Below are 57,671 nucleotides of genomic sequence, written 5' to 3'. Positions count from 1 at the left end.
GATTGTCCGGCTGGAATCCGGGCAATCAATTTCTGCGCTCGATATTCAAGAGCAGTTTCTTGCCGCCGCACAGCGCCATTGCAAAGGGCAGGACGAAGAGACGGATTGGGTTCTGGAACAATGGGAATCGGTGCTGACCGACTTGCGGAACGGTTATGAAAAACTGGTGGGGCGGATCGACTGGGCCTCAAAACTCTGGTTGCTGGAAACCTATCGCGAAGCGGAGCAGCTGGCATGGGACGATCCCATGCTGAAAAGTCTCGATCTGGAATATCACAACCTGCATCCTGAGCGCGGCCTGTGCTACGGCATTGAAGAGGAGGGGCGCGGGCCTCGCCTGACGACGGACAAGGGCGTTCAATTAGCGCAGGACCATCCCCCACGCAATACGCGGGCCTTTGGCCGAGGTGAATTGGTCCGGCATCTGCTGGCGTCCACCGCGACGTCATCGGAGGCAGATGTCGCGCATAGTTTTGGTGACCATGCCTCCTGTGAATACATCATCAACTGGTCCAATTTTAAGTTGCGTGATACCGAGCCGTTTTTTATGGCCGACCCCTTCAAGACGTATGCGCAGGACGTGCGAAGTCATCTCAGTGGACGATAGTTTTCGCCTACCGTTTCCATCCCATTCGCTCCATCGCGCCTTTGGAGACGTCGAACGCAAAGCGCAGTTGCACCGCAAAGTATTTTTGGACCAGCCCGGACTGATCCAGCGGCCGATCTTCTTCGCGGTAGAAGGCTAGCTCCATATCCTGCCAGCGCACGGCAATCCCCACGATCCAGTCGAGTTCAGAAGGAGTGAGAGGCTGACTCGCCTCCCGGTCGGTGAAGAAATTCATGTCGCCATACAGCACGACTTTGTTCTTATACAGGTCCAGGTCTGCGTGGGCGACATACCGGAACAAGGCGCGGCCGGTATTGTTGGGCCGTGCGAAGTACTGGCTATTGTGGAACAGCCAGCCTGCGCCGGCGTAGGCGGTGAAATTTTGGTGAGGGAACGTGCGCCGCCACCACGTGGAATCCTGGATGGCTTGAAAACGTGCCGTCACGAGGGCGTCGGCATAGGCCTGCTTTAAACCCCGGCGATCGAGTGGCGCATCCCGTTCATATTGCAGACGCCAATTGAACCGGTCGAGAACGCCGGTGAATGCAAAGGTGCCGTCCCACTCTGACAGTTTGATCCACCCGTCGGTTCGATCCGAGAAAAAATTCTGATCGGTATAAAACGTGAGGTATTGTTTGTAGAGGTCCGTTTCCAAATGCAGCATGTGGCGCATGCCGACGAGACCGGTATTGTCAGGGCGGGCGGCAAAGGTCGGGTTCTTCACAAATGCGCCTGTGAGGAAGTATCCGCCGAAGAGTGTTTCCTCTTCTTCTCGTGCTTCGTGCTCCGGTTCGTCCATGGATGGAAGCGGACGGCCATATTTTTCAAGCCCATAGGCGGGTGGGATCCAGCCAGCCAGGACCTGCAGGCATCCGGCTAGCAACATCAGGCCCAGGATCTGCCGACCATTGGCGCGCCGGGTCTTCATTCCTGGCAATTCGCGAAGATTTCTTCGCAATCGTTGGACGCATCCACGGAACTGGGCACAAAATGATACCGGACTTGTTGGACCCGGTGGGCTTGGAGAATCACGGTCGCCCAACAGCCATGATGGACGGTCGGCCTGCTTCCCTTCGACGACACCATGGATTCTTCCAGGAGCGGCGCCTCTCTGTAATAGCGGAGCATGGTGACCGAGCTGTCTTCTCGCCTCTGTAGCGGATTTCCAGCGCAGGCGAGTACCTGTTGGAGGGTTTTTCCCTGGAGGGCCTGCTGATGAGGATACCCCTCAGTGATGGGCGGGGCGCTCTGGCAGCCAAGCACGAACCCCGCCAGGAGCGTGCACCGCAAACCATTGTACAGTCGGAGATAAGCCGGGCGCATGATGAGTACCACCGCATCAGATTCAGGCTCTGTGGGTAGCATACCTGGTTTGTTCAAAGCAACCGATCAGGCGTCGTTGGTCACTGAGGCCGCCTTTTCACCCCAATGGTGTATCCGGCGGCTATCGGATGGATGCCGGGCCTGTCAGGACGTGAGAAGAAGCGTGGATCATTCCCCGGCGGAGGCTCGGACGGTCGCGCCGAATATCATGCGAATCCGGTGGGCTCTCAGAACTACGTATGTGCCCTGCCTGCGCGTCAGTATCATGACGGTCGTCAGCGCTCTGACTGGTCCCGACAGATCGATGGGGCGGCGGGCGTTATTCCTGGGGGACAGTTAGCCCTGACGCTATCAACTAAGTTATTTCTTGTAGGGCGGGACATCTTTTTCGACTGATGAGTTGACAATTATGTCTAATTCCCTAGAATAAGCTTCGAATCTAAGACAGGTTAGCTAGTCGCTGTGTGCCTACACTGAGGCTGTGCGTGCCGCTTATCCTTCCCCGTTTTGATCCTCCGACATCCTCCCGCGGTTTTGGAATCGTTCGTGCGCTTGCAAGAGTCCAGCCTCGCCCGGAGCTCGACGAATGACGGGGCGAGATGGCCACAGGTTGTTCACCACGATGCTGCGGCCAGACCGGCACCTGGACTCAAACTTGCGGGAGGAAATGTATGTCGTCTCACATCATTGCGCATAACGTGACGCCGCTGTTACCGGTTCGACGGGGGCATGAGGATAGCCCGAACGCTTCCGTGGTCGAGAGAAAGAAAACGAACGACGCCTGGTCGCTCTCCCTTGCGGAACGGCGGGCTTCCCGTCGTCTTGCTCTTCGCCTCTCCACTCAGCTGTTCTTTCAGGGCCATACATGGAACGGCGTCACTCAGAGCATCAGTTTGGGCGGCCTCTCGATGGACTTTGTTTCGGACATTCCGGCCATGCTGAATCAGCGCATGATGTTGAGTTTCAACCCGGATGAGGGCGCGTTGGACAGCATCGGGATCGTCTGCGGCATTCGCTCGTCCGAGGATGTGCCCGCGTCTGGTCGGAGTCACACCGCGGTGACACTGGCCATTCAATTCGTGCGTTTGAGTGCCGCAGACGAACTGGTGGTGGCGTCGCTCCTCAGTGAAGGGCGCACCCCGTCAAGACAGCTGCGTCTGACGGCCGCCTTGGTCGTGCAGGAAGGTGAAGAGTCGCTCATCGACGCCGGTTCGCAGCAGACGGTCAGTGCGCCGCCGGCGGTCATGCAGCTGGTACGAGGGCCCGAGCGACCGCGGCGGGAGCGACGGCGTCAGCAGCGGGTCGTGGTCGGATTGAGCACTGAAGTGAGTCTCCGGACTCGTACGGGTGGCCGACCGTTGTCCGCCGCCATGACGACGGACTTGTCGGCCAATGGCGCCTGCGTCCAACTGTCGGCTGAAGACAATCTATTGGGCTCGGAACTCGAATTGCGATGGTTGTCCTCGACGCCGCTCCAGGGATCGCTCCCCGTCCCCATCCTCCCAACAGTCTGTTCGATCGTGGGCGAAGTCGTGTGGACCAGACCGGCTGCGCCTGATACCCGCCCCGGTTGCGTTCCCGTGGCAGGGCGGACTGTACTGGCGGGCGTGCGGTTTCTTCCCGTTGCGAAGGAAGCTGAAGATATCATCGAACATCTGCTGGGACAGGTGCAGGCCCCGAGCGTCGAGGCCAAGACCGGAGGTGCGGCCGTCAGTACCGAGTTCTCAGAATGTTTCCGGCCGTCCGGCCTCCGGATCGTTATTTGCCATGACCGCCCGCGAGGCGACCTGGCGGCCGATGCCCCGATTGTGGTGTTGGCGCCCGGATATGGAGAGAGCAAGCGCGATTATGTGGCCTTAGCCTATTATCTGGCGGGCAATGGGTTCCACGTTGTCCGCTACGACAATGTGAACCACGTCGGAGAGAGCGACGGTCTGGTGACTCAATTCCGCCTGGAGGACATGGCGTCCGATCTCGAAACCGTACTCGACCATGTCGCCGGCCAATGGCCGGGCCGCCCGATCGGCCTCGTGGCCACGAGTCTGGCCGGCCGCGTCGCATTGAAGGTCGCCGGCAAGGTGTCGCATGTGCGACTGCTGATGTTGATCAACGGGATTATGGACGTCCGGCATACTCTGCAGGCCGTGCATCAAGAAGATTTGATCGGGGAGCATCTGGCGGGCGTGCACAAGGGCGTGGTGAATATCATGGGGCTCACCATCGATGCGGATCGTTGGTTGGCGCATGCGGTGGAGGGGGAGTATGCCGATCTGTTGACGACCCAGCGCGATGCCGCGCGTCTTCGAACTCCGGTCGTGCTGTTTCACGCTGAGCAGGACGCCTGGGTTGACCCTGCCTCCATTGAGCGCGTGACTGAGGCGATCGGCCCGTATGTGCGCCATTCCTTCGTCGTGCCTGGCGCATTACATCGGCTGCAGGAGAGTCCACGGAAAGCCCGCGCGGTGTACCGGCAAATTGCCGCCTGTTGCCAGCAGGAGCTTTGGCCTGCGCGGCGTCAGGAACGGATGGTCGAACCGTCCCATCGTGAAATCGGCATGCAAAACCGACTTGAGCGCGAACGGAGCAAGAAGCGGCAGTCGATGGGAAAATCGGATCACGTGGCGTTTTGGCAGGAGTATTTGCAGAATTTTCAGACGATTCCCAATGTGGCCGATTTCTGGCGCCTCATGGATCATCTGTATCGATTAATGGGTAATTGCCACCAGGGTGAGCGGATTTTGGATGCTGGATGCGGCAATGGCAATTTTGGAGTCTTCCTGCAACTGAATCAGGCGTTCCGGCAGCGATACGGCAAGCGCGGTGATTTTCGCTCCCCTGACTATGTCGGTCTCGACTTTGTGCCGACTGCATTGGCTCAGGCGATGACCAATTTTGAGCAGGTGGGCGCGACGTTGAAGGGGGAATTTTATGAAGGGCTGCGGGCCTATGAGCCCATGTCGATGCGTGTCTGCCAGGCTGATCTTGAATGCGCGCTGCCGTTTCCCGACCATTCCTTCGATCGTGTGGTGTGCAACCTCGTGTTGGGGTATGTGCGCGACCCGCTCTTCACTTTGCGGGAATACCTGCGTGTGCTGACCCCGCAGGGGCGGCTGGTCATTTCCAATTTGAAGCCCTATGCGGATCTTTCCGCCATTTACCGCAATTTTGTGGATACCGCTCAGACGAAGGATCAGATCGAGGAAGGTCGTCGCCTCTTGGACAATTCTGGTAGAATCAAGGAACGCGAAGGCGAAGGCACCTTTCATTTCCACTATCAGACTGAATTGGAAAGTTTGCTGCGCGCCGCGGGGGTCTCTCGCCCGCGGATTTATTCCACGTTCGGAAACCAAGCCCTCGTTGCCGTTGCCGAGAAGGGCCTGGCGCACATCACGGTCGCTGCATGATGACACGGCTCAGTCCCTCCCAGAGTACCTGATATGAAAGTGCTCGCATTCAGCGCGCTGGTCAATGCGTTGGCTGCGGCAGGGCTCGGAATGTTCGTCTATTTCCGGGATCCTGCCGCAGCGCGCAACCGGATCTACGGGCTGTACTGTCTGAGCATTGCCTTCTGGAGCATGTTTTACTGCGGGTGGCAGCTTGCGGAGTCGAAGGACCTCGCGCTGAGCCTGTTGCGCCTGGTTATGGCCGGCGCGTCGCTCATCCCCATTCTGTATTTTCACCACACGGTGACGTTTCTCGACATAGCGGCTCGCCATGACAGAGCGCTGAAGGTTGGGTACGGATTAGCCGGATTCTTCCTGTTAGCCGATACGACCCCCTGGTTGGTGGCAGAGGTGCATCCGGCGATGTCCTTCTCCTTCTGGCCCGTTCCGGGCCCATTCTTCCATCCGTTTCTCGCCTATTTCCTCTGGTATGTGATCTACGCGACCTCGCTCGTGGGTGTGGCGCTTCGAGATGCCAACGGGATCCGACGCCATCAATATGCCTACATGCTGGCGGCCAGCGTCATCGGCTATGCGGGCGGCGCGACGAATTTCCCGCTGTGGTACGGCGTGCCGCTATTGCCGTACGGCACAGTACTCATCACGATGTATACCGCTCTGATGGCCTATACGATCGTTCGGTATCGCCTGATGAATATCAGCGTCGTCCTGAACAAGGGGCTGGGATATGCCATCGTGCTCGCCATCATCGTGGTGGCGACTTCCATCGGCGCGGTGCTCAGCAATCGCGCGACAGGACATTCCACCCCTCCGTTATTAGCCGGAACCCTGTTTCTGATCTGTGCCTTGTGGGTACTCAGTAATAATCCTCGCTCCTCCTCAAATACTATTTTTAGCGCCGTATGCGGCGCGGCCTGCCTCTGGCTGTTCGGCTGCTTCATGCTGTTCTCGGCTTCCCACGAAGAAGAAGCCCTGCTCTGGGTGCGGGTGATTTATACGGGCGTCGTGTTTCTGCCGGCGTTGACCTATCACTTTGCGCAGAGGCTTGCCGCAGGGGCTGTGCAGGATCGGCTGATTCTCTGGAATTATGCCATCGGCGGGTTGTTCTGGAGTCTCTTGTTCACGACCTATCTGGTGGATGGTCAGTACCTCTATTATTGGGGTCGGTATCCTAAGGCCGGCGTGCTCCACCCATGGCTGGTCGCCTACGTGGTGTCGGGCGGCGGTCTGACGGTCTATCGACTCTATCAGGGCTATCGGCACCATCAGTCGTCCGCTCCTCTTCTAAGCGCCCAACTGAAATATACCTTCGTGGCGCTCTCGCTGGGGTTCCTGGCCTCCCTCGATTTCCTGCAGAACTATGGCGTGGGATTCTATCCGGTCGGCTACCTGCTGGCAGGACTGTGTGTCACGGTTGTCGCCTACGCAATCGCACGATACGAACTGATGGATATCTCGTTCGTGCCGAGCAGGCCGAAAGTCATGTTATCGATCAAGCTCGCGGGCCTGATTCCGGCCTATATGATCATTCTGCTCGTTATACGAATTTTCACCGGCACGTTCCACTATCTGCTTGCAGGCGTGCTCTTCGGGCTATTTGTGATTGTGTCGAGTGGGTTGGCTAACCTGCAAAAAGGTGTGGAGCGTGCGATCGGGCAGACGCTCTTTCGAGAACGATACGATGCGTACGACACACTGGTGCAATTCTCCAAGTCTCTCGTGGCGATCCTTGAACTCAAATCGCTCACGAAGGAAATCGTGCAAACGCTGGCCCGTGTCATGAACATTAAGACCGCGTCAGTGTATGTGCTCGACAAGGAGCAGGGGGTCTACAGTTTGACGGCTTCCTATGGGTTTGTGACGAGAGATGTGATTGTCCCTCCCATCAAGATGGAGAGCGAATTCCCGCGAGCCTTGTTGCGAACCGAAACCGCCCTCGTCCGAGAGGAAATTGAGTATGATAAGGCCGATACCGACTACCTGCGATTGCTGGACACGTTGAAAGGCTTGGAATCAGAAGTCTGTATTCCCCTAATCAGCAAGGAACGGCTGGTCGGATTCTGTAATTTGGGACGGCGGGCGAATCATGGCATGTATTCGACGGAAGAATTAGCTCTGCTCAAAACGTTGGCGCAACATGCGGCGATCGCGATTGATAACGCGCTGCTGTATGAGGACCTGCGGCGATCGCAGTTGTTGATGCGCCGTACCGACCGGCTCCGGTCCTTGGAAACCATGGCCGGAGGGTTCGCTCACGAGATCCGGAATCCACTGACCTCCATTAAAACATTCGTTCAGCTGGCTCCCGACCGGCGGGATGATGTGGAATTCATGGAGCAGTTTAGTCAGGTGGTGTGTGAGGACGTCGAGCGGATTGAACGGCTGGTGCACGAGATTCTGGACTATGCGCGGTATATGACACCGAAGCTGACGCAAGAGAGCTTGAACGATGTGGTTTCCTCCTGTCTGTATTTTGTCGAGGTGAAGGCGAGTAGCAAAGCCATTACTATTCAGAAGGAACTCGCGCCAGAGTTGCCCTACGTTAAGCTGGATCGGCAGCAGATCAAGCAGGTGTTGCTCAATTTATTCATCAACGCCATGGAAGCCATCGGAGGCGAACAGGGCGGCCGTCTCTCTGTCCGTACACGAAAACTCGTCAAGCCTGTGAACGAGCCGTGGGTTCAGATCGAGGTGGAGGACAGCGGGCCGGGGATCGAACCGCACGATTTGGATCATATTTTTGATCCGTTTTATACCACCAAGCATGAAAGCGGTGAACGTGAGGGAACCGGGCTGGGTTTGACCATTGCTCATCAAATTGTTCAGGAGCACGGCGGCTATGTGGAAGTGTTCAGCGAGGTGGGGCATGGCACCAAGTTCATGGTCAGCCTTCCCGTGAACCCGCCGATGGCGGAGTGGCAGGCGGCTCAGCCGATCCATGATGACGGTCGAAAACTTGCGGGAGCATTTCTGGCCAGGCCGCATCTGGGTTTGGAGGAACAGTTCAGCAAGCCGGACGCGTCTCTTAAAACCCGGACATGAGGGGAGCCGCGTTTGCTTCCTGACTGTGGATTCGCCTATTTCATGTTGAGGCACAGGTCACGGGCGTGTTCGCCCTGGGCCTTGGCTTGTGAGACGGCGGCCGTGTGGCTCAGGTCATAATCGCGAGGACAGCCATTCGACAATTCTGTTTTCCGCCCAAAACCGGTCTTCTCCCGACCGACGTTTCTGGAAAAATCCACAGTGCCCGCCGTGACGTAGCATCGCCAATGTAATATGGTGATTGTGTCTGATTCCCGGCGTCTCGAACATCGATGCCGGAATGAAGGGGTCATCCTGGGCGGTGATAATCAGCGTCGGCACCGCGATTTCTGACAACACGTGACGCGCGCCTGCTCGATCGTAATAATCCGGGGCATCCCGATAGCCTCCGTCGCGCGCGGTGTACGTGTCGTCGAACTGAGTAATCGTCCTCATCGAGCGCAAGGGCGAGAGATTCCATTGGCCTGGAAAAAGAACGGCTTTCCGTTGTACCCGGGCTTTGAGATTCGAGAGGAAGTGCGCATGATAAAGCCAATTCCTCGGCTGCTCCAGGGCGGCTACGCACTGCGTGGGGTCGATGTTGGGACTGACAGCCACCACGCCTGCAAGGGCCTCTTCCGATCGTTGCAGTTCCCCTGCTGCCTTGAGCACGAGATTTCCCCCCATCGAGTATCCGACGAGCCAGATACGGCCGAGGCCATTTCGCTCACGTAAGTCTTGCAAGATGGCCCGGTAATCATTGCTGAGTCCGCTGTTATACAGAGTCGGGGTCAGGTGATCTGTGCCCCCGCAGGTGCGCTGATTCATCCGGATGACATTAAATCCTGCGCGGAAAGCCTTCGTCGCCATCCCGAGCATATAGTGTGAATCAGCGGACCCTTCGAGGCCATGTACTAACACGACAGTAGGTGACGTCCCGGGGACCGTCTGCCAGTGACAAATTCCGAGCAGTTGGGTGCCGGGCTGAGTCGTAAAGCGACGTTCACTGTGGGGCAGATCCTGTTTCCATCCCGGGCGAGGCCAATAACGGGGAATCAGCGTCATCAGATGCGGGTTTTGGAGCAGAAACGCGGGATGAAATCCATCCTGGCTAATCATACGAGAGTCATCATAACCAAATAACAATCTACTGCCCAACTCAATTCTGCCTCTCCTGCTAAAGACCGTCCTGTCCTGCTCAAGGGCTGCAAGCAAGCAACCGATAACAGATGCTGGATCTCTGTTTCTGAAGGGAGGCAGCTATGCTGACGGCGATCGGCGATGTGATGAGGCGGGTGTATGAGCGGGGCTGGATCACTACGAGAGACGGAAACATCAGCATGCGGAAACGGGATGGGAAATACCTATATATCACACCGTCAGGGTGGCGGAAGACCATTGTTCACCCGGAACACGTGGTACGACTGGAGGTCGTGACCGATCCTGCAACCGGCCACTTGGTGCCAAATGTACGAGATGGGCAGCAGCCTTCTGGAGAGCTCTGGATGCATTGGAATCTCCAGCGGGATACCAAAAAAACTCGCACAGTTGTCCATGTTCACTCGACCCATATCGTAGCAGCGATGTATGCGGGAATCGATTTGCAGGCCATGAGTGCCGAGTTCCCTGAGATATCGCGCTATACGCGTGTCGGCCGAACCGTTCCGGCGCTACCCGCGTTATCCCGAGATTTAGCCGATGTGACGGCGGAATGTTTAGGGCTGAGAAAGGACGGAACGTTGGAATACGACATTGTGGGGCAAACGAATCACGGCGTGTGCGCCGTGGCAATAGATCCGTGGGCAGCCTATGAACACATCGAGCGGCTCGATCACATTTGTGAAATCGTGTTGAAGAGTGGCGTGGCTGCACGATCAATTAGTCGATGAAGATCTCAAACGCAAGCGGTACGGCAAACGTTATGGATAGAGAGGGGGGGATTCCGGTAGCACACCGTCAGCCCCCTTTATGTTTCTAGATTGGCTCCCCGGGCAGGACTCGAACCTGCGACCAGCCGGTTAACAGCCGGCTGCTCTACCAACTGAGCTACCGGGGAACGAGGATATGGTTAACAAGCGTCGGTATTCTAGCAAAACTGAAGAGCGAAGGGGGAGACTTTTTTAGATGCCAAAATCATCAGTTTCGTCTTCGTCCGATGACGCATCTGTATTGCCTTCCGCCTGTGCGGCGAAATGTTTTGCCCATGTGAGATAGAGATTCCCGCTGTCCCGCATCGTGTCTGCAGCTTTGACAAGCTTTTCTGCTAATTCAGGGTCCTTCCCGCTCGCGTGTATGACAGCAGCTCGCCGCTCAATAGCCTTGGGATATTCGTTCAACAGGGCGGCTATGTTTCGGAGGAGTTCATCGAGTACGTTGTCTTCTTCCATTGGATCTCCCCAGGTGCGCATCTCAAGAAAAAACCCCATAGCGCAGGACGCTATGGGGTTTGTGAGACGAAGTGCTTGCTTACCCTTGGTAGGCTTGCCCGAGGCCTGCGGACTCGCCCTTGTGGCTCATCAGCTGCCCCGTGGCGCTGACGGCTTGCATTTCGATCGCTTCGTGTTTGGCCGCATTGCAGACGACGACGCAAAGCTCGCAACCTTTACAGCGATCAATCGTGACTTCTGCGACCATCTTGGTGACGTTGAGATCCAAGCAGTTGGCCTCAGGGCAATACATGATGCACAGTCGACAGCCCTTCTTGGCCACGCACTTCTCGTCGATAACTTGCGCTACGTTATACATGCGACGTGGTTCCTTCTCTCTCGTTAAGCCGCAACGGCAGGATTACCGACCCGCAACTCGACCTTATTTTTTTCGGCCCATTCGCTTGCGATCTCGTATGCTCGCTTGACCGTCGCCAAATTTTTGGCCAGCAGCATTTCTTTTTTGGCGAACTTTTTCTTGATGGCTTCGTCCAATGAGGCCGTTCCGCCGGATGCGACAAATTTCTTTCCAAACCGTTCCTGCAAAGCACCGTCGAGAGCTTCCATCGAGACGCATTTGGTGATGCCCGCCACCGACCCGATCATCGACATGTTTGTGGAAAGTTCGGTCCCTGCAACTTCAATCGCAAGCTCGGTCCCCGCGATATAAAACAGGGATACGTTCAAATCTTTGAGCCGAGTAATGTCTTCTTCTGAGAGAAGGGGTTGTGCGGAGTTGATAATTACGACTCCACCTTCTTTTACGCCGGAATAGAAGGGCATTGTATAACTTTTGCCCATCGTAATGACCTGAGGATGAAATACTTCGATGACATCCGGAAATACCAGTTCTCCTCGATCGTAAATCCGCTCAATCCCGATCCGGCAATAGCTTTCCGCCGGTGCCATACGTTTTTCGGCGCCAAAGAAGGGATTTGAAATAGAGAATTTTCCATCCTTATTGGCGGCCATGGCCATCACATGGGCGGCCGTCACGGCTCCCTGACCACCTAATCCGGACATACGAATGTTCAGTCTTTTCTTAATCATGAACGACCTCCGGTTCCTTAGGCTTTTCCCGCGAGCTGCTTTGCAGCAGCTTTGCGTTCCTTGTCCTTTGCGGCCAACTCTGCCAGGAACTGCTTTGCCGGCTCGCTGACATACTCTTTGTAGGCAAATCGCTCGGTTGGCTTTTCAGAGTCACGCATTTCCTGAAGGCCTTCCATGCTGTTCTTGCCGATTTCGAGAATGCACGGTGTATAGAGCTGGATATACGTTGGGCCGATTTCACGTGCGATCAAAACAGAGTTCCGTATGACTTTTTCCACCAGTGACGGCTTGCTCACGGTGCAGTTTACCACGTAATGACAACCAGACTCCCGTGCTATTTCAGGCAGACGGACCTTGTCAAACAGTTTTCCAACCGGAGCCATTTTGGCGACGAATCCTTTTTGCATCAAGCCGCTTTCCTGGCCGCCAGTATTGGCATAGAGCTCGTTGTCAAAGCAGATGGTGGTGAATTTTTCCTGGCGGAACCAGGCCTGCAAGGTCATGTCGAGGCCGATGTCAACTGTGGCGCCATCGCCAGCAAGCACAACCACATCCTTCACACGATCCGGAAAGCGCACGCTGAGCGCCCGCTTCAGGCCGGATGCAATCGCATTCTGGTTACCAAAGAGAGAATGAATGTTGTGTACAGCCACCATGGGAAACACCAGGCTGGTGCAGCCCGTAGAGCCAACCATCACTGTATCTTCAGGATTAGGCAGGGACGCCAAAATATAGCGGAATGCCATGGATTCAGGGCAGCCGGCGCACAAGGAATGTTGTTCAATCAATTCTTTTGAAGTACCAATATCCTTCCAACCGCGGTCTTCTTTGCCATAGGTCGCGCTCTGGACCAAATCCTGATAGTCCGATGGCATGATGTCATATAGATCCGGCGAAATTTTGATTCGCTCTTTGCTCATGTATGCCTCCTCAAGGCTTAACGATCTCGAATTTGATGGCTCAGGTCACTGCGTAATTACAGGGGACAATGTCAGCTGCCTCTGCCCGCCAGCGACTCAGACCGCAGGCCAAGGGCTGTCTTAATCTCTGAGACGATGATTTCAGGTGGCATGGTCATACCGCCGCAGACGTGCGGACCGGCATGGACACGATCACTATTGGGAATAGTGGCCTTAATTTCCTTTGCCAGCCATCCCGTTACATTAAACTCAGGCACAAAGATATGTTTTGCATTCTTCGTCGCTTCGCGAATCTCTTCTCCGGGCCAAGGGCGGAGCGATTTCACCTTGATTAGACCGCAACGCACACCTTCGTCTTCCAGCAGGCGGATCGCTTCTCGCCCTTGGGACACGGCGGTACCCGAGGCAACAATGACCACCTCTGCATCGGTGTTTTCAGTGTCGATTAGACCGTTGATCCACTTGATCGTGTGTTTGCGCGACCGCTCAATTGCTGCCCAAATTTCTTGTTGCCAAGAAGCATGAGTGGCATAACTGATGTAGTTGCTCTTCATAATGAAAGGATCGCGCATCATGCGGACGGGCGGGCACTCCATGTCCATGCAAGGCACAGGGGAACGGTATGGATCATAGGGGGGAAGGCACATGTCAGCCGGTGTCAGATTGACGACGTCTTTGGTGTGGGTCACGAAGAAACCATCGCAACACAAGGCTAGCGGCAAATGTACTTCCGGTTCTTCAGAGACCATGAAGCCTTTGAGGATCCAATCAAAGAAGTCTTGGGCCGTCTCTGCATGCCAAACCAGCATGCCGGTGTTTAGGAGGTACGAAATTTCAATAGTATCCGGCTGAATCGACAGCGGCGAGTTGATGCCGCGGCAGGTGACGATCATTTGAATAGGAAGGCGCGCACCAGCCCACATGGGAAAGTTTTCCATGGCGCGCATTGTGCCCGGTCCGGCTGTGGTCGTGAAAACTCGCGCCCCTCCGAATGCCGCTCCGGCGCATTGCGACATGACGGCGAACTCGCTCTCTCCTCTGAAGTAATCACCGATATACCCTTCAGCAAATAACTCGCCGATAAGGGCCGCAGCTTCGCTCTGAGGGGTGATGGGGTAGGCAATCATCACATCGCAGCTTGCCCGTCTCAAGGCTTCTTTGATGACCTCGCTACCGGTATAAAAAGACGGATTGCGAGGGGCTTCATGCATCATTTTCCATGCATCTGTGTAAGTCTGGCCCTTTTTATTCTGTGTCCCGATGTGGGATTTTGTTTCCGCCATGGACTCGGCCTCCTTTCAATCGTTAGAAGTGCTCCAAACCAGCTAGTTGGAAGCGCTCGTCTTAGCTGATGTCAGCCGTGGTTTAACGGTGCCTTTCAGTTTGCGAATCCACTCACCCAGCTTCAGGATTTTTTCCACTGAGGCGTCCCTGAAGGAGAGCATGGCGTCTTCATGTCCTGCTTGTGCGCACATCGCGACGGTATAGCATGACGTTCCGCCGCGTATAATCTTGAGGGATAAATTTGCCTGGTGGCAGTGCACGCCGATGAACATGCAGCAGTCGATCTTGTTGTGCCAGATCGTGAGATTTGGATGGTTAGGATTAATTTCGACTTCCGGATTGATCTTCGGGTATTTGGGGCGATAATCCGGCATTGGAATCAGCATCGGCTTTTGTCCGGGCTGCACGCACTCTTTCAATGTTTCGTAGAGTTTTCGGACGGCCGCGGCCTTCTTGGCCGCTTTTTCATTCCAGGCCCAGAGAACCAGGGGGCCTGGGAAAATGGTGGGCACCTGGGCCATGAGAAATTGACGTGCAGCTTCCTCGTAGGCTTTTTCTTCCGGAACGATGACGCCGTTGATATGTGCCTCGCCTGGATTTGGGAGATAAATCCCCATTGAGGCTGCGGCCGGTGGCAGGAAGTGTTCTGGGCCTGGTAACACGCGATACTGAGTCATTCGAACCTGCTCTCTTTTTGGGGTTAACAAACTTGGAGAAGGGACACCCTCGGTTAAAGCGTGGGGTCAAGTCACTCTATGCTTTCTCGATGTTTTTCTGCAACACAGCAGAAGGCCCACCTGGGGGAAATTAAGGGCCAGCGCGTGAGAAGGCACTTAGGTCTTTTGAACTACAGGGCTGATGCCTTCACAGGTAGCGCTAAGTGCGCATTATAGGTGGCAATCTTTTTAGTTGTCAATCTGACGAGCCGTGAGCGTGTTACCTGCTGCTGGGTTTGAGGAGTGATGGTTTCGACGACTTGGTAGAGGGAATGTGGATGATTGCCAGGAGATGTACTATGCCGGAGATGATACGGCGGGGATTACTTGCTTGAAGGGGTGGACCTCGATGCGTTCGAAAACTCCATGAACTGTATAAGGGTCTTGTTGCGCGATCTGCGTGGCCTCGTCGAGAGAGTCCGCTTCAATTATGATCAGGCTACCCGCGAGGTCCGTGAAGGGGCCAGCAAGAAAGACTCTTCCCTGGCGGTTCAGAGGTTCCAGATTGGCCAGATGCGCCGCTCGGTGAATTTTGCGCTTGGCTTGCCCCTCAGGCCCATCAAAGCCGAGAATAACAAATTTCATTAGAATTCCTGTTATATGGCAGTTCCATCCAGAGGATGGCGATCCTTATACCCGCAAGAAACTTCATGCCACCATCGAATTTCCTCTTCACCGAATTTCCAGCAGAGGTACACGATTCTGCCTTCGAGTTTACAGGGAAAGTCGCAGAGTCCTAGATCAACGTCTTTGATGACGACTCCCAACTCGTGGATTGCCTGTAAGCTGCCACTGATTTCATGGAGTGCCCGAATGTATAGCGCACCGACCGGGCTACCACCTCCAGACGCGGCGTTCGCGCTGGCTTTGCTTACTTCATCTTTTGTGTTCGCAATCACGGTTTTAGCCCGGCGTATGGTGGCAAACCGTTGATTGAGTTGAGGAAGAAGTTCGTTGGCTTCGGCCAGCGTGAAAATGCGATCTGGTGTATCGTGATCTGATTTTGCCACAAATAGTCCTCGCGCGATCTTTAACATACTGGTTGTTGGGCTGCAACCAACGGCCGCACGGCTGGCTTCTGCTTCTATATGAGTCTATGAACAAGGCTAGGGGAGAGATGTGTTTCAAGAGGTTGAGGGGTTTAATTTGTTGACAATGAGAAGGCCGGACGCTAAAATCACAATAACTTCGCGATTCTGAAAAACGCATTCCTTCTGTGCATCAGCTCCCGAACCCATTCCAATCGAAAAAATCCCAGGGTAGTTGAGTGTCGAGTGTGCAACAGTGGGTGACTTTCATCTCTGCAAATTTTCAATCAACAACGCCTTCATTTAACGCGATCCTGAAAGCGATCCTGCCATAAACAACCAACAGGTTGATATCTAGATAAATCATCTCCGCGAATTCGTTCATGAGTACTCAATCGTTTTTCTCATTTTGGGGAGCTATCGGGTTGAGAGCCTGATAGGGAAGAGGTATGACACAGGTTAAAGGGGAAGTTATGCATCTCGCGGAACTCAAACAGAAGTCGATTGCCGACCTGAATGAGGTGGCGCGGGATTTAAAAATCGAGGGTGCGGCAAACCTTCGGAAACAAGAGCTCATTTTTGCCATCCTGCAGGCGCAGACTGAAAAGAACGGCGTCGTGTTCGGTGAAGGTGTGTTGGAGACCTTGCCGGACGGCTTTGGATTCCTTCGAGCGCCAGACTCCAACTATCTGCCGGGGCCTGACGACATTTATATTTCTCCGTCACAGATTCGCCGATTTAATCTCAGAACCGGGGATATTGTGTCGGGCCAGATCCGGCCACCGAAAGAGAGTGAGCGCTACTTCGCCTTGCTCAAAGTGGAAAAAGTCAACTATGAGGATCCGGAAGTCGCGCGCGACAAGATCCTATTCGACAATCTCACCCCGCTCTATCCCGAAGAACGTTTAAATCTGGAATTTGACCGGGAAGAATATTGCACGCGTGTTATGGATCTTACGACGCCGATCGGTAAGGGCCAGCGCGGTTTGATTGTCGCTGCGCCGCGAACCGGAAAAACCATGCTGCTGCAGGCGATCGCCCGAGCCATTCTGAAGAATCACAAGGAAGTCACCCTCATCGTTCTCTTGATCGATGAGCGCCCGGAAGAAGTCACTGATTGGCAGCGTCAGGTGAAAGCAGAAGTGATCAGTTCCACATTTGACGAGCCGGCTCAGCGCCATGCGCAGGTTGCGGAGATGGTGTTGGAGAAAGCCAAGCGGCTGGTTGAGCATAAAAAAGATGTGGTCATTCTGCTCGATAGCATCACCCGGTTGGCCAGGGCATACAACACCATTGCCCCTCCCAGCGGAAAGGTCCTGTCCGGCGGTCTGGATTCCAACGCCCTCCAGCGGCCAAAGCGGTTTTTCGGTGCGGCACGGAACATTGAAAACGGCGGCAGCTTGACCATCATGGCCACCGCGTTGATCGATACCGGCAGTCGCATGGACGATGTGATCTTTGAAGAATTCAAAGGCACCGGCAATATGGAAGTGCACCTGGATCGGCGTTTGGCCGACAAGCGGCTCTTCCCCGCGATTGATATCAGTCAATCCGGCACTCGCAAGGAAGAGCTGTTGGTCGACCGCGACCGCCTGAACAAAATGTGGATTCTGCGTAAGGTCTTAAGCCCGTTGGGCACCATGGAAGCCATGGAGTTCTTGATGGACAAGATCGGCGGGACCAAAACCAATCAGGAATTTTTGCAATCCATGAATCGGTAGGCGCCGCTTGCCAGTGCACATCACTCCAGTGTAAAGTCGTGCACCCTGACGAGCAGGACCAGTCAATGAATCTAGGTCAGTAGAGGAGCAGGTATGCAAAAGGGAATTCATCCAGTCTACCGTGAAGCTACCGTGCATTGTGCGTGCGGGAACACGTTCAAGACGAGATCCACGATCGGGGACATCAAGGTCGACATTTGCGCAGGATGCCATCCGTTCTTTACGGGAACTCAGAAGATCGTCGATACGGAAGGGCGTGTCGAACGGTTCAAAAAGAAGTACGCCAAAAAAGACAAGTAGGCCTCAGTCAGGACATCATGGAGACCCTGCTTCCTTTTGGGGCAGGGTCTTTTGTTTTTGGGGCTTCACGGCTAAGGCGGGAATGGGCGAGACATGGAAGATGGGCTGATTAAGAAGTGGGAAGGGATGGCGGCGCGCTACCAGGAGCTGACGAATCAGCTTATGGATCCGATTGTCCTGAATCAGCCGGGTATGATTCACAAGCTCAATAAAGAGCGAACGGAGTTAGAGGAGCCTGCTCAACAGTTCGCTGCCTATTCCCAAGCCCAGAAACAACTCGACGAAGTGACATCAATGCTGCTGGATTCCTCTACCGGCTCGGATATGAAGCAGCTCTTTGCGGAAGAACGCGAACATTTGACCCAACAGTTGTTGGAGATCGAAGCTCGAGCCAAGGACTTTCTGACTCCGAAGGATCCCCGTGATGAGAAAAATGTGTTTCTTGAAATCCGGGCTGGAACGGGGGGGGACGAGGCGGCCTTGTTTGCCGGAGATCTCTTCCGGATGTATCTCAAATACGCGGAACGCAACCGCCTTCGCCTGGAGGTGGTCGACGCCTCCGAGACCGGAATCGGCGGCTACCGCGAAGTGATTGCTCTGCTGGAGGGAAAAGGCGCCTACGGCCGTCTGCGTTATGAAAGTGGCGTGCACCGGGTGCAGCGCGTTCCCACCACGGAAGCCAGCGGAAGAATTCACACGTCTACGGTTACGGTGGCGGTCATGCCGGAAGTAGACGAGGTGGATGTGCACATTGACCCGAAAGATTTGCGTATCGATACATTTTGTTCCTCCGGCGCTGGCGGACAAAGTGTTAATACGACGTATTCGGCCGTCCGCATCACGCACATTCCGACCGGAGTTGTCGTCAGCTGTCAGGACGAGCGATCACAGCTCAAAAACCGGACCAAAGCCATGCGAACGTTGCGGGCTCGTATCGTTGATGCTGAGCGGGAAAAGCAGGAGGCGGCCATTGCGCAAGATCGTAAGTCGCAGGTCGGGACCGGTGACCGGAGTGAGAAAATCCGCACGTACAATTTCCCCCAGAACCGTGTGACCGATCACCGCATTGGGCTGACCGTTCACAAGCTTGATCAGGTGCTGACGGGTGATCTGGAAGAGATTGTGCAGGCGCTCCGGGCGCATTACGAACATCTGGCCAGCCTGGAAACAAAATGAGTCAGCAGCAGTTCGCCAGCATCGCCTGTCCCGTAACGAGTCTCGGGGCTCTTCTGGGGGAATCGGAATGCCGCCTGGAGGCCGCCGGCATCGACCAGCCTGTGTTGGAGACCGCCTGGTTGGTGGAACATGTGCTGAGCCTATCGCCGCTCATGCAGCGAGTCAACGCAGAGCAGCCGATAACCTCGGTAGAATGCGAGCGCCTACGGGCGCTGATTACACGGCGCGCCAATCGTGAACCGTTGCAGTATCTGCTTGGCACGCAGGAGTTTTACGGACGGGATTTTTGTGTCACGCCGTCGGTTCTCATCCCCCGTCCTGAGAGTGCGTTGCTGGTTGATGAGGCAGTCCGTCGGTGCGCGCAGAGTTCCGACGCGACGGTTGTGGATGTGGGGACAGGATCAGGTTGTTTGGCTGTGTCCGTGGCATTGGCTCTGCCGAAGGCGCGGGTATTGGCGATCGACGCTTCAGCTGAGGCCTTAGCGGTCGCGCGAGGCAACATGACGCAATACGGGCTAGATGCGCGTATCGCCTGTTTCCATGGAGACTTGCTGGCTCCGATCGCCGAGGGACGTTTGGCGAATCAGATAGACGTCATTCTTTCCAATCCTCCCTATATCGCGGACAGGGATATCGCTGCTCTTCAACCGGAGGTAAGAGATTTCGAGCCGCGGTTGGCATTGGCGGGAGGCAGTGATGGGATGGAGGTGCATCGCCGGCTACTCGAGCAGGCTCCGGTGTATTTAAAGCCAGGGGGCGTCCTTCTCATGGAAGTGGGGCTCGGCCAAGCGGCTACTGTCTGTCGGCAGGCTGAGGAACGTGGGCGGCTTCACGCCTATGCGGTGTTGCGGGATCAAGGCGGAATTGACCGCGTGGTCTGTTTCGAGAAAAAAGAGGCGACCTCATGGCCCTTCCGCGATGATGTTCGCAGGCAAGCGGCAGAGGATCGACCGATTCGCTGAAACCGATGGATCAAATTCTTATTCAAGGTGGCCGCCGCCTCCAAGGCGAAGTCCGCACCAGCGGGGCGAAGAACGCCGCGTTGCCGATCCTTGCCTCCACCATTCTCGGCGGCGGGGAATGTGTGTTGTCGAATATGCCGCGGGTGGTCGATGTGCTGACGATGGGGAAGTTGCTCAGCATGTTGGGCATTGCGGTCACCCAAGAAGGTGATCGCACAGTGGTGCAGCCCCGCACCGTGGCTTCCACCGAGGCTCCCTACGATCTCGTCCGAACCATGCGTGCGTCGGTGTTAGTATTGGGTCCGCTGGTGGCTCGCTTGGGCGAGGCCAAGGTTTCGCTTCCCGGCGGCTGTGCGATCGGCTCTCGGCCGGTGAATTTTCATTTGGCAGGCCTTGAGAAAATGGGAGCTACGGTTGAAATCGAGCATGGGTACATCAAGGCGGCGGCGCGTCGCTTGAAAGGATGCCGAATCTATTTCGATACCCCCACCGTGACGGGCACCGAGAATCTCATGATGGCGGCCGTGCTGGCAGAGGGCACCACGGTGCTCGAAAATGCGGCGAAAGAGCCTGAGATCAGCGATCTGGCGGCGTTCCTCGTCAAGCGCGGTGCGCGTATTGCCGGTGCAGGAACGGACATGATTGCGATCGAGGGCGTGACGGAGCTGAATGGCGCCGACCATGAAGTCATTCCCGACCGCATCGAAGCCGGAACCTATCTTGTGGCCGGGGCTATTACCGGCGGGGAAGTGGTGATAGATCGTTGCCGTCCTGAGCACATGGAACCTTTATTGATGAAACTGCGGGAAAGCGGCGTGGACCTGGTGGAGGAAAAGGAACGCGTTCATCTCAAGGTGCCCGGGCGATTGAAAGGGACGAATGTCCGGACCAGCCCGCATCCCGGATTCCCCACCGATATGCAGGCGCAGTTTGTGGCCCTGATGGCGGTGGCCGAAGGGACCAGCGTAGTCACGGAAACCATTTTCGAGAGCCGGTTCATGCATGTGGAAGAATTGCGTCGCATGGGGGCGGATATACGCGTCGAGGGCAATCGAGTGGTAATTACAGGCAAGGAACGATTGACGGGCGCGCCGGTGATGGCCTCGGACCTTCGAGCCAGCGCGGGCCTCATCGTGGCCGGCCTTGCCGCAGAAGGCATCACGGAAGTGTCCCGGGTATATCACCTCGATCGAGGCTATGAACGGCTGGAAGAGAAACTCCGGACCTTGGGGGCCAGCATCGAGCGGAGAAAGGGAACGTGAACGTGAAGGCGAGGAGACCGCAAGACGAAAAGCCGAAAGGACTCACGATTGCGCTGTCAAAAGGGAAATTGTTGGGGCCGGTCCTCCATCTTCTGAAAGAGGCTGGCTACTATAGCCACGGTTTGTCCGTGGAAAGCCGAAAGTTGGTCTTTGACTGTGCCGCCAACGATGCGACCTTTTTGATCGTGAGGCCGACCGATGTGCCGACGTATGTCGAACATGGAGCGGCGGATGTCGGCGTGGTGGGGAAAGACGTCTTGTTGGAGCAGGGTAGCGATGTCTATGAGCCGTTGGATTTGAAGGTGGGAGCGTGTAGAATCTCGGTCGCTGCGTTACAGGGACAGCCGTCACCGGACCGGTGGTCATCGAAGATCCGGGTGGCGACGAAGTATCCCAACGTCACCGAGCGCTACTTCAATCAGCGCGGAATGCCGGTCGAAATTGTCAAGCTATACGGGTCAATAGAACTTGCCCCGATCGTTGGACTCGCGGATCGAATTGTCGATCTGGTTGAGACGGGCAGCACCTTGAAGGCCCATGATCTGGCAGAGGTGGAGGTGATTGCCCACTCCACCGCCCGATTGATCGTCAATCGGGCCAGCCTTAAATTGCACCATGAACCGTTACAGGTGTTGATCGATCGGCTGCGAAGAGCTGTGGCTGCGGAGTAGCGCAGTCAACCTAATCCCACGCAGGCAGTCGTGGGTTTTCCCATGAAGCGGCGTCCCATACAGGCGGCGCAGCGGCAGGACGGATGTCATGACCATTCTCGCGAGTACCGATCGAGCCTTCGCCAAAGCGTTACGAAAAATCGCGACTCGCTCGAGTTCGCAAGCGGCGAGCGTCGAGAAAAGTGTGCGTGCGATCCTGCAGGCGGTGGAGAAAGGCGGAGATCGTGCGGTGCTGCGGTACACCAAGAAGTTCGATCGGCTATCCGTAACGCCTGATCAGATCCGTGTGACACCGGAAGAAATCAAGGACGCCTATTACCACATTCGAAAAGATGAGGGCGATTCACTTCGGTACGCGGCGCATCGAGTGCGGCAGTTTCACGAACGTCAGCGCACCAAAACCTGGATGTATCAAGAGGAGAACGCCACGCTTGGCCAGATGGTCACGTCGCTTGATGCTGTCGGAGTGTATGTGCCCGGAGGCAAAGCCGTCTATCCTTCCTCGGTGCTGATGTGCGCAATTCCTGCGAAGGTGGCCGGGGTTCGACGCATCGTCATGTGCACGCCCACGCCGAAGGGTGAGATTAATCCCTATCTGCTGGTCGCCGCAGATATTGCCGGTGTCGACGAAATTTATCGGGTCGGTGGAGTACAGGCGATCGCCGCGATGGCATTCGGGACCAAGACCATCGCCAAAGTGGATAAAATCGTCGGGCCTGGAAATATGTATGTTGCGACGGCAAAACGGCTCCTGTATGGCACCGTCGGTATCGATATGGTGGCCGGGCCTAGCGAGTTGCTGGTAGTCGCGGATGACGAGGCGAAGCCGGCGCACGTGGCAGCCGATTTGTTGTGCGAGGCGGAACATGACGAAGATGCGCAGGTCTATCTGGTGACCACTTCGGCATCGCTTGCTACAGCGGTCGTGCGTTTGATTCAGACCCAGCTGAAGGGCTTGCAGCGAGAAAAAATTGCGGCCAAATCGATTGCGCGGCATTTTGTCGCCTTCGTCGTTCCCACCATGGATGAAGCCATTCAGGTGGCGAACGAAATTGCGCCCGAACATTTGACCTTGTCGGTCGATCGTCCGTTCGATTATCTGGAGCAGATTCGCCATGCCGGCGCGCTGTTTCTGGGGCGCTACACGCCGCCTGCCGTGGCTGATTATGTGGCCGGCCCGAACCATGTGCTGCCGACCGGCGCGACCGCGCGTTTCTTTTCTCCGTTGTCGGTCAACGACTACGTGAAGGTTAGCAACATCGTGCATTACACCAGGGAAGAATTGACGAAAGCCAAGGATCATATCGTCAGACTGGCGCATATCGAAGGCTTCGATGCGCACGCCAAATCAGCTCAAAGCAGGTTTTCATGAAAAACACGGGAGCTCCCAGACAAGCCTCGCTGCATCGCGCCACCAAAGAAACCGATATCCGTGTCGAATGGAGCCTAGACGGTACAGGCCAGGGGAAGATTCATACGTCCATCCGGTTTTTTGACCATATGTTGGATCTGTTAGCCAAACATGGGTTTTTCGATCTCACGGTGCAGGCCAAGGGTGATGTCGACATCGACGAGCATCATACGGTGGAAGATGTCGGGATCGTCATGGGCAAGGCCCTGCAGCAGGCATTGGGAGAAAAGGCGGGGATCAAGCGATTCGGGTGGGCTTCGGTGCCTCTGGACGAAACCCTTGCGCAGGTCACGGTGGATCTCAGCGGCCGGCCCTATCTGGTCTATAACGTGAGTTTGCCGGACCGGAAGATTAAGACCTTCGACTTGGGTCTCTTCGAGGATTTTTTCCAAGCCTTCGTCACCCATGGCGGGCTCAACCTCCACGTGAACCTTCAATATGGGCGCAATCCACACCACATCATGGAAGCCATCTTCAAGGCGTTGGCTCGGGCGCTGGATCAAGCCACCATGCCGGAAGAGCGGCTGTCAGGAGCGGTTCTCTCGACGAAGGGAAGCCTCTAGACGGAATCTCGTGGGGGACGGGGATCTCTAGCTCCCGTCACCGTTCGTCAGTGAATGCGACATGATTGCCATCATTGATTACGGCATGGGTAACTTGCGCAGTGTCTCCAAGGCCTTTGAGGCCGTGGGGCATCAGGCTGTGGTCACGCGCGATGCCCGCGTCATCGCAGATGCCAGCCATGTGGTGTTACCGGGTGTGGGGGCATTCGGGGACTGCATGGCAAATCTGGGACGCTATGAGTTGATTGTGCCGATCCACCGCGCCATACAATCCGGCAAACCCTTTTTGGGCATCTGTCTGGGGTTGCAACTGCTCTTCACGGAGAGTGAAGAATTCGGGACGCACAAGGGGCTGGGAATTATTCCCGGCCGTGTGAAGAAGTTTGTGTTGGATTCCTCATTGAAGGTGCCGCATATGGGGTGGAACGATATTCAGATCATGCGATCTGCACCCCCGTTCGCCGGGATCACGACAGGCAGTTATTGTTATTTCGTGCACTCCTATTATGTTGAACCTGCCGATCCCTCGGTAGTTGCGACCGTGACCGAGTATGGAGCGCCATTCGCATCCGCTGTGTGGAAGGACAACGTCGTCGCCTGCCAGTTTCATCCCGAGAAGAGTCAGGCGGTCGGTCTTCAGGTGATCAAGAACTTCGGTGCCTGGACGTGAGTGCCCTGGTTCCACGAGTCCTCCTGGTTCTGGTGGCCGTGGCGCTGACGACAGCGTGCAGCGGAACCAAGGTCACGACGAAGTCCTCTGCCCAAGCCGGAAAGTACCAGGTACACAAGATCGCGATCATTCCCTTTGAAACGATGGCCACGCCTCAGGTGATAGAAACGAGCGGGCCGTCCTTTCCTGCGCCGGCGGGAGTCCGGCGGTCTGACATGGCGGCGGACGTTTCTCCGACGTCCGATCAGGCGGTTCGGCAAACACATCTGGTGCCGCCTGGTGTGGGCGAGAAAATCACCGATCTGATGTGGGCGAAATTGAAGGTCAAGCCTGGGTTGCAAGTCATTTCTCCTCAGGACGCGATCGGGGCGGCGCGAGACCTTTCGAGAGCAGCCGTGCCCGTCGAGACCATTTCGGCTCATAAAATTGCTCAACGCCTCAAGGCGGATGCGGCGCTCAGCGGTAAGGTGCTGGTCTATCAAGAGCGTGTTGGTAGCCGGCTGGGGGCGGATCCTCCCGCTGCCGTCGGATTTGAAGTGAAATTGGTGGCCCCTGATGGGATGGTTTTGTGGGAAGGTAACTACTATGAAAGGCAGCGGCCGATGACGGAGGATGTGCTCGGTTTTTTTCAGCGGTATGGAACGTTCGTGACGGCTGAAGAGTTGGCGGCCTATGGGGCGACCGAATTAGCGGACGCGTTTCCATTCGGCGGCGCAGCGGGTGAAGGGAAATAGCGGGTGAGGAAACAGGTGCGGGCATGCGTGTAATTCCGGCGATCGATCTGAAAGATGGCCGCTGTGTGCGGCTGCGACAGGGGGATATGGCAGCGGAAACCGTCTATTCCGAAGACGTGCCATCCGTCGCGAAACGCTGGCAGGAGCAGGGGGCAGCTCTCATTCACATCGTCGACCTCAACGGCGCTGTTGATGGAGAGCCGAAGAACCTCCCGCAGATCGAAGCCGCGATGAAGGCAGTGAGCGTGAAAGTGCAGGTTGGGGGCGGGATCCGCACGATTGAGACGGTTCGAACATATCTCCGGGCGGGAGTGGCGAGAGTTGTCCTGGGGACGGCTGCCCTGACGGATCACAACTTTTTGGCGCAGGCCTGTCGCGAGTTTCCCAAGCGTATTTTGCTGGGCCTTGATGCCCGAGACGGCAAGGTCGCGGTGAAGGGCTGGACGACGGTGTCCGAGACCAAAGCCATAGATCTCCTCAAGGAACTTGCCGACCATGAACTCGGTGCAGTGATCTACACCGACATTGCGCGCGATGGGATGCTGAATGGCCCAAACCTTGCGGCGTTGGGAGAAGTTGTCGAATGTTCGTCTTTTCCCGTCATCGCGTCCGGCGGTATCAGCAGGGTCGAGGATTTGCTGGCGGTCCGTGGGCTCGGCTCTCGGGTGGAAGGCGCCATTGTGGGCAAAGCGCTGTATGACGGCAAATTGGACTATGCGGCGGCGGTTGCCGTCATCGGGAATCGTTGAGCATTTCATATGAGGGACAAGAACAGAACCGGTTCGTGTTCCGTTTCAGGTTTCACCCGTCACGATTTCATATGTTGACCAAACGCATCATTCCCTGTTTGGACGTGAAAGATGGTCGCGTCGTCAAGGGGGTCAGCTTCGTCAATTTGCGCGATGCAGGCGACCCGGTCGAGGTGGCCACCATCTATGATCGTGAAGGCGCGGATGAACTCTGTTTCCTAGACATCACGGCTTCGCACGAAAATCGGAAGACCATCATCGATGTGGTGGAGCGAACTGCCGCGCGGGTATTCATGCCCCTGACGGTCGGGGGAGGCGTGCGCACGCTGGATGACATTCGCACATTGCTGAATGCCGGGGCGGATAAGGTCAGCATCAATACCACCGCGGTGCAGCAACCGGAATTCGTTCGTGAGGCAGCCCAGCGGTTCGGTACCCAATGCATTGTAGTGGCCATCGATGCCAAGCGAGCGGAGGTCGGCGGGCATTGGCAGGTGTATACTCATGGCGGACGAAACGCGACCGGGCTTGATGCGGTTGAATGGGCGCAGCGGATGGCGGGTTTTGGAGCAGGCGAAATTTTGCTGACCAGCATGGATCAGGATGGCCGTCAGAACGGATATGATCTAGCGTTGACGGCGGCCGTGTCGGAGAGTCTGTCCATTCCGGTCATTGCCTCGGGCGGGGTAGGCACCTTGGAGCATCTCTACGACGGTTTGGTCAAAGGGAAGGCTGAGGCGGTGCTGGCCGCCTCCATTTTTCACTACCGGACCCATACGATCCAGCAGGCCAAGGCCTATTTGCGTGACCGTGGAGTTCCGGTTCGGGGGGAAGCCGCTTAGATGGAGCCCGTGATGTCGAGCGACAGCCGCAGTATCGCCTTTGACGGACAGGGCCTGATCCCTGCCGTGATTCAGGATTGGTTCGACGGCACCGTGCTCATGGTGGGCTACATGAATCAGGAAGCCCTCATGAAGACCTTGGCTACGCGATCCGTCCATTTTTGGAGTCGCTCTCGTCGGAAATTATGGGAAAAGGGAGAAACCTCAGGACATTTTCTGCGAGTGAAGGATCTCTTCGTCGATTGTGACCGGGATACCATTCTGGTGAAGGCAGAGCCGGTCGGGCCGACGTGCCATACTGGAGAACGCGCCTGTTTCTTTTCCAGAATGAGTGAAGATGGACGGGCGGGCCAAGACAAAACGCAGGATGCTGGTGGAGGAATTCTCGAACGGCTCTATCAAACGATTCTGGCACGGAAAGCCGCTCCGCAGCCGGACTCCTATGTCTCCAAGCTACTGCAGGGCAATGCAGATCGCATCCTGAAAAAGGTGGCGGAAGAAGCCGGTGAAGTCATTATTGCCGCCAAGAATCAGAGTCGAGACGAGATCATTTACGAGACAGCCGATCTGTTCTTTCACACCCTCCTGGTTCTCGGTTATCACGATGTCACGCTGAGCGAGGTGTATCGGGAACTTGGAGCCAGGTTCGGGAAGTCCGGGATTCGACCGGTACCGGAGGGAGGCGCGCGTGGATAACTGCATTTTCTGTCGTATTGTAGACGGCGCTATTCCAGCGAAAATTGTGTATCAGGACGATCGCGTGCTGGCGTTTGAGGACGTCAATGCTCAGGCCCCCGTCCATGTGCTGGTTATTCCGAAACGTCACATGGCGGCGGTTCAGGATTGCCAGGACGGTGACCAGGCGTTGCTCGGACATCTGTTGTTGACCTGTTCCAAGGTCGCAGCGATGAAGAACCTGGCGGAGTCCGGCTATCGTATTGTTACGAACACCGGAGCGGACAGCGGACAAACGGTGTTTCATCTTCACCTGCACGTCCTTGGTGGAAGGCACATGGCCTGGCCTCCAGGGTAATAGACGGTGCTCCTTCGTTGACACATGTGCCGACCGTTTGTTAGGGTGAACGGTCAACTTTCAATCGCGCGTCAAAGGCATCCAGCCGGCACCGACCGGCAGGATCCCTGCGGGCACTAGCGAGGACCGCCGTGGGCCAAGGCCTGATTTCGGACGACGTCATCAACCAAATCAGAGACCGAGTGGACATCGCGGAAATCGTGGGCCAACATGTGGCGTTGACTCGAGCCGGGCAGAATCTCAAGGGCCTGTGCCCCTTTCACCAAGAGAAGTCTCCCTCCTTCACCGTCAGCTCGTCGCGGCAGATTTTTCACTGTTTTGGCTGCGGGGCCGGCGGCAATGTGTACACGTTCCTCATGAAATTAACCGGGGCCGCCTTTCCCGAAATTGTTCGGGATCTGGGGCGCAAGGTGGGGGTGGATGTTCCTGAAGCGACCGGCGGATATTCCAACGAGGCGCGCACGCAACTTGGCCGATTGGAACGCCTCAACGCGGCGGCGGGAGCCTGGTACCAGCGTATGTTGATGGAAGGGCCGGTGGGAGCCCAGGCGCGTGCCTATCTCGAGGGTCGTGGCATCCAGCAACATACGACCATGCAATTCAACATCGGCTATGCCCCGCCTGAGTGGGATGGGCTGACCAAAGCGATGCTCAAAGAAGGGTTTTCGCCGGTGGACCTCATTGCAGCCGGCCTCTCCATTCCACGCGATCAAAGCGGCTCACAGAAAACGGCAGTCTCGGGTCATTACGATCGGTTTCGTTCCCGAATCATGTTTCCAATCACGGATTTGCGGAAGCGGGTCGTGGCATTCGGCGGACGGGTCCTCGGGGACGGAATGCCCAAGTATTTGAACTCGCCTGAGACGCCGTTGTTTAAGAAGGGGCAGACGCTATTCGCGTTGGATGCGGCTCGCGAAGCGGCCAGCCAGCAGCAAACCTTGATCATCGTCGAAGGGTATTTCGATGCCGTTGCGCTGCACCAGGCCGGCATTCGCCATGTGGCGGCGACCTTGGGAACGGCCTTAACCCCCGAGCATATTACTGTCATCCGCCGGTTCGCCTCGAACATCGTGTTGCTTTTCGATCCGGATCAGGCTGGGGTTCGAGCAGCCTTGCGGTCGCTGGATCTGTTCGTCAATAGCGGTTTGAGCGTCAAGGTCGTCTCGCTTCCTGAGGGTGACGATCCGGATACCTATGTCCGGCAACATGGCGCTGAGGGATTTGCGGCGTTGCATCGCACGGCTCCAAGCCTGTTGGATTTTGCGATAGAGCACAGCCTCCGCACGGCGGAGTCGGGGAGCGTCGAGGATCGGATTCGAGCCGTGGACGCGGTATTGCGCATTCTGCAGAAAAGTGCGCATCCGATCGAGCGAGAAGAGCGGATCAGGCTCGTTGCGGAACGGTTGGGACTCAGTCAGCAGCGTTTGATCGATCGGTACCCGACGCTCGTCTCGGAAGATCAGCGTCGCCCGGACCGAGCACTCAAGGATCCATCCGTATCGGTGCCAGCTAAAGCGAAGACCAATCCGGAAGAGCGTGACCTGGCGCATTTGCTCGTGCAGGGAAGTTTGTCTGCCGCGGATCTCGGGAAACTGTCTCCGGAGGCGTTCTCGACGCCGGCCTACAGGAAGCTGATCGAATGTGCCATGCAGCATCTGGCAGAGGATGGCAGGCTGTCCGTCCGGAGCCTGTTGGACGCGTTGATCACCGATGAGGTCTGCGGGTCGTTGGTCTCGGAACTGTCGATGCAGGAGCAGCATTATGACGACGTGCCGGCTCATATTGCCGGGTGCTTGGAGACACTGGAACGGCGGGGACGCGAGCGGACCATGGGGGCATTGATTCAAGAATTGAAGGTCGCAGAACGCGAGCGGCGGGACGATGAAGTGCATCGTCTGAACGGATTGATTAACGATATGCGGATGAGGAAAGCCGGTGTGATGCCGGTTGCGCTGACGTCTGCGGTGAAGGAGTAGGTATGCCGAAACAAGAATTACTCGGCGAGGTGAAGAAGCTCATCAATCTCGGCAAAGAGAAGGGCTTTCTCACGTACGACGATCTCAACAGCACCTTGCCGGCGGATGTCGTCTCGTCGGACCAGTTCAGCACGATCATGACCATGTTCGGCGAAATGGACATCGAGATTGTGGAGTCCGCGGAGACGGAGCGCACTCCGAAGGCCGCCGAAGGGGAAGAGGCGATCGAGGAAAGCGAAGAGTCCGACTCCTCGGAAGAGAACGAAAAAGAGATCGATCTCACGCCGGGTGCGCTCAGCCGCACCGACGATCCTGTCCGGCTCTACCTGAAAGAAATGGGCAGCGTCGCTCTCCTGAGCCGTGAGGGCGAAATCGAGATCGCCAAGCGGATCGAAGAGGGAAAGAAAGATATCGCCACGGTCGTGTACGGATTGCCGATGACCCTGGAGTTCGTGCTGAATCTCCGCGATCAGCTGAAAAACGGCAAGATCGATGTGCGCGAGATCGTGCCGGTCGTGGAGACGGAAGAGGATTTCGAGGAAGAGGCCGTCGAAAAAGATTACGAAGAGCTGCGGGTGAAAACGCTGGACTCTTTGAATGTCGTTCGAAAAGTATCCGCCTCGCTCAAAGATCTCTACGACAAGGCTCGTCATGTCGGCGCCGATCCCGAGAAACAAAAGAAACTGCGCAAGCAGATCGATACGGTGCGCGGCCAGGTCGTCGACAAGATGGAGTCGGTGAATCTGCACGGCGTGCTGAAAGACCGGATGACCCAGCGGGTGCGCGACCTCAACCTGCTGTTCCGCCAGTCGGAGCGGGAGGTCACGAGCTGCCAGCGGCGTCTTGGGGTCGGTGGCGAGGCCGGCGCAGAATTGCTGCGGAAGTTGTGCCGAACCCACAAAGATCTTCTGGCGGTGAAGCGCAGGACCGGGCTGTCCGAAGAAGTGCTGCAAGACATCAAAAAACATTATCAAGCCGCCAAGGGCCGTATTCGTCAGCTTGAAGAAGAAGAAGCACTGATTTCGGCGGATGAGATCAAGGATGCGGTGAAGCATCTTGATGTGGCGGAGGAAAAGGTCAAGCGCGGGAAGGCGGAATTGGTCGAGGCCAACCTGCGTCTGGTGGTGAGCATCGCGAAAAAGTACACGAACCGCGGGCTACAGTTCCTGGATTTGATTCAAGAGGGCAATATCGGCCTCATGAAGGCGGTCGATAAGTTCGAGTATAAGCGCGGATATAAGTTCAGTACCTATGCGACCTGGTGGATTCGGCAAGCCATTACCCGTGCGATCGCCGACCAGGCGCGAACCATCCGTATTCCGGTTCACATGATCGAAACGATCAATAAACTGATCAGGACCTCGCGCCATCTGGTGCAGAAACTCGGTCGCGAACCGACGCCGGAAGAAATCGCCGAACGCATGGATTTGCCGCTGGACAAGGTGCGAAAGATCCTGAAGATCGCGCGCGAGCCGATTTCCCTCGAAACCCCGATCGGCGAGGAGGAAGACAGTCATTTGGGAGACTTCATCGAAGACAAGAAGGCGGTCTCGCCGTTGGAAGCAGCCATTCGTTATGACTTGCAGCGACAGATCAACGGCGCACTCGAAACGCTCACGCCTCGGGAAGAAAAGGTGTTGCGGAAGCGCTTCGGCATCGGCGAGGCCACCGATCACACCCTGGAAGAAGTGGGGCAGGATTTTGAGGTCACCCGCGAGCGCATTCGGCAAATCGAGGCGAAGGCGTTGCGGAAGCTCCGGCATCCGAGCCGCAGTAAGAAGCTGCGTAGTTTCGTGGAGAGTCTCTAGGCCTTGTTGCCGGGACTGGTTTGACTCTGTCCGACCGGCAGCTTTAGAATCAGGCCGCTCGAACCAGGCGTGCCGTGATGCAGGCTGAGGCCAGGTCACTGGCCGGCAGGGCTGGGCCCATAGCTCAGGTGGTTAGAGCGGCTGACTCATAATCAGCTGGTCCTAGGTTCAAGTCCTAGTGGGCCCACCAGCCTGAGCGCCTCACGATGATTCCGGTGCGAGAGGCGTCATGTCGACGTTGCTCTCGCGCAACCCACAAGGAGCCCGTTGAATCTACAGCTTTCCCCCCTCATCGAATTGCAAAAACTCGATCTCCGCATCGTCGATCTCAAAGAACAGCGGCGAAAAATACCGGAACGGCTTGAAGTGAATGAGGCGCCCCTTCGGGAAGCGAGGCGGGTGGTTCAGGACGCGTCTACCTCCGTCGAGGTGCTGATCAAAGAACGGCGGAGCGCCGAAAAGGACCTTGAGGCGCACGAAGATCGCATCGGCAAGATGAAAGATCGCGCCGCCCAGTTGAAGACCAATCAGGAATATCAGGCCCACCTGTTCGAAGTTGAACTGGCCAACAAGAAACGTGGGGAGATCGAGGAGAAAATCCTTCTCGCGATGGAGCAGATCGACCAGACTCAACGGACCATCGCTGCTGCCGAGGTGCAACTGAAAGAGTCGGAAGCGCTCTTCGTCAGGGAGAAGACGATACTAGACGAGAAGGACCAGGCTCTTACCGCGGAACTCGCGGAGTTGGAAGCCCAGCAGAAACAGTTGTCAGGACGGGTCGAGAAGGGCCTCCTTGCACGGTATAACAAGCTGAAAAGCACACGAAAGGACCAGGCCCTGGCGCTGATCAAAGATGGTATTTGCGTCGGGTGCCGGCTCCAGGTGCCTCCTCAATTGATTTCCCAAGTGAAGCGGGGAGATGACGTCTATACCTGCCCCTACTGTTACAGAATGTTGTATTGGGAGGGCGAGCCTGTTTCCGAAGAGAAGCGGCCCCTGGCGCAAGACCAGGCGAAGGATTTTGAACTGGGAGAATCCGTCTAGCAGGATGCGGAAAAAGTCCACCAGCGGCGTTCTCGCATCGTTCAGCGGCTCAACGTACGACAAGAGTACGATTCGCCGCTTCACTCGCCGCGGCCTTGCTGGATGGCCTTTTTGCGCATCCTGCGTACTATCCTGATACCAACACGCCACGTGAGCTGATCGCGGCGTAGCGTGCAAAAAACGAGTTTTTCCGCAGCCTGCTAGGGTTTGGTCAGCACCTGCTTCGTCGTTTTGAAGTGCAGTTTCGCGACGGTAGCCAATCGGTCCTGCCCGTATTTCTTGACCACCATGCGTCCTGCCAGTTCCACGGCTGGAGATGCGCCCTTGGGCAGCGTGGTGTGCAATTCCTGCGAAAGCCGCTGGAGGCGCAGCAGAAATTCCGCGCGGGCGAGAATTGAAGCGGCCGCCACGGCCAAGTCTGCCTCCGCTTTTGTGCGTTGCACCAACCGGATCTGCTTTCCTTTCTCCTGAAGCGCATTGAGTATCAATCGTTCGTCGCCGAACTGGTCGGCAATCGCCAGATCGCAGTCGACTTGCTGCAGCAGGTTTTCCAGCGCCCGCGCATGGCCCCAGGCGAGGAGCCGATTGAGGTTGTTGATCTTGGCGTAGAGCTCGTTGTAGCGCTGCGGCCCGATCGCCACGATGCTGTGAGGGCAGACCAGGCGGATGTCGGGCGCCATGTCGAGAATTCGTCCATCAGAGATTTTCTTGCTGTCACGGACCTGCATGAGGGCCAGGTCCTGTTCCGATGCCGGTGTGACGAAGACGGCGGCGATCACCAGCGGCCCGAAATAGTCTCCTTTGCCGGACTCGTCGATGCCGATACGATTCAGTGAAGAGAGCGTCGCGGTGGTAGGCACTCGGTGAAACTCCCAGTGGAAACGGGTTGGACGGCGCGGTAATCTAGCAGAGCACACCAGAGTGGTCAATTTGCGGAGGCGCGTGATGATGATGGAATGTGATCGAAGCAGCAGGCCGGGGACTACGATTCTGTCCAACATGTTGTGGCTGGTCTGCGGCATGGTGACCCTGTTGGTGACGACCGGTTGTCAAACCAATCCTTACACCGGCCGATGGCAGTTGATGATGATGCCGATGTCGCAAGAAGTGCAGATGGGCGCGCAGGCCTACGCCGATGTGAAAAGCGATCCCAACATGAGGCCATCAACCGATCCGCGGGAGATTGAACCGGTCAAGCGGGTAGCGGCGAGAGTGATCGAAGCCGCCAAGCGATCCAAATACGGCGAGATGGCCAACGAATTTGAATGGGAAGTCACGGTCATCAAGGACGATAAGACCATGAACGCCTTTGCGCTACCCGGCGGCAAGATCGCGGTCTATACCGGGATTTTTCCGGTGGCCAAGACCGAGGCCGGCCTTGCGGCGGTGATGGGGCATGAAGTCGTACATGCGTTAGCTCGCCATGGTGGAGAGCGGATGAGTCAGAACACACTGGCGCAGACGACCTTGCAGGCCATCGGGATTGCGCTCGGGGTGAGCGGGGCGAATCCGGTTCTCTCACAGGCGGGCATGGCGGCATTGGGAGTCGGCGCGCAGGTCGGTGTGTTACTTCCGTTCAGCCGGAAGCACGAGTCAGAAGCGGACTATGTGGGCGTTTTGCTGGCGGCGGATGCCGGCTATGATCCACGGGAGGCGATCCACTTGTGGCAGAGAATGGGCGAATTATCCGGCGGAAAAGCTCCCTCGGAGTTCATGTCCACACACCCAAGTCACGAAACCAGAATTCAACAACTAGAGGAATGGATGGCCGAGGCGATGCCGGTGTATCAGTCGAAGCCACCTGCGCCCAATCACGAGTTGCCGGCGTTGCATTAGGGCACGCGGCTTGATGCTTGAATCCCCATCGAGCGGCTCGTATACTTTGCCCGCGCGCTGGGGGGACACGGGTGCTCGCTCGTCGAGCGTGCTCGGCGAGAGGAAAGTCCGGACTCCAAGGGCAAGGACGCTGGATAACGTCCAGGCGGAGCGATCCGACACCAGCACCACAGAAAACAAACCGCCGATGGCCGGGGTGAGGGGCTTCGGTCCCGCACAGCGGATCAGGTAAGGGTGAAACGGCGGGGTAAGAGCCCACCGCGGTGATGGCGACATCAACGGCACGGTAAGCGTCGTCCGGAGCAAGACCAAATAGGGAGACGCCCGCGGGCTCGCAAGAACTTAGCGGAAAGGCCGGCCCGGCCGAGGTCTCCGGGTAGGTTGCTTGAGGCTCGAGGTAACTCGAGTCCCAGAGAAATGATCACCCCCGTGTGAGCGCAAGTTTCACGCGGGACAGAATCCGGCTTATAGGGTCTCTCCAACGCGCTTTTTTAATCGCCTTCCGCAGATCTCCCGCAGTGACCTTGCCGGACAGAAGTTCGCGGTCATCCAATAGCACCACGGGGATGCGTTCACCGTATTGCTGCCGGAGCTGTTCATCGGTATCGATATCAACGATCGTCAGATGGAACGCGAGATCCTCTTGCACCTGGGCTGCCACTCGGGCCACCACATGGCACAAGTGACATTCGCGGCGGGAAATGATCGTGAGGCGCATGGGACTCATTGGCACTAGGCTCACAACACGAGAACGTTCCTATACCACGGGGCGGTGATCGACACCAGTCCGTCGAGCAGAGAGTTCACGTCGCGGCTCTCTTGACCTCACTTGCGGGCTGGTGATACGATCCGCCATCTTACCCATTGATTTTTCAGAAAGATCGTAGCAGTCTGTGACACAAACGTGACGCAGGGTTGCTGCTGTATCCAGTGACGGCACACGTCCTTCGCTAATGATGCGCGAAGGGGAGGGTGATATGAAGCTCACAGGGTCCGAAATCCTGATCGAATGCTTAAAAGCTGAAGGCGTGAAAACGATCTTCGCCTTGCCGGGCGGCGTGGTGTTGAAGATTTTCGACATGCTGCACCAGCAGAAAGATATTGAAGTCGTATTGACCCGCCACGAACAGGGTGCCGGGCATATGGCCGAAGGGTATGCCAAGGCCACCGGAAAGGCCGGCGTCTGTTTAGTGACCTCGGGTCCCGGTATGACCAATGTGATTACCGCATTGGCCGATGCCTATATGGATTCAGTCCCGCTGGTGTGTATCAGCGGACAAGTGTCCACGAGTTTGATCGGGAACGATGCATTTCAGGAAGCGGACAACATCGGCCTGAGTCGCCCCTGCACCAAGTACAACTTCCTGGTGAAGGATGTGAACGATCTGGCGACCACCATTAAGGAAGCGTTCTACATTGCGACAACCGGGCGCCCTGGACCGGTGCTGGTGGATATTCCCAAAGATGTGTCCATGGCCAAGGCCGACTTCACCTATCCGAGCTCTGTCTCCATTCGCGGATACAATCCGACTTACGAAGGCAATAAATGGCAGATCAAGCAGGCCGCTGAAGCGATCATGAAGGCGAAGAAGCCGATTCTGTATGTCGGCGGCGGCGTCGTATTCTCGCAGGCGTCGAAAGAGTTGCTCGAATTGGCGGAGATGACTCAGATCCCCGTCGATATGACGTTGATGGGGCTCGGCGCGTTTCCCGGCGAGCATCCGCAGTCGATGGGGATGTTGGGCATGCACGGGACCTACTGCGCCAACATGGCGGTCCATTATTCCGATCTGGTGATTGCCGTGGGCGCGCGTTTTGATGACCGGGTGACGGGAAAGGTAGCGGAGTTTTGTCCCTTCGCCAAGGTGATTCATATCGATATCGATCCAACCTCGATCCGGAAGAACATCCATGTCGATATCCCGATCGTGGGTGATTGCAAGGCGGTGCTGCGCGAGTTGAATCAAATTCTCCGAGCCACGGTCAACGGCAATCAGAAGGATCTTCGCAAACCCTGGTGGGACCAAATCCGTGAATGGCAGCAGGCGCATCCGCTGGCCTATCAACAAGAGGCGGACGGGGCGATTAAGCCGCAGCACGTGGTCAAACGGTTGTATGAATTGACGAAGGATCGTGATCCGATCGTGGCGACGGATGTGGGACAACATCAGATGTGGACGGCGCAGTATTTTAAACTCGCCCGACCGAATCGCTGGCTGACCTCGGGCGGATTGGGTACGATGGGATTTGGCTTTCCTGCCGCCATGGGGGCGCAGGCTGCTTTTAGAGATCGATTAGTACTCTGCGTGGCCGGAGACGGCAGTATTCAGATGAACATGCAGGAAATGGCCACTGCCGTCGTGTCCAAGCTGCCGGTGAAAATCATCATCTTGAACAATCGTTTCCACGGCATGGTTCGCCAGTGGCAGGATCTCTTTTATGAAGGGCGCTACGCCTCCAGCTATCTGGACACGACGCCGGATTTTGTGAAATTGGCGGAAGCCTATGGCGCGGTCGGATTGCGCGCCGGCAAGGTGGGGGACCTCGATGCGGTGTTGAAGGAGGCCATCTCGACCGACAGGCCGGTGGTCGTTGACGTGCCCACCTATCCCTATGAGAATTGTTATCCGATGATCCCGGCGGGTGGTTGCAATCACGAGATGATTCTCGAAGATCCGCCTGAATTGAAACAACGCATGGCCGGCGTGCCCAGTACCGGATCGGACGAAAACAAGGATACGATTTTAACCGCGTAAAACACGCTGTCATCCGACAGCTATCAGTATAGAGCATTGTGATGGAACATATCATTTCAGTCACCGTTGAAAATAAATTTGGCGTCTTATCTCGCGTGGCCGGGCTGTTCAGCGGCCGCGGATTCAATATCGAAAGTCTGTCGGTCGCTCCAACCCTTGATCCGTCCATGTCCCAGATGACCATCGTCACATCAGGGGATGAACGAATCGTCGAGCAAATCGTCAAGCAGCTCAACAAACTGATCGACGTCATCAAAGTCGTGGATCTCAACGAAAGCGAATTCGTCTCGCGCGAGACGGCGTTGATCAAGGTCCATACGAAGGCAGAAGACCGGGCAGAAGCGTTGCGAATTGCGGATATCTTCCGCGCCAATGTGATTGATTCCACACCGTCGACCTATACCATCGAGGTCACGGGTGATCCGAAGAAGCTTGAGGCCATCATCAACTTGCTCCAGCCGCTCGGCATCAAGGAGCTGATCCGGACGGGGCGAGTGGCGATTGCGCGCGAGGCGATCCGGCCGGCCGTCAGCCAACCGAAGAAGCTCGCTCGAGAATAACGCGCGCATCCTCTCTGTGCACGATCGTTTCCATCCATGGGCCCTATGAACATTCAGGAGTGACGTATGAAGATTTATTACGACAAGGACGCCGACTTGCAGCTTATCCGTGGAAAGAAAGTGGCCGTGATCGGCTATGGCAGCCAAGGGCATGCGCATTCGCTCAATCTCAAGGAAAGCGGCGCCACTGTCGTTGTGGGCTTGCGTGAAGGCAGCTCGTGGAAAAAAGCGGAGGCCAGCGGCCTGAAGGTCATGCCGGTCGCCGATGCCGTGAAGGCGTCCGATGTCATCATGATCCTGGCGCCCGACGAAGCCCAGGCAGCGATTTACCGGCAGGAGATTGCGCCAAATCTAAAGCCCGGTTCCTATTTGGCGTTCGGCCATGGATTCAATATCCACTTCGGCCAAATCGTGCCCCCGGCGGACGTCAACGTCTTTATGGTTGCGCCTAAGGGACCAGGCCATTTGGTCCGGTCCGAATACACCAAGGGCAGCGGAGTGCCCTGTTTATTAGCCGTGCATCAAGATCACAGCGGGAATACCCGCCAGGTAGGTCTGGCCTACGCCAGCGCGGTCGGCGGCGGACGGGCCGGCATTATCGAGACGAATTTCAGAGAAGAGACGGAAACAGATTTATTTGGCGAGCAGGCGGTCTTGTGCGGCGGCTTGACGTCACTGATCCAAGCCGGATTCGAAACGCTCGTGGAGGCGGGATATGCGCCTGAAATGGCCTATTTCGAATGTCTCCATGAGGTGAAACTGATCGTAGATCTGATTTATCAGGGCGGCATCGCCAACATGCGCTACTCGATTAGCACAACGGCGAAATACGGGGACATTACCCGTGGTCCGCGCGTGGTGACGGAGCAGACGAAGCAGGAAATGAAGAAGATTCTCGGCGAGATTCAGAGCGGTCAGTTTGCCAAAGAATGGGTGTTGGAGAATCAAGCCCACCGCCCCGTCTATAACGCCTTACTGAAAAAAGGTGAGGGGCATCCAATTGAAGAAGTCGGCGGCCGGCTTCGGTCCATGATGCCATGGCTCAAAAAAGACCAACTCGTCGATAAGAATAAAAACTAACTCTGCCGGCTGGTTCTTCGTGGTAGCATGAGAGAGGGCCTGGAGGGGTATGGCTGATCGAGCCGTCGGAATCCCGATTGTCAAAGAAGGCTTGCCGTTTGTCGGTGGTCTCGCAGGGGCGACACTGTTGTGCGGGGTGGCAGGCTGGCCCGTTGCAACAGTGGTGGCGGGTGGTTTTCTGCTGTTCACCGCCTGGTTCTTCCGGAATCCCAGCCGGACCATTCCACAGCAGCCGAACGTGGTGGTCTCATCCGGCGACGGCAAGGTCATTGCGATTGAGGAAGAATTCGAGCCGAGGTATTTGAAAGAAAAAAGCATTCGCGTCACAGTATTCCTGAACGTGTTCGACGTGCATGTCAACCGAATGCCCTGCGCCGGCACGGTCGAGGGGGTGAGTTATCAACCCGGCCAGTTTCTTGTGGCGAGCAAGCCGGAAGCGACACTGCATAATGAGCAGAATGCGGTGATGGTGAAGACCGAGTCGGGGGTGAAAGTGCTGTGTGTGCAAGTGGCAGGTTTGATTGCCCGCCGGATCGTCTGCTGGGTCGGGCAGGGTGATCGCGTGCAGCGTGGTGAACGGTTCGGGTTGATACGGTTCGGTTCGCGAATGGATACGTTCCTTCCGCTCGGGTCGAAGATTTGTGTTGCGCTGGGCGACCGTGTTAAAGGCGGCGAAACCATCGTGGGGGAACTCCGATGAAATCACCAACTATGCGACCTCCGTTTGCGAAGGGGCATCGAAAGCGGCAGGCGATGTACCTGATCCCCAATCTCTGTACGACGGGCAATTTATTCTGCGGCGTGTTTGCGATCCTGTCGGTGTTTAACGGGCAGCATCTGGTGGCGGCCATCGCCATCCTGGTCGGCATGATTTTCGACATGTTGGACGGGAAGCTGGCACGGTTGACGAATAGTACCGGTCAGTTCGGTATCGAGTACGATTCCCTGTCGGATGTGGTGTCTTTCGGCGTCGCGCCTGGGGTCTTGATTTATTCCTACGCGCTCAGCGGACAGGGCATGTTCGGAGTGGCGGTCATGTTCGCCTACGTTGCTATGGGAGCCGTGCGTCTGGCTCGATTCAATGCCACCGTGAGCACCTCCGACAGCAAGTACTTTACAGGATTAGCCATCCCAGCGGCCGCAGGCGTCATTGCGTCCCTGGTCATCTTTGATCTTCACATTACCCAGATGGGCTCGGAAGTGAAGCCGCTGCTGATTCTAGTGATTACGTTTGGGCTGGCATTCCTGATGGTCAGTACGATCAAGTATCGTAGCTTCAAGGACATGAAGTTCAGGCGAGGCGATCACTTCACCTATCTGGTGTGGGGAATTCTGGCCTTGATGTTGATTGTCGCGTGGCCGCAGGCTATGCTGTTCGTGACATTCACGGGTTATGCGGTGTCGGGTCCGATTGCGCGCATGTGGACGATGATCGCCAAGAGCGCAGGCAAGCCGCTCGCAAAAGCAGATGGGCCGGTCGTAGATACCAGAGAGTCGTAACGGCATTGACGAGGAGTAGTAGGGAGCGGTAGCCGAACTGAGAGAGCTGGTGGGCGGTGCGAACCAGCCGGTTGCCTCCTGAACTCGCCTCCGAGCCGGACTTGTGAAGCCCCGACGATGGGGTGGTAATGAGTCCCGAAGAATCCGCGTTACGGATTGAATGAGGGTGTCGGGTGAAGGGTGTCTTCATCCGGCGCTGAATCAGGGTGGTACCACGAAGCTCGCCTTCGTCCCTGTCGTGGGGCGGAGGCTTTTTTATTTTTTGGATGCTGAAACAGGTGTCCGGCGGCGTTCTCGGCGAGGGACCATCCTCGCCGTACCCCCAAGGGTACGGCTCCGGTGGTTCCTTCGCCTGCGGCCTTGCCGGCCGACCTGTTTGAGCATCCAGTAGACTGTGAGTAACTCAGGAGGAGGGTACGCCATGACGAGGATGATCAGAATATTCGACACGACGTTGCGGGACGGCGAGCAATCGCCGGGGGCAAGCATGAACGTCGAAGAGAAACTTATGATCGCCAAGCAGCTGGCGCGCCTCGGCGTGGATATTATTGAGGCCGGCTTTGCCTATAGTTCACCGGGAGACTTTGAGGCGGTGCGACGGATCGCGATGGAGGTCGAGGGGCCAGTCGTATGCAGCCTGGCGCGGGCACGGCCGGAAGACATCACCAGGGCCTCGGAGGCTTTGACGGGGGCGCCCCGGGTCCGTATCCACACCTTTCTCTCTGCGTCGGATATTCATTTGAAGCATCAGTTTCGCATGACGCGCGAAGAGGCGAAAAAACGGGCGGTGGAGATGGTGCAGTTGGCCCGTACCTACGTGGACGATGTGGAATTTTCCCCTATGGATGCGAGCCGCTCCGATCCGGCATACCTCTGTGAAGTGATCGAAGCGGTGATAGCCGCCGGGGCGGGAACGATCAATATTCCCGACACGGTGGGGTATGCCGTTCCGCAAGAGTTCGGTGGCCTGATCAAGCGAATTAAAGACACGGTATCGAACAGCGGCCAGGCGGTCATCTCCGTCCACTGCCATAACGATTTGGGCATGGCAGTTGCCAATAGTCTCGCCGCGGTGGTGGCGGGGGCCGGTCAGGTAGAATGCACCATCAACGGCATTGGCGAACGGGCCGGCAATACCTCGCTGGAAGAAGTTGTGATGGGCCTCCGGACGCGCAGGGATTGGTATGGGGCCGACACGAAGGTGGTGACGGAGGAGATCTCAAAAACCAGTCGCCTGGTGAGCAAGATTACCGGCATGGTCATCCAGCCCAACAAGGCGATCGTCGGCGCGAATGCCTTCGCTCATACGTCGGGCATTCATCAAGACGGGTTGCTGAAGGATAAGACCACCTATGAAATCATGCGGCCGGAATCGGTGGGGTTGGAGCAGGTCAAATTAGTGATGGGCAAGTTGTCAGGGCGCCACGCGTTCAGACAACGTCTTGAAGACCTGGGCTACAAGCTGACAGAAGATGAGGTCAATCACGCCTTTGAACGCTTCAAGCGGCTGGCGGACCAGAAAAAGGAAATTTATGAGGAGGACCTCGAGGTCATTATCTCCGAAGAAGTGGCGAAGATGTCCGAACGGGTTGTCTTGAAGTCGTTTCAGGTCGAAAGTGGAACGAATCGGACGCCGAAAGCCACGGTCGAATTGGAGATTGATGGAAAGTTGGTCTCTCACAACGGAACTGGCGATGGACCGGTGGATGCGGTTTATCGGACGATTGCCGCGATGACGCAGACGAAGAGCAAGTTGTTGATGTTCGGGGTCAATGCCATTACGGGTGGAACGGATGCGCAAGGAGAAGTATCGGTGCGGCTCGAAGAAGATGGCCGAACAGTCTCCGGCCACGGCGCCGATACGGATATCATCACCGCGGCGGCGAGGGCCTATCTGAATGCACTCAACAAGCTCGCCTATTTTGCAGCCAAGCAGGCCGAGGGGATTCACAAGGTCAGCTTGATTTGATCCCAACCTGCACGGTAGATTCCTCCGTTCGGTCGGTACAAATGTGCTGATCGGACGGAGCGACCTCAGCCCGTGCATCCGGCAGTATCAGGGAACCGTATGTTCGGCATGCATCTGAAGCAATGCCCTGAATTTTTAGCCGGGGATCACACGCGGTTACGGGAACTGCTGCACCCGGCCAAGGCCGAGCTGAAGTTAGGCTATAGCCTGGCCCATGGACTGCTTGATCCGGGCAAGCAATCGCTCTGGCATCGACTGAAATCGTCCGAGGTGTACTACTTCATCGCCGGGCGCGGCGTGATGAAGGTGGAAGACGCCTCCATGGCGGTTGAGGCAGGCACGGTGATCTATGTGCCGCCGGGCGCCAAGCAGTCGCTGGTCAATACCGGAACGGATCCCATTGAGTTTCTCTGCCTGGTCGATCCCGCCTGGAAGGCGGAAGATGAGGCGGTCGTTGAATAGCCAAGAGGAGAGCGCGACGTGAAAGCGAAAATTGCAGTCCTGGCCGGAGATGGAGTCGGCCGTGAAATTGTCCCCGAAGCGGTCAAGGTCTTAAAGACGGTGGCGGAGCGATTCGGGCACAGCTTTGAATTCCAGGCCGCGGATGTGGGCGGCCATGCCATCGATAAGGTCGGGGTCCCGCTTCCTGCAGAGACGCTCGCTCTCGCGAAGCACAGCGATGCCGTATTGTTGGGCGCGGTCGGCGGACCGAAATGGGAAGGTCTGGACTACAGCATTCGCCCTGAGCGGGCCTTGCTCGGCCTCCGCGAGCAGCTGGGGCTGTATGCAAATTTACGCCCGGCGAAACTCTATCCCATGCTCGCCGATGCCTCCACCTTGCGGCGGGAGGTGATCGAGGGAATCGATATGCTCGTCATCCGCGAACTGACCGGTGGCATTTATTTCGGGAAACCGAAGGGGGTGGAAAAAATGCCCGGCGGTGGAGAGCGCGGGTTTAATACGGAGGTCTATACGACCGAAGAAATTCGCCGCATTGCGGTGGTCGCGTTCGAATCGGCGCGCAAGCGCCGCAAGAAGGTGATGTCGGTCGACAAGGCCAATGTGCTGGAGTCTTCCGAATTGTGGCGGCGGGTCGTGACGGACGTTCACAAAGCCTATGCCGACGTGGCTTTGAGCCACATCTATGTCGACAATTGCGCCATGCAGTTGGTGCGCAATCCGCGTCAATTCGATGTACTGTTATGTAACAATATCTTCGGCGATATCTTGAGCGACGAGGCTGCGATGCTCACCGGATCGATCGGCATGTTGCCCTCCGCCAGCGTCGGCGCCAAGGTCGGGCTCTTTGAGCCGATTCATGGCAGCGCGCCGGATATCGCCGGAAAGAATATCGCCAATCCGATTGCAACCATTGCCTCCGGCGCCATGATGTTGTCCTACGCGTTTCAGTTGGACAAGGAAGCGGCAGTCATTGAACAGGCGATTGTGAAGACCCTTGAACTGGGATTCCGCACCAAAGACATTCATGCCGAAGGCATGCGGTTGGTCGGAACGACCGAGATGGGCGATGCAATCGTGCAGAACCTTCCTGCGTAGGCCATGACGATCGGCGCGACACCATCCGGGATCATCGAGACCCTCGTGGGAAACGGTGAGCCTGGTTATGCGGGAGATGGCGGACCAGCCGGAGCGGCTTCATTGAATGAGCCGAAAGGGCTCTGTGTGGACCGTCAGGGAAATCTCTATATTGCTGACTCTGAAAATCACGTCGTGCGCCGCGTCGATCGAGAGACGGGAATTATCACGACGGTGGCTGGAGTGGGACCAGGCGGCACGACCACACCGATGATGTTGCCGGAACCTGTCGCAGCGCAGCCGGATGAAGACGAGGATCCCTTTGCCGACACTTCGACGGACAGCACAAAAGCCTACACACAGGTGACCGACCTGAGCGGCACAGTCCGGTATGTGACCGGCGGCCGTCTGACGATTGAGCAGGACTCAGGAGACGGCGGACCGGCTCGCCGTGCGCGGCTCAACTTCCCGAGTGCCGTGGCCGTGGATCGTCTCGGGAATGTGTACATTGCCGACACGATGAACCATCGGGTCAGGAAGGTTGATGCGAAAACGGGAATCATCACGCACGTGGCAGGCACAGGTCAGGCGCGTTATTCCGGCGACGGCGGGCCGGCGGTTCAGGCGGCGATCAATGAACCGACCGGGTTAGCCGTCACTGACGAGGCGTTGTATGTTGCAGACCAAAGCAACAATCGTGTTCGACGGGTGGATTTGGTGACCGGGATCATCACGACGGCGGCCGGTGACGGATGGGCGGCGTACAGCGGCGACCAAGTTCCTGCCGTGCAGGCCAGTTTGGCGGGACCGAGCGGCGTGGCTGTGGGCGGTGACGGGTTGTTGTATGTCGCGGATACCTTCAATAGCCGGATACGATCGGTCGATCCGGCAACGGGGGAGATTGCCACCGTAGCGGGAGACGGCGGCACCTACCGGTATCAGGGGCCTGAAGAATCCTCTTCACCAAGCCTTTCGCGCCCGGCCGGTATTGCCGTGAGTCATGACGGCAAGGTGTATATGACGGATTCAGACAGTCATTTGATTCGGGTGTGGAACGGGTGCACGAAGACCATCACGCGCCTGTCAGGGACCGGTGTCGCGCAGTTCGGCGGCGACGGTGGCGATGCGTTGGCAGGCAGCCTCAGTTATCCATTCGGTGTCGCGGTCGATGCGGTCGGAACTGTGTATGTGGCGGACACGTTCAATCATCGCATCAGAGTTCTCCCGGCGACTGCGTAAGGACAGTATCATGTTGAAGAAGAAGCAGGCGTATACAGTGGCGGTGCTGGGGGCGACCGGAGCCGTCGGGAAAGAAAGTCTCGAGATTTTGGAAGAGCGCAATTTTCCGGTCGAGACGCTTCGGCTCTTTTCCTCGAAGCGTTCAGCCGGCGAAGTGCTCTCGTGCCAGGGCAAAGAGTACAAGGTGGAGGAACTGACGGAGGCTTCTTCCTTTGCCGGAGTGGACATTGCGTTGATCTCCGCCACCGACGCCATTAGCCGCGACTACGGCGCGCGATTGGGCGCGGCTGGTGTGGTCGTGATCGATGATAGCGCAGTGTTTCGGATGGATCCGAGCGTCCCGCTCGTGGTCCCGGAAGTGAATGCTGCGGCGCTGCAGTCCATGAAGCGGGGCATCGTGGCCATTCCGAACTGCACGACGACTCCGCTGGTGATGGCGCTCAAGCCGCTTCGCGATGTCGCCGGCATCAAACGGGTCGTGGTGACCACCTTTCAGTCGGTGTCCGGCACCGGGTCGGCCGCCATGGATGAATTGGTGGACCAGACCAAGGCACTCATTTCGTTTCAGGATGTGAAGGTGCAGGTCTACCCGTATCAAATCGCCTTTAATCTCTTACCGCAGGTCGGGTCGTTCGGGGACGGTGGTGACTGTTCGGAAGAGGTCAAGATTGTTCAGGAGACACGGAAGATTCTGGACATGCCCGCGCTTCGAGTGACCGCGACCACCGTGCGTGTCCCGGTGCTGCGCTGCCATTCCGAAGCGATCAACGTGGAACTCGAGCGCCCGCTGAAGGCCAATGACGCGAGAGCCGCGATCGCAGAGATGCCCGGCGTCATCGTCTATGACGATCCGCTGAAGAAGCTCTATCCGATGCCGTTTGATGTGTCCGGCAAGGACGAGGTGTACGTCGGACGGGTGCGGGTTGATGAGTCGATCACCAATGGATTGAATCTCTGGGTCGTGAGCGACAATCTTCGGAAGGGCGCCGCGCTGAATGCCGTTCAAATTGCCGAATGTTTGATACAATAACCTATGGATGGCGGGAACGGGATCGGTCGCCTAGTGATCATCGGTGGACTTGCTCTGGCCGCCGTCGGAGTGCTGCTGACTCTGGTTGAAAGATGGCCCGGTTTCGGTGCGGCGTTCGGGTGGGTCGGTAAATTGCCCGGCGACCTCTCGATGACGCGAGAGCGGTTCAGTCTGTACGTTCCGATTGCAACCAGTCTTGTGCTCAGCCTTCTGCTGAGCGTCGTGTTGTATATCCTTTCATGGCTCTTTCGCCGCTGATTCCACATCGCGTTGTCAATTTGGTTGGAGTGGGAGTCATGGCGCTCCTGGTTCTCGTCTGCGCGCAATCCGCTTCAGCCGAATCCGTTCGTGTCTTACTTGTACAGGAAGCGCCGTCCGTAGACGTGCGCTCCGATGGTCCACTGGCTCTTGTGATGGAGACAGGCGACACCAGGACGCTGCATGGCCCCATCCATCTTACGGCGCGTGCGGACGGATTGCATGTCGACGGCCGACGTCTCACGGGCGGACATGTGCTCATCCGCTCCCTCCGGAACAGTCTGACCTTGGTCGTGGGGAAAGACGGAGGAGCTGCGGGGGCACCGCTTCCTCTCAGCGGCATCGTGCGGGTGTCGCGCAAAGGACATGCGGTCTCCGTCGTCAACCAGGTGGATTTGGAGGAGTATGTGAAGGGAGTCGTGCCCTCTGAAGTCAGTTCAGCCTGGCATCCGGAGATGCTGAAGGTGCAGGCGGTGGCGGCGCGGACATACGCGCTGTATAACAAAATGCTGAGCGCCGCGCGGGACTATGACGTCATGGCCACCATTCAAGATCAGGTCTATCGGGGCCGTACCGGGGTCGATCATCGAGTTGAGGATGCCGTCGAATCCACCAGGGGCATTGTGGTCACGCATCAGCAGGCGCCGATCTATGCCGCCTTCTCCTCCACTGCCGCAGGGCCGACGGAAGATGCGGTGAATGTGTGGGCCAATAAAGACCTCCCTTACCTCAAGGGTGTCGAATGTCCTTTCGATCTCGAGTCGCCGTATTATCAATGGAAGGCCAGTGTGAAGATCGAACAGCTCGAGAAGAATCTACGGCACCAGGGATTCACAGTCGGCACCATCGCCACGATTACGCCGATCGCGTACAGTCGCGCCGGGCGGGTCGCCCGCTTACGGATTCTGCATTCCGGAGGCGAAACGCTGTTGCGGGGAGAAGACCTCCGCAAAGCGGCGGGATATACCGTCATCCCGAGTACGCAATTCGAGGTCGAATCGATCGGCGCCGAGGTGGTGTTCGCCGGGTACGGCGCAGGCCATGCGGTGGGATTGTGCCAGTGGGGCGCCAAAGAACTGGCTGAACTGGGCTATTCGTACAACAGTATTCTGCAGTATTACTATCCTGGAACCGAATTACGTAACTCGGCGTTATCGCAATTGATGATGCCGGTCGTCCCAACCCCCTGATGCTGCTCAGCGAGTTCGATTTCCCATTTGATCCGGCGCTGGTGGCCGACCATCCGGTCATTCCACGCCATGATGCGCGGTTACTGGTCATGGAGCGCGACAGTCATGCACGGATGCACCGTCGGGTGGTGGATCTTCCGTCGCTTCTCCAGCCTGGGGATCTCATCGTGGTGAATAATACCAGGGTCATGCCCGCGCGGGTGCCGGGTCGGATTCGCGCTACCAAGAGACTGCTCGATCTGCTGTTTGTGCAGGATCTGGGGCAGGGCGTGTGGGAGGTGTTGATCAAAGGACGGTTCAGGCCGGGAGCCATGATTGATTTTCCGGGCGGCGGGTGCGGTGAAATTGGGGAGCGAAGTCAGGTCAGGACGACCGTGAAGGTGACGGGTGTGACAAGCGTCTATGACCTCATGCATGCCGCTGGTACGATGCCGCTTCCTCCCTATATCAAGCGCCCACCCTCGCAGGAGGATCAGCAGTGGTATCAGACCATGTTTGCTCAACAGGAGGGGGCGATAGCGGCACCGACTGCGGGACTTCATTTTACGCGTGAATTGGTGCAGGCCCTGACCGCCAGGGGCATTGAACTGGCGCAGGTGACGTTGCACGTGGGGCCCGGTACGTTTCGCAGTGTGAAGAGCGACCGGATTGAGGAGCACCGTATGCTGGCTGAGCACGTGGAGGTGGCCGCTCCCACTGTTGAGCAGATTTGCCTGGCGCAGACGCGAGGAAATCGGGTGGTGGCGGTCGGGACGACGGTCGTGCGCGCACTGGAAACGGCGGGGCGCGGCGGTCGCGGCATCCAGCCGTTTCAGGGGCCGGCCGAGTTATTCATCACCCCGGGGTTTGAGTTTCAGGTCATCGACGCGCTGGTGACAAACTTCCATCTGCCGCGGACGACGCTGCTCATGCTGGTATCTGCGTTTGTGGGACTTGAACCGCTTCGGGCCGCCTATGAGGAGGCGGTGGCTGAACGGTATCGGTTCTATAGTTACGGGGATGCGATGTTGATCGGAAAGGGAGTGACTGCCGCTACATAAGCTCTTTATGAATCTTCACCGGAACCTTGCTCTTCATCGATTCCGAATAGGCCATCAATGCCCGTTGTTGTTTTTGAAACAACAGGTTTTGGAAAATCCGTTCTTTCGCAATGGCGGCTTTGGCCGGATCGGACTCACCTTCGCGTGAAACAAGCGTCTGTGCCTCTGCAGATTCAGAAGGCGTCAGGGCCACGGCGTCCATGATGACCAGCCGGGCTTTATTGGTGAGGATGTCCTTGGTTTCCATAGCCTCGAACGAGGCAGGGGTCAAGCGATTGGCTGCCAGCAGCCGACGATAGGCCTCTGGGTCGAAGCTGCCGTTTTTCTGAAACTCCGTTCGCTGCATAATCGCCTTCCGCAAATCCTCGTCCGACACCGAGAGTCCCATTTCCTTGGCCACATGCAGCCACATGCGGTTATCGATGAGTTGCTCCAGCACAAACTGCTTGAGGAATTCATCCTTGATGTCGTTCTGGCCTTTGTCTTTGTAAAAGCGATACGTATTTTCATAGGCGCGACGATATTCATCCAGCGGGACGATCTGGTCTCCGACGGACGCCACGACGTTACCGCCTTGATCGCCGAATCCCCACCAGCCCATCGTAATGACGAACGCCAGGGCCAGCGTGCCCATGATGGATTTGAGGAACCATGGGTAGTCGTGAGCAGCTTCGCGTAATAATTTGATCATCGAGTGCGCCTCTTCTCGGCAGGGTTTCGCGAATTCTACTCAGGCGGCGACAACAAAGGCAAGAGGAAGAAGTGCGTGGAGAGCGGGTGCGGGAAGATTGCGACTTTGTTTGTGCAGGTCAAAGAGATTTGCTATAGTGTCGAAGAATTGGGGAGATTTCCGGTGGCGGAGGAGGCAATCGGGCGCAGCCCGGTGGAACTGGGCGTCTATCCCAAGGCCCAGGTGCTGAATCGCTTCATCGCGAAAATGATCGATCTCCTGATCGTTGCGGCGGTGAGCAAACTGGTCCCTCCAATCGGTGTCCTGGCCGGACTTGCCTATATCCTGTTGGCCGACGGGTTTGGTGGTGGGCGCAGTGTCGGAAAGCGGCTGATCGGACTCCAAACCATCGTCCCACGCACGCGGGACCCGGCGGGATTCCGGGAGTCGATCGTTCGCAATCTGCCCTGTGGTCTTGCTCAGCTGACGTTTGAAATACCGTATGTGGGCTGGATCGGATGGGGCGCGGTGTTGTCGCTGGAAGGATTGTTGGTGATCGGAAATGAGCAAGGGCGTCGCTTGGGCGATGAGATTGCCAAGACGCAGGTGCTGGAGAGCGGACAGCTGGATGTATCGGACTGAATACCTTGATGTTGCTGAGCGCAGAAATCGTGCGAAGGGAGAGTCCTAGTGGCTTTCATGAGTGATATGTTCGGGTGGTTCTCCAACGATCTGGCGATCGATTTGGGGACGGCGACAACTCTCGTATACGTCCAGGGGAAGGGCATTGTCCTCAACGAACCGTCCGTGGTCGCCGTAGAAAAAAAGACGGAACGTGTCATGGCGGTCGGCGCCGACGCGAAGCGCATGTTGGGGCGCACCCCGGGGAACATTCTCGCGGTACGTCCGATGAAGGAAGGGGTGATCGCCGATTTTGAAAAAGCCGAGGCGATGTTGAGCCACTTCATTCAGAAGGCGCACAACCGCACGGCCTTTGTGCGACCGCGCATCATCATCGGAGTGCCGTCCCGGATTACGCAGGTGGAGCAGCGGGCGGTCCGTGATTCTGCCGAACTTGCCGGTGCGCGCGAAGTGTATTTGATCGAAGAGCCGGTGGCGGCGGCCATCGGCGCAGGACTGCCGATTACCGAACCCTCGGGGAATATGGTGGTGGACATCGGCGGCGGCACGACCGACATCGCGGTCATCTCGTTGGGTGGCATTGTCTATAGCGAGTCGGTCAAGGTGGCCGGCGACCGGATGGACGACGCCATCATGAACTATATTAAGAAGAAGTATAATCTGCTCATCGGAGAGCATATGGCCGAGCGCATCAAGTTCGAGATCGGGTCGGCCTATCCCTTCGAAGAGCGGAAGACCATGATGATCAAGGGTCGCGATTTGATCTCAGGCATCCCCCGCACGCTGGTGGTGGATGATGCCGAAGTCAGGGAAGCGTTGCAGGAACCCATTGGGACCATCGTCAATGCCATCAAGGTGGCGCTTGAAAACACGCCGCCCGAATTGGCCGGAGACATCATCGATCGCGGTATCGTACTGACTGGCGGCGGATCCTTGCTGAAGGGAATGGACACTCGGTTTCGTGAAGAAACCAATCTTCCGATCATTACGGTCGATGACCCGCTGACCTCGGTGGTCCTGGGGGTCGGGAAGATTCTGGATGAGTTGGACCTCCTTCGCAAGGTATCGGTTATGTCGCAGTGCAGTACCTCTCGATGACCTCCATCCCGAACGTGGATGGCTATATCGCGCTCAACATACGGCACCCGGCGTCTCGCCATCGTGCTTTTTGCCTGCCTGCTCATTGCTCTCTTTCTGCTTCCGAGTCAAAGCCAGAGGTTGCTGCAGTACGTCGGTGGACCGCTCGGGCAGGTCCTCGGTCTTCCGCTCGCCGCATTTTCCTCAGTGGATCGTGGCATTGCCGACATGTGGAACGGATATGTCGCCTTGCAGAGCGTGCATGAGGAAAACCGCCAGCTTCTTCGCGACATCGAACTCCTCAAGGGGCAGAATAATCAGCTGCGGGAATCGGTGACGGCCGTGCAACGGTATGAGACCTTGCTGAGCTTTAAGCAGCAATCACCGTCCCAAACTCTGGCGGCGCAAGTCATCGGCCGTGATGCCACAAATTGGTACCGCGGGATGATTCTCAATAAAGGCGAGAGCGATGGGGTGAGAACCGAAATGGGCGTGGTCACCCCGGCCGGTGTTGTTGGCCGGGTGGTGAAAACCAATTCGACCTCGTCGGTGGTGCTGTTAGTCACAGACCCGAACAATGCGATTGCCGGTGTCGTGCAACGGACCCGTGATGAAGGGATTGTCGAAGGCACCAGCCACGGCCGGGCGCGACTCAAATACATCCCGTTGTTATCCAGCGTGCAGGCCGGCGATCGCGTGGTCACGTCGGGCCTGACCGGGGCGTTTCCGCGGGGCCTGGCTATCGGAAGCTTGATTCAGGTCGAAAAATCGGAAGGGGATCTCTTTCAGTCTGCGGAAATCGAGCCGGAGGTGGATCTCTCGAAGCTGGACGAGGTGCTGATCATCACCGCTCCCTATGAGGATGCCGACGCCGCGCAGACACTGCTCCAGGCCATTCATGGAGATCGAAAGAAACCATGAAGTTCCTGTTATATCTGCTCTTGGCGCTGGTCGTGGTCCCCTTGCAAACGACGTTGTTGCACTACGCCAGCGTCTTTGGTGTGCGTCCCGATCTCGGGCTGGTGGCGGCTTGTCTGGTGGGATTTCTCGGCGGAGAGCTCGATGGGTTGATTCTTGGCCTCATTCTGGGGTGTTTCCAAGATATGCTGTCGGCGGGAGATCTGTGGATCAATGTGGTGACGAAGGGCGGGAGCGGGTTTCTCGCCGGCCTGGCCGGGCGGCACATGGCCCATATTACCCCTGCGGTGATGACCGCCGGCCTCGCGATCATTTCCTGTCTCTCGAGCGCCGTGTTTCTCTATTCGATGAATCCGGCTGGTCTTGATGAGGTCTGGCTGGGCGTGCGATCGACCGTGCTGGTGCAGGCTGGGCTCGACGCGGCCGTCGGTGCAGGTCTGTATCTGTTGTTTCGCCAACGCTGGTCTGATGATCGTATGGTTACGGAGGGAGCGCTCTAGCAGAATGCGGAAAAAGTCCACCAGCGGCGTTCTCGCCTCGTTCAGCGGCTCAACGTACGACAAGAGTACGTTGAGCCGCTTCACTCGCTGCGGCCTTGCTGGATGACCTTTTTGCGCATTCTGCGTACTATCCTGATACCAGCACGCCACGTGAGCTGATCGCGGCGTAGCGTGCAAAAACCGAGTTTTTCCGCAGCCTGCTAGGCGAGCAAAGGTCAGCGATGGCGACGGTAGGATTCAACGATTCCGATCTCCTGGATCTTCAGCGGCGGTTGGTCATTCTGCGTGTGGGCCTGCTGCTGGTCGTGGCATTGCTTGCCTTGCGCCTGTGGCATCTCCAGATTCGGGAAGGCCCCTACTATCGAGATCTGTCTGAGAATAACCGGACGCGTTCCGTGGTCCTTGAGCCGGCGCGTGGTTTGATTTTCGACCGGAACGGCGTGTTGCTGGCGAACAATGTGCCGAGTTTTGCCTTGTATGTGACACTTGAAGACGTCAAAGATCGTCAGGCGTTAGTGGCGCAACTGGCTTCGCTCCTCAGCCTCGACCAGGACGTAATCCAGAAAAAACTGTCGACTGGAAAGGGCGGGAAATTGCAGCCCCGTAAGGTCAGGGACCGGCTCACGTTGCGCGAGGCCACACTGATCGAGTCCCACCGGTTGGATTTGCCCGGCGTGATGATCCAGGTCGAGTCGCAGCGGAACTATCCTGCGGGAGGTGTTGCGGCGCACTTGTTAGGGTATGTCGGGGAAGTGTCTGCTGATCAACTCGAAAAGCCGGATTTCGCGGATCTGCATCAGGGCAGCATCGTCGGACAGTATGGCGTAGAAAAATGGTTCGACCGACAGGTACGCGGTCGCGCGGGGGAAAAGAGTGTCGAAGTGGACGCGCTCGGCCATGAAAAGCGTGCCATTGTGTCGGACAAACCTCTCGCGGGTGATGACCTCTACTTGACGATCGATGCCAAACTACAGAAGGTTGCCGAGGACCTGTTGGGTGAGGAATCAGGCGCCATCGTGGCGCTGGATCCGACGAATGGCGATGTGTTGGCCATGGCCAGCCGCCCAGGCTTCGACCCGAACGTGTTGTCGAAAGAATTAACGAACAAGCAATGGATTGAAATCGTTCAGGATGAACGGCGGCCGCTGAACAATCGAGCGACCCAAGGTCAATATCCCCCGGGATCGACATTCAAGGTCGTTATGGCGGCGGCCGCTCTCGAATCCAACACCGTGACGCCCTCGACGATGGTGCGATGCAACGGCGGCTATCAATTCGGCAATCGATTGTTCCGCGACTGGAAACAAGGGGGGCATGGTTCAGTTGACATGAATGAGGCCTTGATACACTCCTGCGACGTGTATTTTTATACGGTCGGGCAGCGCATGGGCATCGACACGATTGCCGAATATGCGAAGCAATTTGGACTCGGGCAGGAGACGGGAGTCGAGTTGCCATCGGAACGTGTGGGCATCGTTCCATCTACCGCCTGGAAACAGAAGGCGCGAAATCAGCCCTGGTATCCGGGGGAAACCATATCCGCCGCGATCGGACAAGGGTATGTCACGGTGACGCCCTTGCAGATGGCCAGTGTGATCGGAACGGTGGCGAACGACGGAGTGTCGATCAAACCGCGCCTGGTGCAGGCCGTGATGAATCGCACGACGGGAGAACGGGCGGAGTTTCCGCCTACGGTGCGAGGGAAAGTGGCGGTCAAGCCGGCGACGCTTGCGCTCATCAAGGCAGCGCTAGCCGATGTGGTGACAAAAGGAACGGCGACACGAGCGAAGTCCCCGTTGGTGACGATCGGAGGGAAAACCGGCACCGCTCAGACGGCGGCGTTACGTACGGGACCCGAGAAGGACATTCCGAAGAGATTACGTGACCATGCTTGGTTTGTGGCGTTTGCTCCGGTCGAGGCGCCGCGGATTGCTGTGGCTGTTTTGGCCGAGCACATGGGCCATGGTGGGTCGGCTGCTGCGCCCCTGGCAAAGGATGTCATTGAAGCCTATGTGAAAGCCTATCCCCAGGTGCTGCAGGGGGCTCCGGCAAATGGGCGAGCCAAGCCGCCTGCTGTGCCGGTGGATGCGCGGCCGAAGACGTGATGATTGATCGGGTGATAGACAGTCGAGGGTTGGATAGTTTCGATCTTCGCTTCATGGGATTGATCGCAGTCATCCTGTCGGTCGGGGTGCTGTCGATCTACAGCGTGACGCATTCTCAAGACACGGCCTTCCCCTTTTACCTCAAACAGCTCGTCTGGATTCTTCTGGGAACCGTCGCCTTCCTGGTGATGTATTTGTCGGATTATCACAAGATTGCGCGCTTGGCCTATCCGACCTATGCGGTCATTTTGATCATGCTGGCGATTGTGTTGTTCATGGGGAAATCAAGCCGGGGGGCTCAGCGATGGATTCCCATCGGGCCATTTGCCTTTCAACCGTCCGAATTTGCGAAGTTGGTGCTGGTTCTGGTCCTGGCCAATTATTACTCTCGTGCATCGCGCGTGGGGTGGTTGCACCGGGTGGTGCTGCCGGGGCTGATCGTCTTGCCCGGGCTGTTGTTAATCCTCAAACAGCCAGATTTGGGTAGCGGGTTGAGCTTCCTGGCCGTCTATGCGGCCATGTTATTGATGGTCGGCGTTCGCTCGAAGGCGTTGGGCATCATTTTGTTACTCTCAGTCATGCTCTTCCCATTTGTATGGGAAATGGTCTGGGCGTCACTGCACGATTATCAGCGCGAACGGGTCATGGCCTTCGTGGATCCGGACTATGATCCGGGAGGCAAAGGCTACCATGCGCTGCAATCGAGAATTGCCATTGGTTCAGGTGAACTGTCGGGGAAGGGACTCTACGGCGGCACCCAAAGTCAGCTGAAGTTCCTTCCCGAAGGCCATACTGATTTTGTGTTCGCGGTCTATGCGGAGGAATGGGGTTTTGTCGGGGTTCTGGTGTTGTTAGCCCTGTTTATCGCGCTGATCTGGGTGTCATTGGAAATTGCCGCTCGTGCGAAGGACACGCTGGGGGCGTTACTTGCGGCAGGCATCGTCGCCATGTTGTGTTTTTGCGTGGTGGTCAATATTGGAATGACCGCGGGAATGTTTCCCATCGTGGGGATTCCGCTTCCTCTCGTGAGTTATGGAGGCAGCGCGACCATCATGACAATGGCGTCATTGGGGCTGTTATTGAATGTGAAGCGACGTCGGCTGAAGCTGTTTTACTAGGCGATGCCTGGACAGGGGCCGACTTGTTGTGAAATAACCATGTGAACCAGATTAGCGCTTGGCTACCGGCAAGGCGAGAAAGCCCGGACAACCGTCCGCGTATGTCTGCCGATCCAGCCGGTCTGGGTTAAAGGAGCATGTAATGGGTGTGGAGATAGCAATCAGTATTGCGCGGGAAGAAACCCGTGTCGCTGTGCTGGATAATGGCGTCGTCACGGATCTGTATGGCGATCGCGCCAAAGATCAGGATTATGTCGGCAATATTTATAAAGGGCGGGTGGCGAAAGTGCTGCCTGGTATGCAGGCGGCCTTCATCGATATCGGGCTGGAGAAGGCGGCGTTTATGCACGTCTCCGACCTGTCCATGGATGTCGAGCCGGGGGATACCCTCGTAGAGGGGGACGACGACGACAATAAGGACTCGGAGGTTCCCAAGCCCAAACGGCAAAGCTCAAAGCCCATCGAAGAGTTGCTATCTGAGGGGCAGGAACTCATGGTGCAGATTTCCAAAGGTCCGATCGGCACGAAGGGATCGCGGGTGACGACATATGTATCGTTGCCCGGGCGCTATCTGGTGTTCATGCCGACAGTAGAGCATATCGGCGTATCCCGCCGCATTCCTCGCGATGAAGAACGCGCGCGCTTAAAAGAAATTATGAAACGAGCCCGACGCCCTGGGTTCGGCTACATTGTGCGGACGGTGAGCGAAGGGGTGAAGGAAGAAGAATTGCGTTCAGACGTCGAGTTTCTGCATGTCCTCTGGCAGGACGTGTTGACCAAGCGTGACCAGCAGCCCGCCCCGAGCCTCTTGCACAGCGATTTGAGCTTGAGCTTCCGTGTGGTGCGCGATCTGTTCGGACGTCGAGTCGATCGGTTGTTGATTGATTCGCGCGAGGAATACAACGCGATCAGAGGGTTTGTGCAGCGGTTTTCTCCGGAACAGACATCCCGCATTCACTTCTACGATAAGGAAGAGAGCCTCTTTGATTACCTGGGGGTTGAACAGGAAATCGCTCGCGCGATGAGCCGGAAAGTGTGGCTCAAGTCCGGTGGATATTTGGTGATCGATCACACTGAGGCGATGACGGTGATCGATGTGAATACCGGTCGGTTTGTCGGCAAACGCGATCAGGAAGAAACCATTCTGCGTAACAATCTGGAAGCGGCGAGAGAGATTGCCTACCAGGTCAAATTGAGAGGGATCGGCGGGATCATCATCGTCGATTTCATCGATATGGAGCGGGAAAAGAACCGCGACAAGGTTTACCATGCCTTGGTGGATGCGATGTCTTCGGACAAGGCCAGGACCAGGATTTCCAGAGTCTCCGATCTTGGATTGATCGAAATTTCCCGCGAACGGGTGCGCGAGGATCTACTTCGTGCGCTGTCAGAACCCTGTCACTACTGCGATGGGCGGGGGTATACGAAATCTCCTATGTCGGTGGCCTACGAAATTTTCAGGGAAGTGCGGCGGCTTGGCCACGAAATTGAGCAGCAACGTGTCGTCGTCGGCGCGCATCCCGCGGTGGCCCTGCTGTTACAGGAACAGGAACAGCCCGGTGTGGAAGAGCTTGAGCGGCGGTATAGCGCCAAGATTCTGGTGACTCCGGATGATCGGCTGCATCTGGAACAGTTCGACTTAGTCGTGATGTAATACGGCAAAGCTCCGCCCTGGCTGAGTTCGCGCGAAAGTCCCGTCCCTGACAGCGGCTTCCCCAGTACAACGGTCATTGAGTCGTCCCGACCAAGTGTGATGAGCTTGGACGATAGTGAATAGTCGATCTCTCCGCCCCTGGCTGATGCTCCGCGCGATCTCCGGTGTGGGGGATGCCATTCTGCTCAAGCTGGTGCAGGCGATGGGATCTGCGGACGCGGTGCTGTCGGCGACCCAGGCGAGGTTGGCAGAGGTCGGTTGCCGGCCCCCGTTGATCGAAGCAATTGGCCGC

General features: G+C 57.0%; 56 protein-coding genes, 2 tRNA genes, 1 other RNA gene, 1 pseudogene and 1 other annotated feature (2 of these 61 cut by a window edge). Of the genes and pseudogenes, 45 read left to right on the top strand and 15 right to left on the bottom strand.

The window, feature by feature from the left end; all coding sequences use genetic code 11:
* Nucleotides 1–607, top strand: the final stretch of a protein-coding gene (locus tag GDA65_05710) for a hypothetical protein (GenBank protein ID MBA5862186.1). It extends 884 nt beyond the left edge of the window; only the last 607 of its 1,491 coding nucleotides appear in the window; its start codon lies off the left edge, out of view; the stop codon is at nt 605–607.
* Between the two features lie 7 nt (nt 608–614).
* Here GDA65_05710 and GDA65_05705 read toward each other — a convergent pair whose 3' ends face one another.
* Nucleotides 615–1,535, bottom strand: a complete 921-nt coding sequence (locus tag GDA65_05705) for a hypothetical protein (protein MBA5862185.1) — start codon at nt 1,533–1,535, stop codon at nt 615–617.
* On the bottom strand, nt 1,532–1,972 hold the full coding sequence (locus GDA65_05700) for a hypothetical protein (GenBank protein MBA5862184.1): 441 nt from the start codon (nt 1,970–1,972) through the stop codon (nt 1,532–1,534). The genes GDA65_05705 and GDA65_05700 overlap by 4 nt, the downstream gene beginning before the upstream one ends.
* Before the next feature lie 557 nt (nt 1,973–2,529).
* Between GDA65_05700 and GDA65_05695 the strand changes: the two genes are divergently transcribed.
* Both GDA65_05695 and GDA65_05690 read left to right on the top strand, forming a co-directional pair.
* Complete coding sequence (locus tag GDA65_05695; GenBank protein MBA5862183.1) at nt 2,530–5,334, top strand: methyltransferase domain-containing protein; 2,805 nt, start codon at nt 2,530–2,532, stop codon at nt 5,332–5,334.
* Nucleotides 5,335–5,367: 33 nt separating this feature from the next.
* The gene (locus tag GDA65_05690) at nt 5,368–8,376 is read left to right on the top strand and encodes a GAF domain-containing protein (protein MBA5862182.1); all 3,009 of its coding nucleotides are present in this window, start codon (nt 5,368–5,370) and stop codon (nt 8,374–8,376) included.
* Nucleotides 8,377–8,490: 114 nt separating this feature from the next.
* Here GDA65_05690 and GDA65_05685 read toward each other — a convergent pair whose 3' ends face one another.
* Nucleotides 8,491–9,474: an alpha/beta fold hydrolase gene (locus tag GDA65_05685; GenBank protein MBA5862181.1), complete on the bottom strand. Its 984-nt coding sequence runs from the start codon at nt 9,472–9,474 to the stop codon at nt 8,491–8,493.
* A gap of 143 nt (nt 9,475–9,617) precedes the next feature.
* On the opposite strand from GDA65_05685, the gene GDA65_05680 reads away from it, so the two are divergent.
* Nucleotides 9,618–10,244: a class II aldolase/adducin family protein gene (locus tag GDA65_05680; GenBank protein ID MBA5862180.1), complete on the top strand. Its 627-nt coding sequence runs from the start codon at nt 9,618–9,620 to the stop codon at nt 10,242–10,244.
* Between the two features lie 91 nt (nt 10,245–10,335).
* Here the strand turns inward: GDA65_05680 and GDA65_05675 are convergent.
* From GDA65_05675 to GDA65_05635, 9 genes are all read right to left on the bottom strand, one after another.
* Nucleotides 10,336–10,411, bottom strand: a tRNA-Asn gene (locus GDA65_05675).
* Between the two features lie 64 nt (nt 10,412–10,475).
* Nucleotides 10,476–10,742, bottom strand: a complete 267-nt coding sequence (locus GDA65_05670) for a hypothetical protein (GenBank protein MBA5862179.1) — start codon at nt 10,740–10,742, stop codon at nt 10,476–10,478.
* A gap of 79 nt (nt 10,743–10,821) precedes the next feature.
* Nucleotides 10,822–11,100 (bottom strand): pyruvate ferredoxin oxidoreductase, encoded by a 279-nt coding sequence (locus GDA65_05665; protein MBA5862178.1) that lies wholly within the window; start codon nt 11,098–11,100, stop codon nt 10,822–10,824.
* Nucleotides 11,101–11,123: 23 nt separating this feature from the next.
* Nucleotides 11,124–11,831, bottom strand: coding sequence for a ferredoxin oxidoreductase (locus tag GDA65_05660; protein MBA5862177.1), 708 nt, complete (start codon nt 11,829–11,831; stop codon nt 11,124–11,126).
* Nucleotides 11,832–11,848: 17 nt separating this feature from the next.
* Complete coding sequence (locus GDA65_05655) at nt 11,849–12,751, bottom strand: ferredoxin oxidoreductase (GenBank protein ID MBA5862176.1); 903 nt, start codon at nt 12,749–12,751, stop codon at nt 11,849–11,851.
* A 71-nt stretch (nt 12,752–12,822) separates the two neighbouring features.
* Nucleotides 12,823–14,034, bottom strand: a complete 1,212-nt coding sequence (locus tag GDA65_05650; GenBank protein ID MBA5862175.1) for a ferredoxin oxidoreductase — start codon at nt 14,032–14,034, stop codon at nt 12,823–12,825.
* Nucleotides 14,035–14,076: 42 nt separating this feature from the next.
* The gene (locus GDA65_05645; protein ID MBA5862174.1) at nt 14,077–14,712 is read right to left on the bottom strand and encodes a carbon monoxide dehydrogenase; all 636 of its coding nucleotides are present in this window, start codon (nt 14,710–14,712) and stop codon (nt 14,077–14,079) included.
* Between the two features lie 336 nt (nt 14,713–15,048).
* A complete protein-coding gene (locus GDA65_05640; protein MBA5862173.1) occupies nt 15,049–15,336 on the bottom strand; it encodes a hypothetical protein in 288 nt (95 codons plus the stop codon).
* Nucleotides 15,337–15,347: 11 nt separating this feature from the next.
* A complete protein-coding gene (locus GDA65_05635; protein MBA5862172.1) occupies nt 15,348–15,761 on the bottom strand; it encodes a DUF2203 family protein in 414 nt (137 codons plus the stop codon).
* 491 nt (nt 15,762–16,252) lie between these two features.
* Here GDA65_05635 and GDA65_05630 point away from each other — a divergent pair, with 491 nt between their 5' ends.
* The 18 genes from GDA65_05630 (at nt 16,253) to GDA65_05545 (ending at nt 32,701) form a co-directional block, all read left to right on the top strand.
* On the top strand, nt 16,253–17,500 hold the full coding sequence (locus tag GDA65_05630; GenBank protein ID MBA5862171.1) for a transcription termination factor Rho: 1,248 nt from the start codon (nt 16,253–16,255) through the stop codon (nt 17,498–17,500).
* A 93-nt stretch (nt 17,501–17,593) separates the two neighbouring features.
* Nucleotides 17,594–17,800: a 50S ribosomal protein L31 gene (rpmE, locus tag GDA65_05625; protein MBA5862170.1), complete on the top strand. Its 207-nt coding sequence runs from the start codon at nt 17,594–17,596 to the stop codon at nt 17,798–17,800.
* 105 nt (nt 17,801–17,905) lie between these two features.
* Nucleotides 17,906–18,976, top strand: coding sequence for a peptide chain release factor 1 (prfA, locus tag GDA65_05620; GenBank protein MBA5862169.1), 1,071 nt, complete (start codon nt 17,906–17,908; stop codon nt 18,974–18,976).
* Entirely contained in the window at nt 18,973–19,938 is a 966-nt protein-coding gene (gene prmC, locus GDA65_05615; GenBank protein ID MBA5862168.1) for a peptide chain release factor N(5)-glutamine methyltransferase, read from the top strand. The genes prfA and prmC overlap by 4 nt, the downstream gene beginning before the upstream one ends.
* A gap of 5 nt (nt 19,939–19,943) precedes the next feature.
* Nucleotides 19,944–21,200: a UDP-N-acetylglucosamine 1-carboxyvinyltransferase gene (gene murA / locus GDA65_05610; protein MBA5862167.1), complete on the top strand. Its 1,257-nt coding sequence runs from the start codon at nt 19,944–19,946 to the stop codon at nt 21,198–21,200.
* Nucleotides 21,197–21,871, top strand: a complete 675-nt coding sequence (locus GDA65_05605; protein ID MBA5862166.1) for an ATP phosphoribosyltransferase — start codon at nt 21,197–21,199, stop codon at nt 21,869–21,871. The genes murA and GDA65_05605 overlap by 4 nt, the downstream gene beginning before the upstream one ends.
* An 88-nt stretch (nt 21,872–21,959) precedes the next feature.
* The gene (gene hisD, locus GDA65_05600; protein MBA5862165.1) at nt 21,960–23,243 is read left to right on the top strand and encodes a histidinol dehydrogenase; all 1,284 of its coding nucleotides are present in this window, start codon (nt 21,960–21,962) and stop codon (nt 23,241–23,243) included.
* Nucleotides 23,240–23,845, top strand: a complete 606-nt coding sequence (gene hisB / locus GDA65_05595; GenBank protein MBA5862164.1) for an imidazoleglycerol-phosphate dehydratase HisB — start codon at nt 23,240–23,242, stop codon at nt 23,843–23,845. The genes hisD and hisB overlap by 4 nt, the downstream gene beginning before the upstream one ends.
* A gap of 61 nt (nt 23,846–23,906) precedes the next feature.
* Nucleotides 23,907–24,515: an imidazole glycerol phosphate synthase subunit HisH gene (hisH, locus tag GDA65_05590; GenBank protein MBA5862163.1), complete on the top strand. Its 609-nt coding sequence runs from the start codon at nt 23,907–23,909 to the stop codon at nt 24,513–24,515.
* Nucleotides 24,512–25,249, top strand: a complete 738-nt coding sequence (locus tag GDA65_05585; protein ID MBA5862162.1) for a hypothetical protein — start codon at nt 24,512–24,514, stop codon at nt 25,247–25,249. The genes hisH and GDA65_05585 overlap by 4 nt, the downstream gene beginning before the upstream one ends.
* Before the next feature lie 23 nt (nt 25,250–25,272).
* Nucleotides 25,273–25,998: a 1-(5-phosphoribosyl)-5-[(5-phosphoribosylamino)methylideneamino]imidazole-4-carboxamide isomerase gene (hisA, locus tag GDA65_05580; GenBank protein MBA5862161.1), complete on the top strand. Its 726-nt coding sequence runs from the start codon at nt 25,273–25,275 to the stop codon at nt 25,996–25,998.
* Between the two features lie 71 nt (nt 25,999–26,069).
* Nucleotides 26,070–26,840 (top strand): imidazole glycerol phosphate synthase subunit HisF, encoded by a 771-nt coding sequence (gene hisF, locus GDA65_05575; protein MBA5862160.1) that lies wholly within the window; start codon nt 26,070–26,072, stop codon nt 26,838–26,840.
* 33 nt (nt 26,841–26,873) lie between these two features.
* Nucleotides 26,874–27,536, top strand: a complete 663-nt coding sequence (locus GDA65_05570; GenBank protein ID MBA5862159.1) for a bifunctional phosphoribosyl-AMP cyclohydrolase/phosphoribosyl-ATP diphosphatase HisIE — start codon at nt 26,874–26,876, stop codon at nt 27,534–27,536.
* Nucleotides 27,529–27,873, top strand: a complete 345-nt coding sequence (locus tag GDA65_05565; GenBank protein ID MBA5862158.1) for an HIT domain-containing protein — start codon at nt 27,529–27,531, stop codon at nt 27,871–27,873. The genes GDA65_05570 and GDA65_05565 overlap by 8 nt, the downstream gene beginning before the upstream one ends.
* A gap of 107 nt (nt 27,874–27,980) precedes the next feature.
* Entirely contained in the window at nt 27,981–29,849 is a 1,869-nt protein-coding gene (locus tag GDA65_05560) for a DNA primase (protein MBA5862157.1), read from the top strand.
* A gap of 2 nt (nt 29,850–29,851) precedes the next feature.
* Complete coding sequence (gene rpoD, locus GDA65_05555) at nt 29,852–31,657, top strand: RNA polymerase sigma factor RpoD (protein ID MBA5862156.1); 1,806 nt, start codon at nt 29,852–29,854, stop codon at nt 31,655–31,657.
* Between the two features lie 113 nt (nt 31,658–31,770).
* A tRNA-Ile gene (locus tag GDA65_05550) sits at nt 31,771–31,847 on the top strand.
* A gap of 77 nt (nt 31,848–31,924) precedes the next feature.
* Nucleotides 31,925–32,701, top strand: a complete 777-nt coding sequence (locus GDA65_05545; GenBank protein ID MBA5862155.1) for a hypothetical protein — start codon at nt 31,925–31,927, stop codon at nt 32,699–32,701.
* 200 nt (nt 32,702–32,901) lie between these two features.
* On the opposite strand, the gene rnhC is transcribed toward GDA65_05545, so the two are convergent.
* Nucleotides 32,902–33,561, bottom strand: coding sequence for a ribonuclease HIII (gene rnhC / locus GDA65_05540; protein ID MBA5862154.1), 660 nt, complete (start codon nt 33,559–33,561; stop codon nt 32,902–32,904).
* 85 nt (nt 33,562–33,646) lie between these two features.
* Here rnhC and GDA65_05535 point away from each other — a divergent pair, with 85 nt between their 5' ends.
* Both GDA65_05535 and rnpB read left to right on the top strand, forming a co-directional pair.
* Nucleotides 33,647–34,537 (top strand): M48 family metalloprotease, encoded by an 891-nt coding sequence (locus GDA65_05535; GenBank protein MBA5862153.1) that lies wholly within the window; start codon nt 33,647–33,649, stop codon nt 34,535–34,537.
* Nucleotides 34,538–34,596: 59 nt separating this feature from the next.
* Nucleotides 34,597–35,021, top strand: an RNA gene (rnpB, locus tag GDA65_05530) — RNase P RNA component class A.
* A 6-nt stretch (nt 35,022–35,027) separates the two neighbouring features.
* Here the strand turns inward: rnpB and GDA65_05525 are convergent.
* Nucleotides 35,028–35,264 (bottom strand): annotated as a pseudogene (locus GDA65_05525) (glutaredoxin family protein).
* Nucleotides 35,265–35,514: 250 nt separating this feature from the next.
* Between GDA65_05525 and ilvB the strand changes: the two are divergent.
* The 13 genes from ilvB (at nt 35,515) to queA (ending at nt 48,695) form a co-directional block, all read left to right on the top strand.
* Complete coding sequence (gene ilvB, locus GDA65_05520) at nt 35,515–37,293, top strand: biosynthetic-type acetolactate synthase large subunit (protein MBA5862152.1); 1,779 nt, start codon at nt 35,515–35,517, stop codon at nt 37,291–37,293.
* Between the two features lie 41 nt (nt 37,294–37,334).
* Nucleotides 37,335–37,853, top strand: a complete 519-nt coding sequence (gene ilvN, locus GDA65_05515) for an acetolactate synthase small subunit (GenBank protein ID MBA5862151.1) — start codon at nt 37,335–37,337, stop codon at nt 37,851–37,853.
* Between the two features lie 66 nt (nt 37,854–37,919).
* Entirely contained in the window at nt 37,920–38,933 is a 1,014-nt protein-coding gene (gene ilvC / locus GDA65_05510; GenBank protein MBA5862150.1) for a ketol-acid reductoisomerase, read from the top strand.
* A gap of 49 nt (nt 38,934–38,982) precedes the next feature.
* The gene (locus tag GDA65_05505) at nt 38,983–39,633 is read left to right on the top strand and encodes a phosphatidylserine decarboxylase family protein (GenBank protein MBA5862149.1); all 651 of its coding nucleotides are present in this window, start codon (nt 38,983–38,985) and stop codon (nt 39,631–39,633) included.
* On the top strand, nt 39,630–40,433 hold the full coding sequence (pssA, locus tag GDA65_05500) for a CDP-diacylglycerol--serine O-phosphatidyltransferase (protein MBA5862148.1): 804 nt from the start codon (nt 39,630–39,632) through the stop codon (nt 40,431–40,433). The genes GDA65_05505 and pssA overlap by 4 nt, the downstream gene beginning before the upstream one ends.
* Nucleotides 40,430–40,671: a binding site (T-box leader), on the top strand. It overlaps the preceding gene by 4 nt.
* Before the next feature lie 183 nt (nt 40,672–40,854).
* Nucleotides 40,855–42,402, top strand: coding sequence for a 2-isopropylmalate synthase (locus GDA65_05495; protein ID MBA5862147.1), 1,548 nt, complete (start codon nt 40,855–40,857; stop codon nt 42,400–42,402).
* A gap of 99 nt (nt 42,403–42,501) precedes the next feature.
* Entirely contained in the window at nt 42,502–42,864 is a 363-nt protein-coding gene (locus GDA65_05490; GenBank protein MBA5862146.1) for a cupin domain-containing protein, read from the top strand.
* 18 nt (nt 42,865–42,882) lie between these two features.
* A complete protein-coding gene (leuB, locus tag GDA65_05485; GenBank protein MBA5862145.1) occupies nt 42,883–43,959 on the top strand; it encodes a 3-isopropylmalate dehydrogenase in 1,077 nt (358 codons plus the stop codon).
* Nucleotides 43,960–43,962: 3 nt separating this feature from the next.
* The gene (locus tag GDA65_05480) at nt 43,963–45,177 is read left to right on the top strand and encodes a hypothetical protein (protein MBA5862144.1); all 1,215 of its coding nucleotides are present in this window, start codon (nt 43,963–43,965) and stop codon (nt 45,175–45,177) included.
* 10 nt (nt 45,178–45,187) lie between these two features.
* On the top strand, nt 45,188–46,207 hold the full coding sequence (locus GDA65_05475) for an aspartate-semialdehyde dehydrogenase (protein ID MBA5862143.1): 1,020 nt from the start codon (nt 45,188–45,190) through the stop codon (nt 46,205–46,207).
* A gap of 3 nt (nt 46,208–46,210) precedes the next feature.
* A complete protein-coding gene (locus tag GDA65_05470) occupies nt 46,211–46,465 on the top strand; it encodes a DUF2905 family protein (GenBank protein MBA5862142.1) in 255 nt (84 codons plus the stop codon).
* Nucleotides 46,447–47,655 carry a SpoIID/LytB domain-containing protein gene (locus GDA65_05465; GenBank protein MBA5862141.1) on the top strand — a complete coding sequence of 403 codons (1,209 nt, stop codon included), beginning with the start codon at nt 46,447–46,449 and terminating at the stop codon, nt 47,653–47,655. Before GDA65_05470 ends, GDA65_05465 begins: the two co-directional genes overlap by 19 nt.
* Complete coding sequence (queA, locus tag GDA65_05460; protein MBA5862140.1) at nt 47,655–48,695, top strand: tRNA preQ1(34) S-adenosylmethionine ribosyltransferase-isomerase QueA; 1,041 nt, start codon at nt 47,655–47,657, stop codon at nt 48,693–48,695. The genes GDA65_05465 and queA overlap by 1 nt, the downstream gene beginning before the upstream one ends.
* Here queA and GDA65_05455 read toward each other — a convergent pair.
* Complete coding sequence (locus GDA65_05455) at nt 48,688–49,386, bottom strand: hypothetical protein (protein MBA5862139.1); 699 nt, start codon at nt 49,384–49,386, stop codon at nt 48,688–48,690. The genes queA and GDA65_05455 overlap by 8 nt on opposite strands.
* A 75-nt stretch (nt 49,387–49,461) precedes the next feature.
* Here GDA65_05455 and GDA65_05450 point away from each other — a divergent pair, with 75 nt between their 5' ends.
* The 8 genes from GDA65_05450 to dprA all read left to right on the top strand — a co-directional run.
* Nucleotides 49,462–50,007: a hypothetical protein gene (locus GDA65_05450; protein ID MBA5862138.1), complete on the top strand. Its 546-nt coding sequence runs from the start codon at nt 49,462–49,464 to the stop codon at nt 50,005–50,007.
* Nucleotides 50,008–50,073: 66 nt separating this feature from the next.
* Nucleotides 50,074–51,105 (top strand): MreB/Mrl family cell shape determining protein, encoded by a 1,032-nt coding sequence (locus GDA65_05445; GenBank protein MBA5862137.1) that lies wholly within the window; start codon nt 50,074–50,076, stop codon nt 51,103–51,105.
* Between the two features lie 18 nt (nt 51,106–51,123).
* Nucleotides 51,124–52,005 carry a rod shape-determining protein MreC gene (gene mreC / locus GDA65_05440; protein ID MBA5862136.1) on the top strand — a complete coding sequence of 294 codons (882 nt, stop codon included), beginning with the start codon at nt 51,124–51,126 and terminating at the stop codon, nt 52,003–52,005.
* Nucleotides 52,002–52,502, top strand: coding sequence for a hypothetical protein (locus GDA65_05435; GenBank protein ID MBA5862135.1), 501 nt, complete (start codon nt 52,002–52,004; stop codon nt 52,500–52,502). Before mreC ends, GDA65_05435 begins: the two co-directional genes overlap by 4 nt.
* 221 nt (nt 52,503–52,723) lie before the next feature.
* Nucleotides 52,724–54,607, top strand: coding sequence for a penicillin-binding protein 2 (gene mrdA, locus GDA65_05430; GenBank protein MBA5862134.1), 1,884 nt, complete (start codon nt 52,724–52,726; stop codon nt 54,605–54,607).
* The gene (gene rodA / locus GDA65_05425; GenBank protein MBA5862133.1) at nt 54,607–55,725 is read left to right on the top strand and encodes a rod shape-determining protein RodA; all 1,119 of its coding nucleotides are present in this window, start codon (nt 54,607–54,609) and stop codon (nt 55,723–55,725) included. The genes mrdA and rodA overlap by 1 nt, the downstream gene beginning before the upstream one ends.
* A 142-nt stretch (nt 55,726–55,867) precedes the next feature.
* Nucleotides 55,868–57,379 carry an Rne/Rng family ribonuclease gene (locus GDA65_05420; GenBank protein ID MBA5862132.1) on the top strand — a complete coding sequence of 504 codons (1,512 nt, stop codon included), beginning with the start codon at nt 55,868–55,870 and terminating at the stop codon, nt 57,377–57,379.
* Between the two features lie 115 nt (nt 57,380–57,494).
* A protein-coding gene (gene dprA / locus GDA65_05415; GenBank protein MBA5862131.1) for a DNA-protecting protein DprA crosses the window boundary here: on the top strand, nt 57,495–57,671 show its start. 957 nt of this gene lie beyond the right edge of the window; 177 of the gene's 1,134 nt are visible here — the first part of the coding sequence; its start codon is at nt 57,495–57,497; its stop codon lies off the right edge, out of view.

It is taken from the genome of Nitrospira sp. CR1.1, assembly GCA_014055465.1.
Classification (GTDB): domain Bacteria; phylum Nitrospirota; class Nitrospiria; order Nitrospirales; family Nitrospiraceae; genus Nitrospira_A.
Note: the sequence above shows the minus strand (reverse complement) of the source record. Positions and strands in the feature narration are given on the sequence as shown.

Coding starts and splice junctions, on each gene's coding strand:
- ilvN (MBA5862151.1), top strand. CDS start 37,335: ATGGAACATATCATTTCAGTCACCGTTGAAAATAAATTTGGCGTCTTA.
- GDA65_05700 (MBA5862184.1), bottom strand. CDS start 1,972: ATGCTACCCACAGAGCCTGAATCTGATGCGGTGGTACTCATCATGCGC.
- hisB (MBA5862164.1), top strand. CDS start 23,240: ATGAAAAACACGGGAGCTCCCAGACAAGCCTCGCTGCATCGCGCCACC.
- murA (MBA5862167.1), top strand. CDS start 19,944: ATGGATCAAATTCTTATTCAAGGTGGCCGCCGCCTCCAAGGCGAAGTC.
- GDA65_05670 (MBA5862179.1), bottom strand. CDS start 10,742: ATGGAAGAAGACAACGTACTCGATGAACTCCTCCGAAACATAGCCGCC.
- GDA65_05455 (MBA5862139.1), bottom strand. CDS start 49,386: ATGATCAAATTATTACGCGAAGCTGCTCACGACTACCCATGGTTCCTC.
- GDA65_05505 (MBA5862149.1), top strand. CDS start 38,983: ATGGCTGATCGAGCCGTCGGAATCCCGATTGTCAAAGAAGGCTTGCCG.
- pssA (MBA5862148.1), top strand. CDS start 39,630: ATGAAATCACCAACTATGCGACCTCCGTTTGCGAAGGGGCATCGAAAG.
- prmC (MBA5862168.1), top strand. CDS start 18,973: ATGAGTCAGCAGCAGTTCGCCAGCATCGCCTGTCCCGTAACGAGTCTC.
- rpoD (MBA5862156.1), top strand. CDS start 29,852: ATGCCGAAACAAGAATTACTCGGCGAGGTGAAGAAGCTCATCAATCTC.
- GDA65_05685 (MBA5862181.1), bottom strand. CDS start 9,474: ATGATTAGCCAGGATGGATTTCATCCCGCGTTTCTGCTCCAAAACCCG.
- GDA65_05465 (MBA5862141.1), top strand. CDS start 46,447: ATGGCTCTTTCGCCGCTGATTCCACATCGCGTTGTCAATTTGGTTGGA.
- GDA65_05640 (MBA5862173.1), bottom strand. CDS start 15,336: ATGAAATTTGTTATTCTCGGCTTTGATGGGCCTGAGGGGCAAGCCAAG.
- GDA65_05660 (MBA5862177.1), bottom strand. CDS start 11,831: ATGATTAAGAAAAGACTGAACATTCGTATGTCCGGATTAGGTGGTCAG.
- GDA65_05655 (MBA5862176.1), bottom strand. CDS start 12,751: ATGAGCAAAGAGCGAATCAAAATTTCGCCGGATCTATATGACATCATG.
- GDA65_05435 (MBA5862135.1), top strand. CDS start 52,002: ATGAAGTTCCTGTTATATCTGCTCTTGGCGCTGGTCGTGGTCCCCTTG.
- GDA65_05490 (MBA5862146.1), top strand. CDS start 42,502: ATGTTCGGCATGCATCTGAAGCAATGCCCTGAATTTTTAGCCGGGGAT.
- GDA65_05420 (MBA5862132.1), top strand. CDS start 55,868: ATGGGTGTGGAGATAGCAATCAGTATTGCGCGGGAAGAAACCCGTGTC.
- GDA65_05535 (MBA5862153.1), top strand. CDS start 33,647: ATGATGATGGAATGTGATCGAAGCAGCAGGCCGGGGACTACGATTCTG.
- hisF (MBA5862160.1), top strand. CDS start 26,070: ATGTTGACCAAACGCATCATTCCCTGTTTGGACGTGAAAGATGGTCGC.
- hisH (MBA5862163.1), top strand. CDS start 23,907: ATGATTGCCATCATTGATTACGGCATGGGTAACTTGCGCAGTGTCTCC.
- rodA (MBA5862133.1), top strand. CDS start 54,607: ATGATTGATCGGGTGATAGACAGTCGAGGGTTGGATAGTTTCGATCTT.
- queA (MBA5862140.1), top strand. CDS start 47,655: ATGCTGCTCAGCGAGTTCGATTTCCCATTTGATCCGGCGCTGGTGGCC.
- GDA65_05680 (MBA5862180.1), top strand. CDS start 9,618: ATGCTGACGGCGATCGGCGATGTGATGAGGCGGGTGTATGAGCGGGGC.
- GDA65_05495 (MBA5862147.1), top strand. CDS start 40,855: ATGACGAGGATGATCAGAATATTCGACACGACGTTGCGGGACGGCGAG.
- GDA65_05665 (MBA5862178.1), bottom strand. CDS start 11,100: ATGTATAACGTAGCGCAAGTTATCGACGAGAAGTGCGTGGCCAAGAAG.
- GDA65_05650 (MBA5862175.1), bottom strand. CDS start 14,034: ATGGCGGAAACAAAATCCCACATCGGGACACAGAATAAAAAGGGCCAG.
- hisA (MBA5862161.1), top strand. CDS start 25,273: ATGCGTGTAATTCCGGCGATCGATCTGAAAGATGGCCGCTGTGTGCGG.
- GDA65_05705 (MBA5862185.1), bottom strand. CDS start 1,535: ATGAAGACCCGGCGCGCCAATGGTCGGCAGATCCTGGGCCTGATGTTG.
- mreC (MBA5862136.1), top strand. CDS start 51,124: ATGGCTATATCGCGCTCAACATACGGCACCCGGCGTCTCGCCATCGTG.
- GDA65_05645 (MBA5862174.1), bottom strand. CDS start 14,712: ATGACTCAGTATCGCGTGTTACCAGGCCCAGAACACTTCCTGCCACCG.
- GDA65_05630 (MBA5862171.1), top strand. CDS start 16,253: ATGCATCTCGCGGAACTCAAACAGAAGTCGATTGCCGACCTGAATGAG.
- GDA65_05690 (MBA5862182.1), top strand. CDS start 5,368: ATGAAAGTGCTCGCATTCAGCGCGCTGGTCAATGCGTTGGCTGCGGCA.
- mrdA (MBA5862134.1), top strand. CDS start 52,724: ATGGCGACGGTAGGATTCAACGATTCCGATCTCCTGGATCTTCAGCGG.
- GDA65_05475 (MBA5862143.1), top strand. CDS start 45,188: ATGTTGAAGAAGAAGCAGGCGTATACAGTGGCGGTGCTGGGGGCGACC.
- ilvB (MBA5862152.1), top strand. CDS start 35,515: ATGAAGCTCACAGGGTCCGAAATCCTGATCGAATGCTTAAAAGCTGAA.
- rpmE (MBA5862170.1), top strand. CDS start 17,594: ATGCAAAAGGGAATTCATCCAGTCTACCGTGAAGCTACCGTGCATTGT.
- GDA65_05695 (MBA5862183.1), top strand. CDS start 2,530: ATGGCCACAGGTTGTTCACCACGATGCTGCGGCCAGACCGGCACCTGG.
- hisD (MBA5862165.1), top strand. CDS start 21,960: ATGACCATTCTCGCGAGTACCGATCGAGCCTTCGCCAAAGCGTTACGA.
- GDA65_05445 (MBA5862137.1), top strand. CDS start 50,074: ATGTTCGGGTGGTTCTCCAACGATCTGGCGATCGATTTGGGGACGGCG.
- ilvC (MBA5862150.1), top strand. CDS start 37,920: ATGAAGATTTATTACGACAAGGACGCCGACTTGCAGCTTATCCGTGGA.
- GDA65_05470 (MBA5862142.1), top strand. CDS start 46,211: ATGGATGGCGGGAACGGGATCGGTCGCCTAGTGATCATCGGTGGACTT.
- GDA65_05480 (MBA5862144.1), top strand. CDS start 43,963: ATGACGATCGGCGCGACACCATCCGGGATCATCGAGACCCTCGTGGGA.